We start from the raw sequence: 55642 nt of genomic DNA on the forward strand, positions 1-55642 counted from the left end.
GGGCGTGCCCTTTAATATTGCCAGCTATGCATTGCTAACGCATATGATGGCGCAACAATGCAACCTGGAAGTGGGTGACTTTGTTTGGACGGGTGGTGACTGTCATTTATATAGTAACCATCTAGAACAAGTGGAACTTCAGTTATCGAGGAACTTCTTCCCCTTACCTAAGCTTAATATTTTGCGCAAGCCTGATTCAATCTTTGATTATGAGTTTGAAGACTTCGAAATCGTCGGCTATGAATCTCATCCTCACATTAAAGCTCCTGTAGCCATTTAAGAATCCTACTTATGACTCAACCTGCTATTTCTATGATTGTTGCGCGCTCACGCAATCACGTCATTGGCCGCGACAATCAAATGCCTTGGAAGATCTCGGCTGATTTGCAGTTCTTTAAGCGCGTGACCATGGGGCACCCTGTGATCATGGGTCGTAAGACCTGGGAATCCATTGGACGCCCACTTCCTGGACGTCGCAACATCGTAGTGAGCCGCAATGCAAGTTATCAAGCTACTGGTGGCGAATTAGTCGGATCACTCGATGAAGCTTTAAAGAGTTTAAGTGAGTTCCCACGTGTTTTTGTCATTGGCGGTGAGCAACTCTTCACGCAGGCCTTTCCGAAAGCAGATCGACTCTATATTACTGAGATCGATATAGATATTGAGGGTGGCGATACCTTTTTTGAAGTTCCCAATGAATCGGATTGGAAAGAAGTAGAGCGCACCCCTGGATCCGAAGGTGATGTTAACTTTAGCTTCATTACACTAGAACGGAAATAAAAAAGGACTCCTTGGAGTCCTTCTTCACATTAAAGTATTGCCGCTTTTACTGAACCACAATCTTTGCATCTTTTGCAATCTGGCCCAAGAATTCGTACTGCTTTCTTTGTGTCATGCCGGCAAGAATACCCGCCTTAGCTTGCTCGAATGTTGGTGGCTTGCTTGATTTCTTATCTTCCAGCTTGATTAAATACCAACCTTGTTGCATCTGAATTGGCGCTGGTGAAACCTGGCCCTTAGAAAGGGTTGCCAATACAGAAGCTAATTGTGGAGCCACTTGACCAGGCTGAACCCAGCCCACTGCACCGCCCTGTACTTTGTTTGGGGCCAATGAAACACTCTTGGCAACCTTATCAAATGGCTCGCCTTTCTTAATACGTGCCAAGGCAGCTTGAGCATCGGCTTCGCTAGCTACTGCAAGATCACTCACTTTATATTCGGCAATCATGCCCTGAGGGCCCAAGGAGGCAATCTCCTTGTTGTATTCAGCCTGAACATCTGCTTCGGTGATTGGATTTTTAGCCATATAAGTTGACAGCTCTAAATCTGCCAAATAATTTTGACGAATCATCATCAGTTGTGTATTGGCTTTTTCTGAGTTTGCTAAACCATCTTTTTCTGCTTGTTGTGAAAGCAGTAGTACTTCAATGTATTTCTCGATCACCACTTTGCGTAACTCTGGAGAATCTTTTTGCCCTTGTGAAAGCGCCACTTTAATTCCCTGCTCTACCATATCATTAGTAATAATGATTCCATTAACAGAGGCTGCAGCATTAATGGGTAAACCACTCTGCTGGGCATAAGCACCGCCAACAAGTGCACCGGTCAACAAGCCTGCAGCGATTAAACGAACGATCATTGGATTCAAAACAGAGACAAAAGGTTTCATAAGGAGGATATCTTTCTAAAATTTAGCCTCAATACTACCAGTAGGTATGGGATCAAGAGCAATAAGGCGCAGTAAAATAGCGATATGTGTGTTCAATATCTCACTACCGTAAATATTGATTGGGTAAAAGCCCACTTTGACCTCGAATTACCGATATCAACGACTCATGATGTATTCCCAACCCATCCAGGGCCCATCATCCTCAAAAGTCATAATGTCGACCGTACCGCAATCGGCTTAGCACGCTTTGGCCTGTTGCCATCGTGGGCTAAAGAAGAAACCTTCGGCAGAAAAACTTATAACGCGAGAGTTGAAACGGTAGCTGAAAAGCCTTCTTATAAATTCGCCTGGGCTAAGCGACATTACGCCTTAGCCCTAGCGGATGCTTTTTATGAGCCTTGTTATGAATCTGGTAAGGCAGTCCGTACTGCTATCAAGCAATCCAATCACGAACCAATGGCCATTGCCTCTATCTGGGATACTTGGACTGAACCAGAAACCGGTGAACTGATCGTTTCTTTTTCTATGCTCACTATCGATGCTAGCAATCACCCAGTGATGAAGCGTATGCATAAATCTGAGGATGAGAAACGTACTGTGGTTCCCTTGCGACCTGAACTTTTTAAAGCATGGCTCAATGCCACTCCAGAGGAAGCACAAGCGCTATTGCAAATAGACTCTATTCCTGAGCTAACGCTAGCCTAGAAAGTGATCACAGGCCTTGTGGCTTGATAAGGATCGGCTGATTGGGTTTCTATAGACTCAGCCTCTTCCTCACCATTTGGTTGATTATAAAATTTTGAATCCATTGCGCGTTCTTTAGCTATACGAAGATCTTCGGCTCTTGGATCAACTGGACCAAATGGCCCTTCTACTGGCGACATGGGCTGCTGGTTAAATTCCTGAACCTGCCCGGGAGTATATGGGGAATAAGTGGTCGACCCAGGAGGCAAGGGAGGAGTTTGGGAACAAGCGAAAACACTCATCAACAACAGGAGTGGGCTCAGCTTCGAAAAGAATGTATTCATGAGACTCATTGTATGGCAGCAGCCATTACTTCATCTAAGCGAATTACTTCGGTAACTCTGGAGGATCTTTCTGACCGCTGGGATGCGACACATCAGCAATAGAAAAATAACTGCCGCATAAATCGAGACTGTTTCCAAATCATTTTTACCTGCCTTGTGCCACCAATAGTGAACTATTGCAGTGCATGCGATCAAGTACACAAGCTTGTGCAATAAAGTCCAACGTCTACCAAGCTGACGAACTGCCCAATGATTTGATGTCACTGCCAATGGGACAAGCAATACCAAAGTCAGAAAGCCCATCGTAATGAAGGGGCGCTTTACAACATCACTCCACATGGACTGAATATTTAAATTCTGATCCAACCAGAACCAAATCGAAAAGTGCATGCAGGCATAGAAGAAACAAAAGAGTCCCAACATGCGACGCAACTTAATCCAAGCAGACAAGCCCGTAATTAAGCGTAAGGGGGTCATCGCCAACGTAATACATAAAAAGACTAACGCCCAAGTACCAGTAGAGCGGGTGATGAATTCGATTGGATTAGCACCCAAACCTTCGTGATCGCCAAGCCAAACTAAGCGAGCTAAGGGCAGCAAAGAAAGCAAGAAGACCGATGTCTTAATCAAATTCATAAGCCATATTAAACGACCCCATTGATTCAGAATCAATGGGGTCGTTTAATTAATTGCAATACGATTAAAACTTAAGCTAAAACTAAGCCAAACTCAGACCTTCCTTGCTCAGCGGGAAGTTTCGAACTGGTCTACCAATCGCAGCAGAAATGGCATTCGCAACGGCGGGGCCAACTACGCAGATCGTTGGCTCACCCACTCCACCCCAAAAATCAAAACTCGGCACTAAAACTGTTTCAACTCTTGGTGTGGCCGATAACTTCAATATTGGGTAGGTATCCAGATTCTGCTGTTTGATGCGGCCTTTTTCTACCGAGATCTCTGGTAAGAAGATTGCGCCCAATGCCATCGCCACAGAACCTTCAATTTGCTCTCGAGTTAAGTAGGGGTTAACGACATGCCCAGAATTTAAAGCAAATACCAAGCGCGTAACCTTCACTACATTATTCTGTACAGTCACTTCAGCAACACAAGCAGAGTAGCTGGCATAGCCCATAAACTGAGCAACGCCACGATAGGTTCCTGCTGGTAAAGGCTTATCCCAATCCGCCTTCTTCGCAGCAGCATTGAGCACTCCCAAATGCTTTGGATGACTTTGCATAAGCGCCTGCCTAAATTTCACAGGATCCTTACCTGCTGCCTTAGCGCACTCATCCATAAAGCATTCCATGAAGATGCCGTTTTGGTTGGTGTTTACGCCACGCCATGGGCCAACCGGCACATGAGTATTCTTCATCACATACTCTGTTAAGAGTGTCGGGAAGGTGTAGCCCAGCTGAGCATCAGGGCCCTTCTCATAAAAGCCTTGGAGCTGACGTTCATCTTTACCATTTTTAATGGCCTGAGGTGCTAATGTGGCATTAATCGACTGACCTGCAACCTTGATGTGCATACCAGTGACATTGCCAGAGCCGTCAATACCAGCAGTCATCTTTGCCATAGCAATCGGATGATAGTAATCATGAGTCATATCTTCTTCACGACTCCAGATCACCTTGACCGGCACCCCTGGAAATTTTTGCGCCACTTTGGCAGCAAAGGTTGTGAAGTCTTGCGTCGATCCACGACGACCTAGGCCGCAACCTGAATCTAATTTATACACTTCACAATTTGCGAGTGGTAAGCCAGTAGCTTCAGATAAAGCTGCGTGAGAACCCTCACCATTTTGGGTTGGCACCCAAGCCTCTGCACGATCGCCAGTGATTTTGACGGTGGCATTCATAGGCTCCATCGTGACGTGAGCACGATAAGGTGTGTAATAAATGGCTTCTACTTTCTTGGCAGCACTATTGATGGCAGCAGGCGCATCACCCTCCTTACGCTGCCAAAAGTCACCTTCCTCATCCAAACCATCGCGCAACATTTTATTAATACCATCTTGGGAGACGCTGGCCGCTTTACCCTCATCCCAAACGATAGGCAACGCATTAAGCGCTGTATTGGCATGCCACCAGGTATCAGCGACTACCGCTATAGTGCTGTCGTCGATCTTAACCACACCCTTTACACCACGCATCTCTTTAATTTTGGCTTCGTCATAACTTACCAATTTGCCGCCAAATACAGGGCAGGCCTTCACAGAAGCACAAAGCATTCCTGGAAACTGTAAATCAATGCCATATATTTTTGATCCATTAACCTTATTGGCAGTATCGATACGCGCATAAGGCTGTCCGGCAACTTTCCAATCCCTAGGATCTCGCAAGGTAATCGACTTTGGATCAGGCGGGGTTAAGGCAGATGCTAGCTCAGCTACTTTGCCGTAGGTCGTTTTGCGACCCGTTGCTTTATGAGTGATCACACCCTTGTCTACTGTCAACTCTGCAACAGGAACATTCCATTGATTAGCCGCTGCCTGCATCAACATAATGCGAGCCGCTGCTGCGCCACGACGCACATAATCTTCAGAGATCCGAATGCCGCGGCTACCACCAGTACCGTGCTCACCCCAAACGCGTTTGCGCGCCAAACTTTGTCCTGGAGTAGCTGACTGAGTTTTAACCTTTTTCCAATTGCACTCGAGTTCTTCAGTAACTAATTGAGCAAGGCCTGTACGTGTTCCTTGACCCATCTCCGAGCGAGCAATTCTGATATAGACGGTATCGTCCAGTTTAATGCTAACCCAAGCATTGACTTCAGCTTCACCTGCTTGCAGCGGTGTATTTGGATCGTATTTAGAGCCTGCTTGAGCAAATGCTAAATCAGGCAAGGCGCCTATGCCCAGCATGAGTCCGCCACCCAGCATAGTGCCTTTGATGATGAAATCACGACGGGAGGTGTTTTCTAAATTGGGAGTTAAATTTATAGTTGTCATGTTCTTCTCCTTAACCACGTGTCGCAGGAGTAGCGTTGTACTGCGCCAAGACATCCACCAATTTCTTTTGTCCAGAAGCAACATGAATTCCATCCCGAATTTTTTGGTACGTTCCACAACGGCATAGATTACCCATGGCATTATCGATATCGGCATCAGTGGGTTTTGGATTTCTCTTTAAAAGAGCGGCTGCTGCCATGATTTGGCCTGATTGGCAATAACCGCACTGAGGCACATCGAGTGCAACCCATGCTTGCTGTACTGGATGCGTATTGTTTTTAGAGAGTGCTTCAATGGTAGTAATTTTGGCTTTACCAACAGCAGATACTGGAATTGAACAAGAACGTACTGGCTCACCATTGAGGTAGACGGTACAGGCTCCGCATTGCGCAACTCCACAGCCATACTTCGTACCAGTGAGTCCTACCACCTCCCGAATAGCCCACAACAAAGGCATATTTGGCTCCACATCAATATTCTGAACCTGACCATTAATGTCTAATTGCATGTTGTCTCCTATGGTTTTCTTTTAAAAAGACTATAAATCATTCTGGACTTTTTGCGCTCGCACATAAATGTCTCGGTCTAGGGCAAAACCCTATCGAATTGGGCTGTAATTTGCTATCCTGAAAGCTCAATTAAGGATAAATATGACCGAAGAAAACCAAACCCAGAATGATGAAGATTTTGACTATGGGTGCGAGTGCGCAATGACCTTGCTTAACGAGCCAACCGAGGATCGTCTAAATGACTTAATTGATGATCTAGATGAAGACGGGATGATCTCCACCGAAGTAGTCTATGGCTTGCTAGCCACCATCCTCATGAGCATGAATGAGGAAGAACACGAAGGTGAAGAGCACTAATTAGTCGCGCTTCACTTGGGAAGCAAAGGAATCCATTGCCTTTGCCAACTGAATATCTAATGTAGTTAAGGTAGCAGCTGAATGGGTAGTGAGCTTGACTGAAACCGTATTCCAAGAGTTGGACCAATCAGGATGGTGATCTATTTTTTCAGCGTACTGTGCGCATAGCGTCATAAATTCAAAAGCTTGCTGAAAGTCCGCAAAAACAAACTTGCGTGCTATTGCCTTACTCTCAAGCTCTAAAGACCATAAGGGAATTTCTTTTTCTAAATCAAAACCATTAACTATCAAGATGGACTGCCTTTAAGTGGAGACGCTTTGGGAGAGTTGCTTTAAGTCTTCTGGATAGAGCCAGCGCCATTCACCTTCTGCCAAATCTGTAGGCATTCGGTATGCCCCAATTTCAGTACGGTGCAGTTTGGCGACATGATTTCCAACAGCTGCCATCATACGCTTTACCTGGTGATAGCGCCCTTCAACTATCGTCATTGCTAGGACATGTTCAGATACTTGCTTGCATGCTGTGGCATAGCAAGGTTTTGGGTCATCATCAAGCACAACGCCACTCATCAAATGATCAATTTGTTTTTGCGTAATCGGCTCTGGTGTTGTGATTTCATAGACCTTACCAATATTTTTCTTTGGGGTCGTCATCTTATGAATAAACTGACCATCATCCGAGATCAAGAGCAATCCGGTGGTGTCATAATCCAGGCGCCCAACGCATTGGAGTCCTCGCTCAACAAAAGGACTTGGTAGCAAGCTATAAACACTGGGATGGTGTGTCGTTTTATGCGAGCACTCGTAATTCGCTGGCTTATTAAAAGCAAGATAAGCTTTCTCGTGATACTCCCAGTCTTTACCCTCTACGTTCAGCATCAGATTGTCGGTGGCAATTCTTTCTTCCGGGTCATCAGCCAACGCGCCGTTCACTTTAACTAGGTCGGCATATACCAAATCACTGCAATAGCGACGGGTGCCAAAGCCTTGGCTAAAAAGAATTTTTTCTAGGGAAATAGGTTTTGCCATATGCTGCAGAGCATACTACAGAGCAGGCCCCCATTGAGTTGAGTATTCATATGCTGCAATTCATTATCATTAGATAACCCTCAATTAAATAATCCCATCACCATGCTATCCACCCCAAAACCACGCTCCCTATTACATACCCGAGAAATTACTTTTCAGGGTTATGCAAGGGAAGATGGTTTATGGGATATCGAGGGTCATCTCAAAGATTTCAAGACAAACCCTTTTCAAACAAGTGCAAAAACCTGGCAGCCGGGCGAAGCCTTTCATGATATGTGGGTACGAGTCACGCTTGATAAAGAGTTTGTCATCAAAGGGATTGAAGCAGTCATGGATGGGCAACCCCATGCAGAATGCACAGCAGCTATTCCGCCGATGGATTCCCTCATTGGAGAGCGGCTAGGTAAGGGCTGGCGAAAAACGATTGATAACCACCTTGGTGGAATTAAAGGCTGCACGCATTTGCGCGAACTTCTCTTCAACCTTGCTACCGCAGCTTATCAATCCATTCCAGGGGCATTCTTTGATCCGAATGGCGATAAGCCACCGCTTTACTTGGGCACCTGCAAGTCATGGGACTTTGATGGCCCCGTAGTCATGCGCGTGTACCCCAAGTTTTATCAATGGAAGCCGTAGACCTTATAGGGCGCCTCGATGCAAGGTTGTGCCAGCAAATGATTGCTGAACCGGCATCACTTCAAGGGCATTGATATTCATATGCGCAGGTAAAGTAGCAGTCCAATAAATTGCTTCCGCAATATCATCCGCACTTAAGGCGTGAACACCTTCATAGACTTTATCTGCTTTTTCATCATCACCCTTAAAGCGAACATTCGAATACTCGGTACCCGAACTTAAGCCTGGTTCAACACAGGTGACGCGCAAGGGCGTTCCCAATAAGTCAGCGCGCAAATTTAAACTAAATTGCTTAACAAATGCTTTCGTAGAACCATATACATTACTGCCGGGGTAGGGATACAGACCTGCTACCGATCCTATATTAATAACGTGACCGCATTTACGCTCAACCATTCCAGGTAAAAAGGCCCTAGTCATGTGAACTAAACCTTTAATATTGGTATCAATCATTTGATCCCAATCGGAAATCTTTGCTTGGTAAGCTGGCTCAAGACCTAAAGCAAGACCGGCGTTGTTAACTAAAACAGTCACTTTAGAAAACTCTGCCGGCAAAGTACTGGCCAGAGTGTCTACATGAGTGCTGTCACAAACATCCAGTACCAAGGTGTGAAGTTTTTTCTGCTGCTCAGCAGGTAAGGAGCTCTTTAGAGCCTCTAAACGATCCAACCTCCTGCCAACCGCAACCACTTTGTGACCATGAGCTAAAAAGCGTCGGGCAGTTGCCTCTCCAAATCCTGCGGTAGCGCCAGTAACCAATACAGTGTGTTCCATGCTTCCTCTTTAAATCTTTAGTAAATAGTATTTTGTAATTTAATATTAATGCCTATATGGTATTTCTGCGTGCGCTCACCTTCTCCTTGCTATGCATTCCTGCCGTTATAGTGTGCGCCACGGAGCAACCCTCTTCCACGCCCATTTTAGGGCTTGTTAATGCATCCCAAGAAAGATCTCGAGATCACATACTGGAGTTCTGGGACTACCATGCTGCCCAGGGATCTGGAAATTATGCTGATACGCTTAAATTACGCTATTACAACCCCTTAAATCTTGGTAGCTGGCATGGCACGATGAGGTTGGATACCGCTTATACCGCCGTCTATGGACCAACGCTTGCTGCACAATCCACCGGCACTTACTCACCCAACAATGCAATGCTCACCATTTGGGGTGGTCAAGCTGATTGGTTAGCAAATGTTGGAGCCAGGATATTGGCCCCGCTCGGCAACACGGGTCAATGGCTAGCAGGGCCTCAGGTAAGCACCTCCTTTAAACCCTCAGGTGGTGGTCAAAATATTCTTTCGGATATTTCGCCTCTCGCGAGATACATGATGGGCTTCAATCGCAAGGCGCCCTCCAGCGCTAGTTTGCCTCCAGTTGATAATCATCTTGAGCTTTATCCAACGGTAGGTCTAAACCTGAGTCCCAATACACAGCTTCGCTTCTGGGATGAAAATGGCGCTGTATATAACTCAGCAGGTGGTGGCTGGTTTGTGCCAATCGACGCTATGGTGACTCACCGCATTAATAAAAACCTTCTAATCGCCATTGGTGGAGCTAAGCAAGTAGTGCAAACGTACCAACTCTACAACTGGACTGTGTACGGCAAAATTTCACTTAGCTTTTAAAGCAGATGATGAAAAAAGATTGGTTAAGATCAACCAAGGTCAACTAAGGTCTTATTCTCTATTTTTGCTGCGCCAGATTTGACCAAGGCCTTAGGTAGCCACTGCGTAAATTCATCTATATTCATATTGAGCATTTTTGCTGCGCTCATTAACGCCGGCGTTTTCACAATCCATTCATTCACTTGCGCAAGATCACGACTGCGCCATTCCAAGAGACGATATTTCAGCAATACTTTAGCGCCGTGGCGTGCATTTCGATCTGGATCGGAGGCCAAGTAATCCAATCTTGATCTTGCTGAGGCAAGAGATTTAGAAACATCTACAAAAGGTGCGCCATGCCCAGGAATCACCAGATTGACTGGCAAGGCCTCTATTAGATCCAAGGTTTGTGCTACCTCCTCAAAACCCGCCTCCCCCCAGAGCTCTGGGAAAATAACCCCAAAGCCCTCTTCCCATAGGGCGTCTGCTGAAATCAAGATGCGATGATCCGCCTGATATAGCATGACAGAGTGTGGATCATGCCCTGGTGCCGCCAATATCTTCCAAAAATATCTTCCTAGCAATATTTCCTCGCCTGGAACCAATACACCCTGATACGGAAACTGTGGGCACTCCTGCCCCAAGTTATCGTAGCTTAATAGAGTGCTATCCCAGTTTTTAACTGCTATCGCTTCAGCAACTGGAATGTATACCTCGCAATGAAAAGCCTCAACTAAAGCAGCATTGCCGCCACAGTGATCTGAATGCAGGTGGGTATTGACCATCTTATTTAATTTCAGTAGGCGATGCTTTTGCAAAGCATTCTGAACTAAACCAATAGTCAAATTTTGATGAGCACAATATCCCGAGTCCACCAAGGAAACATCACTTTCACCAAAGTGAAAAATATTATTGGCGGAGAGCCAGCCTCTTTCAAAGACTTCAATCCCAGGAGGCAGAAAATGCGTAGTCATAACTGAGTTGCTTTGTACTTACTTTGTAGTTGCTTGAGTAGTTAGCTCTAACTTACGCACATCAAACTGCTGCGTCTGTATACGCGCCAAGGTATCTTCATAGACTTTTTTGTCTAACTCTGGCGTTCTGGACAGAATCCAAAGATATTCACGGCGAGGGTCACTCACGACAGCCACTTGATACTGAGCATCTAGATCAATCACCCAATAATCGCCCCATACCAAAGGGATAAAAGCCAACCACGCGGGTGCGAATCGCACTTCAAGCTTGGGAGAATCTTTTGCCCCAATCTGCCTTGCAGTGCCCTCGGCCTCTGATATATCGCCCTCAGCCGTCTTGCAGCTATTCAACACTTTTAGCGTGCCATCAGCCCTAGCCGAATAGACTGCCTTAGTATTGCTAGCGCACTTCTTCTGGAACCAATTAGGATATTTAGCAATCTCATACCAAGTACCCAAATAACGCGGTACATCTAGAGAGGGGATCGTCTTTACAGGCGCATCACTTCCCTGCCCATAAGCAGAAAAGTGAAACAACAAAATGCAGGCACTAAAAAGTAATGAGTAAATTTTGCTCATTACTAATAGTACTTCTTCAGATCCATGCCCGTATACATACTAGCTACTTGTTCACCATAGCCATTAAACATTTGGGTTTTAATCTTTGGTGCAAACATTCCCTTGGGGTCACCAATGCGACGCTCAACCGCTTGACTCCAACGCGGGTGATCTACCTGAGGATTGACATTGGAATAGAAGCCATATTCACGCGCATCGAACTGATTCCAGCTGGTCTTAGGCATCTCTTCTGTAAAGCGAATTTTGACAATCGACTTGGCGCTCTTAAAGCCGTATTTCCAGGGCACCACTATGCGAACTGGCGCACCATTTTGCTTTGGCAAGACTTCTCCATATAAGCCGAAAGTCAGCAGTGTTAATGGATTCATCGCCTCGTCCATGCGCAAGCCTTCACGATAAGGCCAATCAATAATATTGCTCTTCACTCCGGGCATTTGTTTCCGATCTGCCAAGGAAATAAATTCCACATACTTTGCAGATCCCAGTGGCTCGACTTTATTAATGAGCTTAGAAAGTGAGTAACCATCCCAAGGGATGACCATAGACCAACCCTCAACACAGCGCATCCGATAAATTCGCTCTTCCATTGGGGCCAGTTTGAGAAGGGCATCAATATCAAGTGTCATTGGCTTTTTGACCAAGCCCTCGATCGAGATAGTCCATGGTCTTGTCTGCAAAGAATCTGCATATGCCGCTGGATCAGCCTTATCAGTACCAAACTCATAAAAGTTGTTGTAGCTGGTGACGTACTTCAGGGCAGTCAAATCATCCTTATTCGCATAGGCGGGATTAAGGGTAGCTGCCAACTTTTCCGGACTGGCAGCAAGCGCTTCCCTAGAGAACCAGGGTGCCAGCGCCATTCCAAAACCCCCTGCAGCAGCAGTCTTGATAATGTTACGGCGGTTTTCAAATACGGTTTTTGGAGTGATATCACCCGCAAGAATGGTCTTATCAGTAAAACGCATGTTGCACCCCCATGAATGTAATAAACCTATTTTGCTACCGATGGGAATTTCTTGCTTAAGATAGGCTTTCGCGCATTTTGTTCATTAAAGCTAGACTATGCTTATCCATACCCCCAACCATATCAGCGAGGGCCGGATAGTCTCGAGTGAGGGTCTCTCCGCCGTAAAAGCGCAGCAACCAATCTGGAAAGTTACGTTCAGTAATTTCACGAATTTCTAACAGCTCAACACGATGATGGCGCTTATCTTCCTGAATGCGTTTCCAGGCCTTCATGACATTAGCGTGCTCACCTTCTATGATTTGACCAAACTGCTGGTTGTCATACAAAAGAATGCCGGTAACACCATTTTTTTGATTAAACGCGCGTGCCGATTCTAGCAAGCGCATTAAGCCAAGAAAAGACATATCCGAGACCGCTTCACTCAGATAACTCAATTCAACCAGGTCTTTTGGTTTTGGCATGTCTCAAAATAAGATTTATAAATAAAAAAGGCAAACCCGAAGGTTTGCCTTTAAATACTAAAGCTATTTTAAAATTTAAATACTTATCGCTTATACCTATTATGCGTTTGCTGCCTTTAAGGCTGCATTCAAAGTAGCACTAGGACGCATTACCGCTTCAAACTTCTCAGAATCGGGCATAAAGTAACCGCCAATATCTGCTGGCTTACCTTGAACCGCTTTGAGTTCATCCACAATCTTTTGCTCATTCTCAATCAAAGATTTTGCCAAAGGAGCGAAGTGCGCTTGCAATTCTTTATCTTCTGTTTGAGCAGCCAATGCTTCAGCCCAGTACATAGCAAGGTAGAACTGGCTACCGCGGTTATCTAACTCACCAGTTCGTGGTGAAGGTGACTTATTGTTATCCAATAACTTACCAGTCGCTTCATCCAAAGTGCGGGCTAAGATTTTTACCTTGTTGTTACCTGTCTTATCACCAATATCCTCAAGAGATACAGCTAAAGCCATGAACTCGCCAAGTGAATCCCAACGCAAATGATTTTCTTCTACCAATTGTTGAACGTGCTTAGGAGCTGATCCACCAGCGCCAGTTTCAAACAAGCCGCCGCCAGCCATTAAAGGCACAATGGACAACATCTTTGCACTAGTACCTAATTCCATAATTGGGAATAAGTCGGTGAGATAGTCACGCAAAATATTGCCCGTCACAGAAATCGTGTCCTTGCCACGAATCACGCGCTCTAAGGTGTAACGCATTGCACGAGTCTGGGACATGATTTGAATATCTACACCAGTGAGATCGTAATCCTTGAGGTAGGTATGCACCTTCTTGATCAATTCAGCTTCGTGTGGGCGATATTCATCGAGCCAGAATACTGCTGGAGTATTAGAAAGACGCGCGCGATTTACAGCCAATTTGACCCAGTCACGAATTGGCGCATCTTTAACCTGGCACATACGCCAGATATCGCCCTCTTCCACATTTTGCTCAAGCAATACAGTGCCATCATCGGCAACGATGCGCGCTACACCAGCTTCTGGGATTTCAAAAGTCTTGTCATGTGAACCGTACTCTTCAGCCTGTTGGGCCATCAAGCCGACGTTAGGCACTGTACCCATCGTCGTTGGATCAAAGTTGCCATGTGTCTTACAGAAATTAATCATTTCTTGATAGATGCGGGCAAAGGTACTTTCTGGAATCACTGCCTTCGTGTCATGCAAACGACCATCAGCACCCCACATTTTTCCGCCAGCACGAATCATTGCAGGCATAGAAGCATCTACGATCACATCGCTTGGAGAATGAAGGTTGGTAATACCTTTAGCAGAGTCCACCATCGCCAATGCTGGACGATGCTCGTGGCAGGCATGCAAGTCTTGAATGATTTCTTCGCGCTTAGATTCTGGCAAAGTTTTAATCTTTTCGTAGAGACTGCTCATACCGTTATTAGCATTCACACCCAACTCTTCAAACAGCTTGGCATGCTTTTCAAAAGCATCTTTATAGAAAATCTTTACCGCATGACCAAACACGATTGGGTGAGAAACCTTCATCATGGTTGCCTTGACGTGCAAGGACAGCATCATGCCGGTCTTATAAGCGTCTTCGATTTCTTTCTCATAGAACTCGCATAACGCTTTTTTGCTCATGTACATGCTGTCGATAATTTCGCCAGCTAATAAAGAGACCTTTGGTTTAAGGACGATAGTCTTACCGCTCTTTGTCACCAAGTCCATCTTCACATCACAAGCCTTAGTCAAGGTCATGGACTTCTCGCCAGCATAAAAATCGCCGCCATGCATATGAGATACGTGAGTGCGTGACGCCTGACTCCACTCCCCCATCGAGTGTGGATTTTTACGAGCGTAACGTTTCACAGCAGGGGGAGCACGGCGGTCAGAGTTACCTTCGCGCAATACAGGATTTACTGAGCTTCCCAAGCATTTGGAATAGCGAGTGCGAATGGATTTTTCTTCATCCGTTTTTGGATCTTCAGGGAAATCAGGAATCTTGTAGCCTTTGGATTGCAACTCTTTAATGGCTGCGAGTAACTGAGGAATAGAGGCGCTAATATTTGGGAGCTTAATAATGTTGGTATCAGGCAATAAAGTCATTTTGCCTAGCTCAGCCAAGTTATTAGGAACTTGCTGTTCAGGGGTCAAGCATTCAGGAAACTCAGCCAAGATACGAGCGGCAACTGAAATATCACTCGTCACGACCTCCACGCCAGCAGGAGCTGCAAAAGTACGAATAATTGGCAGAAATGCGCGAGTAGCCAAAAGTGGCGCCTCATCTGTCAGCGTATAAATAATCTTTGATTTCTCTGAAGCCATGAATGTTTCCTCAATATTGAAAAAATTACAGAGTCAGGTTTTTACCCTGTCGCTCTCAAATCCACATTTTGCAAGTCGCTTTTAGCGCATCTTTTGCCAATGAGGCGAGTTTTCCATTTTAAATCATCGGACTTGGCAAAAATGGTGGTTTTGCACCCTAAAGCGCCTAATAAAGGGCAATTTAAGGGAATCCACCGAGACAACTTCGACCTCAAATTCAACGTACACTGCAAGCCATGACCAGCAAACATCCTTTACTCAATAAAAATCTGGTGCTGCTGATCATTTGTCAGGGGCTATTCCTCACCAATAACGTCACTTTTATCGCCATCAATGGGCTTGTGGGGCTCAGCCTAGCGCCAGCCAGCTGGATGGCCACCCTACCCGTCATGGGCTATGTTGTCGGGGGCGCCTTTTCTACCTCCATTGTGGCTAAATCTCAAAACTACTTTGGGCGCAGAGTTTCATTCCAATTGGGCTTGCTAGTAGCAATGCTCTCAGCACTGCTATGCGCCTACGCCGCCATCACGAGAAACTTTTGGCTGTTGGTGCTGGGGACCTTTATTGCAGGCTATTACAGCGCTAATGGGCAGCTCTATCGCTTTGCCGCAGCAGAACTGACAGAACAGAGTCAACGCGATAAGGCGATCTCTTGGGTGCTTGCTGGCGGCATCCTCGGTGCAGTCATTGGACCTAATCTAGCCTCCTGGACTCGAGATCTGTTTGATACCGCCTTTCTAGGGGCCTATCTCACTCTATCCATTGCCGGATTCATCGGCATCTTCGTGATGCAATTCATTCAGTTTCCACAAGAGCTTAAGACTCAGCATGCCCTTACTGATGGACGCCCGCTGAAAGTTATTCTCCAGCAGCCCGTCTTTATGGTTGCCATCATTGGTGCAGCATTGGGGTATGGGGTCATGAATCTACTCATGGCCGCCACACCTTTGGCAATGCAAATCTGTGGGCTACCATTTTCGGACACCGCTTTAGTTCTAGAGTGGCATGTGATTGGCATGTTTGCTCCCGGATTTTTTACAGGATCACTCATCCAACGATTTGGGGTATTAAAAGTGATGGGGACTGGGGTGCTTCTGAACTTCATCTGCATTGCAATCGCGCTTACCGGAACCGATCTCCATCAATTCTTTATCGCTTTATTTTTACTCGGTGTTGGTTGGAACTTTTTATTTACTGGCGCCACCTCTCTAGCGATGACTGCCTATCAACCCAATGAGCGAGACAAAGCACAGGCTGCCATTAATTTCTTCGTCTTCGGAACTATGGCCTTCACTTCTTTTGGGTCAGGTGCCCTAGTCACCTCACATGGTTGGAGCATCCTCAATTGGGGATCACTCATCCCTGTTGTAGTGAGCGGTCTGGCAATTTTCTGGCTTGCTCAGCAAGGGAGAAAATCTCGAGTGACGGCCTAAGAAGTTTTAGCTAGCGGCAAGTTAAACAAAAGGTTTTGTGGCTTTAACTTCAGCTGCTGCTGGTCGTTCATGGCAATAGCCATATATACCGGCTTACCAGCCTGCGCTTGAGCTACAGCAGCCTCATCGATAAAGTCTAAGCGAAATAAACAAATCACCTTTTGCAACTCATCTGCCTCTACCAACTCTTTGTTGTAAAGCTTATTAAGTATTTCAGTAGCGGCTGCATCTAGACCAACATGCCATGACCACTTAGGATCCGTAATTTGCTGCATGGGGGTAATGCGCACACTCACTCCGAGGAAATGTTTGATCCATTTCTCTAAAACGCGACAAAAATGATTAATAGGCTCATGCCCAAAATTGAGCTGAACCGCTAAATCAAAATCTTCGTTTCGAGTCCAATAGGTATCAGCATTGTCTTCATGCAGCACATCTAGATCAGCTGAACGCATCGTCATTGACTTGCCTTTAAGCAAATCCATAATGTTGCCCGTATCGCTAGCCTGAGCATTGCGCGCAACTACTTCATCGTCCGCGCCCATCACGATGCCATCCTCGATAACAGTAATCTTCTGAGTTCTGAAAAAGAGCTCGCCCATACGGGCTTCTAGTGGATGCGCATCGTTACCCAGGATATGTCTAATGAAAATTTGGGCGAGTTGAGCAATAAATAAAGGCGGTACGTCCACTCCCTCACCTTTAAATAAACTCATATAAAAGTTCTCTAGGGAGCTTGCCGCTAATAAACGCTTTCGGTAGCGCAGCCAAACGCGATAGTTCTCCTGAATATCCTCATCAGCCATCGCCGAGATTTCATCATCAGCAACATCTGTACGAGGGTTGTCAGTTAAACGCTGATGGAGTGAACGTTCGATAGCGCAAGATTCGGGAACCAGCTTGAGCTCCGGCCTCTCCATATAAATACGCAAAAAGTCATCCGTCACCAACAACTGATCATCAGAACTGATGGTCAGGGTGCTATATGCAGAATTTGGCCAATAATTTGTCATACGTTTTAGCTAAAGCATCATTACCAAAGAGATTTACAGAGCTCAGAATATACTAGCCAATCAATTTGTGTGAAATAGGAAAACATCATGAGTGAACTCAAAAAAATCGATACTGTTGTGGGCGAAGGCAAAGAAGCTGCCGCAGGCAATCATGTGGATGTGCATTACACCGGCTGGCTTTATGACGAGAAGGCTGCTGACCATAAAGGTCAAAAGTTTGACAGCTCCTTAGATCGTGGCCAACTCTTTAGCTTCCCCTTGGGTGCTGGTCATGTGATCAAAGGCTGGGATGAAGGCGTAGCTGGCATGAAAATTGGTGGCAAACGCACACTCATCATTCCTTCTGAGATGGGCTACGGTCCTCGCGGTGCGGGTGGCGTTATTCCTCCAAATGCCACCCTGGTATTTGATGTGGAGCTCCACGGCGTTAACTAAGACGCGCGTATTCGGCAGCAAAACAAAAGCCACCCTTGGGTGGCTTTTTATATACTTTGATCTACTTAAGATCTAAAAACTTAAGAGCGCAGATCCTTGCCGTTCAATGTCAAGCGATTAGACGAACGATTTTGACATAAACCAATCAGACGATTTCTTTCGGCCATCACTTTGTCCGCGTAGCCGCCATCATCCTCGGCATTCGCAGCACCAACGTAGTACTTCAGACCATTACGCAATGAACCAGCTGTAGCGATAAGGTATTTCAAGATATAGGCGCCAACACGGATGTTGACTTCTGGCTTAGCAGCCTCAGAAGTTCCGCCAAAGATTGCATATTTATCTTTATGTACTGCAGTCATTACTTGCATGAGACCTTCAGCACCGGCGTGACTCTTAGTGTTTGGGTTGAAATTAGATTCCACCGAGATTACTGCCAACAAAAGCACTGGGTCGATGTTGACTTCTTTTGCAATCAAAATCGTGTTTGAAACATACTCCTCAATCTTCGAACGATCAAGACTGTATTTCTTCTCAAAGAAGTCAGCTACAGCACGTTGATTCTGAATCGAACCCATTAAGTTGCTATCCAAAGCCTGGGGGTCCATCTTTGAAGTTGGGATGCGGTCAGACAGATGAGAAATCGATTTCACCTGCATTTGCGCCACAGAGGGCATTAACAAAGCTACGGTCTGCTGCTTGGCGCTAGTCAAACTAATTGAAGCAGGAATCTTAGACTTGCCATAGATTACTGCGGCAATCTCAGTATCAGCGGTTTGTGCGGCTGCTACCTCATTAGATTCTTTGTATTGATTGAGTATGCCAAAGCCGCTGCTCCAAACCATATGGCGCGCCTCATCGGGAACAAGAATGCGTGCAAGATCAAAAGCGCCGGCATTAGTACCGTTGCCTGAAAGCCAAAAACCAACAACCATGAACACAGTTAAAACGAGTAGGCCATTAATGACTCTATAGACCGGAGACATGGCGTGCGCCAGCAGCTCTTTAGCAGTCAAAGCGCTTGACTGTGCATTCTGCATATCGCTCAAATTGTTAACTAAACATTTACTCATTCATTGTTTGCAAGGCCTCAAAAAACTAGACTACCGTTTTATGCTGCATTGCAATATTTAAAAAACATGGGTCATCCTAAGAAGTTTCTTATATCAAGTCAAGAATAAAGAAGTGGAAATCAATAACTTATTGATCTAGTAATCCGGGAGATCCCGTATACAGATAGCTAAAGACATATATAAGTCAATAAAATCAATAGCTTATGTAAGTTAGGGGGCACTAATTTCACTCTATAAAAAATTGGCTTAAACAGGACTTTTTTGTGTTTTTGGCCAAAAATTCAAACCAAAAAATCATATATCTAGTGCTTTCATGTCTGTAATTTTCTAGGGGTAGTGGCAAGGCAGATGTTATTGCAAGACAGTATTTACAAGACCTTCTTCAAGAAAACATGCACTTTGATATACAAAAAAATATCGCAAGAGTTCTGATTCTTATTAGCTGTGGAGCTAGCCCAAGATGAAAAATATGGGCTCATGGGAGGTGGAGGTCATACACTAAGAGCCCATGAAATTCATCCGTAACCTTCTTGCACTTGTAGCAATTTGCGCCTCATTAAATGCGCTTGCGGCTTTTGAAGACTGCAAGGATCTATTTCCGGCCCAGCAAATACCCACAAGTCCACAAGCTGGGCGTGACCTATGCTTTGATAGTTTTGCCATCTACTACTCTCCTCAGGATAAAAAGCCAATCTATACCGTTGAGAAGCTTAATCGGGAGCAGCTTTCCGCCCCGCACCCGCGCAGAGGTAATCAGTTTTACGAAGAAGCCAGACTACCCTTCTCCGAACGGGCCCTGCTCTCAGATTACCGCGGAAGCGGCTTTGATAGGGGTCATAACGCCCCAGCAGGCGACATGAGTAAAGAACGCTCAATGGCTCAATCTTTCTCATTGGCTAATATGATGCCGCAGGCAAGGCAAAACAATCAGGGAATCTGGGCCAAAAATGTTGAGGAGCCAACAAGGGCTTATGCGAAAAGAGCTGCTGGCGACATTTACGTATTCACGGGTTCGATTGGAAACCGCGGCAGTATTGGCAGAAGTCACGTAACGATTCCCAGCCACTTATATAAGTTGGTATACGACTCCAATAAAAATACTGCTTGGGGATATTTGATTGAAAACACCAATGAAGCAACTATGACTCCGCCGATCCCCTATCAAGAGTTAGTACAAAAGACGGGAATTGACTTTCATTTACCTGTAGGTGAAGGCAGTAATACAAACAATACATCGGCACAGACCCATGACATCAAGGGGCAAAAGACTCTCGTTGGCGGATGGTATCCCATATTTTTTGACGATTACTCCCCCAGCAAGCTCAATGATGTCATTAACAATATCAAGTCGGGCAAGATAGCTAGCATTCAGATTCAATATGACCGCAATGACACTCTTGCAAAACAGATTGCCTTACAAATTGAATCGCAGGCCAAGTTAAAGGCAGGCCTAATTCAAAGTAGTCCACCAGAATCAGCAACTGTGACTTACGAACGTAATCGCGTCACACTGATTATTCGCTCAAAGTAATTTAGATTTAGCGTGCAGGCCATGCGCCCGCTGAATTGGCGCCAAGAGTCCACGCAGACCATTGTGGTCTAGGGTATGCATTAATTCCAATAATTCACCAAGCTCGCCCTTAGGAAAACCTTCGCGGGCAAACCACGCCAAATAATTCCCCGGCAGATCAGCCAATGCACGCCCTGCGTGCTTACCAAAAGGCATCTTCATTAAAACCAATTTTTCCAAGGACTCAGCGTTCATTTGGGGAAATCTTACAAGCAAAAAAGAATAGGCCTATAGATTCCGCCATTTTTTAAGTCATGGTTATTTTCATTAGTTGAGAACCATTCTCATCTAATGCTATATTGAGAATCATTCTCATTTAGATTGATGACCACCAACCTCAAGGGACCATGAAATTGACCATTAATAGACTTCTTGCATTCAGCCTCTTCTTAGTTGCCACACTTCACTTTTCTTTAGCCCATGCAGGCGAGGGAGTGTTTGGCTGGATTTACACCTTAGATTTGCAGCCTAAGGGCAAGCTGGAGTTTGAGCAGCGCCTACAACTCAATCAACAGCAAGCAGCGGGAACTTACGATGCATTAACTGCTAGGACCGAACTGGAATACGGCTTAACTAACGACTTACAAGTTGCCGGCTATATCAACTCTTACTACACCAATGCAAATCAAAATTACACCAATCCAGAAGCATGCGGAGATGCCCCAACCTGTACAGGCGGTTATGGCGTTCCCTCTTCGCACGATCCTTCCACAGCCTATAAGAAAAGTGGCATTGAAGGTGGCTCTCTAGAAGCAATTTATCGCATCACCAATCCAGTGACTTCGCCTGTAGGTGTAGGGCTTTATTTAGAGCCGACATGGGGAAGAAATAAAGATGAGCTCGAGGCGAGACTCTTACTGCAATCTAACTTTATTGATGATCGATTAATTTTGGCGGGTAACGTTGTAGCTGCGAATGAGCGCTTAAAGTTTATTGAAAACGGCAACGTTCCTGAATCGATGCTCGATTTCCTGGTGGGCGCGAGCTATCGCTTTGCCCCCAAGTGGTCGGCTGGTGTAGAGGCCCGTTTTCATAATGATTATTCAGAGCTCAATTTACGCAATCAAGTTCAAAGAGCCACTTTTGTAGGTCCCAATATGCATTACGCAGCCAAAGACTGGTGGGTTACTGGCGCTTGGCGCTATCAACTCGCAGGCGGCACCTGCATGGGCGGCGGAGAGGCTGAGTGCTCAGATGCTCGTGTCTGGGATAGCCACTCAGTAAATGAATTCATTGTCAAAGTTGGTTTCCCACTCAATTAACCGAAAGAACTCATGGAAATTCAGAACCTATTAGTTGCAGCTTTAGCTCATTTGCTGAAGTTTCAAGCCACCCAATGTCAAACAGCCAAGAAAAGAGCGTTGATGATGTTTGACAAACTCTCAAATGTCCAAGGCATCAACCCAGAAATTCAAGCACTTTGTAATGAAGCGAATGAATTACTTACTGCCTAAATTCATTACCTAGATATCACCCCATGATCTGGAAACCTAACCCCTTAGCTCTTATTGGCATAGCAATGATGAGCGCACCAATCATTGCCCATGCAAAAATTTATGTTTCTGCAGAGCAAGCTCTAAAAATTCTTTTCCCTAACAAAATACTGACGAAGAATCCCGTCATCATTACGGATGATTTGCAAGAAAAGATGCGTATCGCATCCAACATTCGTTACCCCTTTCAGGGCGAGCGCATCTGGAGGGCAGCTGATGGTAGCTGGTTTGTGGTTGACGAAGTCATAGGAAAACATGAAATGATTACTTATGCCGTTGCTATCAACCCAAATGGCAGTATCGCTGGTATCGAAGTTTTGGAATACGTTGAGTCTTATGGTTATGAAGTAGCAGAAGCGCAATGGCGCAAACAGTTTGTAGGCAAGACCGCAAACGACCCTATCAAGCTCAATCAAGATATTCAGAATATTGGTGGCGCAACACTTTCTTGCAAACACCTTACTGATGGAGTGAAGCGGGTAACGGTTTTATATGACCTAGCCCTGAAGAACACCCATTCAAAACCCAGCCTCGGAAATTAACAATGCTTCGTTGCAAACCACTTCTTGGCACCTTTGTAGAGATCTCCATACATCAAGATGATGGGCAAGCGGCTGTTGATAATGCTTTTGCAGCCATTCAAAATATTCATGACCTCATGGGATTTCACCATCCTCAAAGTGAGCTAAGCCAAATCAATCGAAACGCCCACATCGAAGCAGTTGAGATTCATCCATGGACTGCGCAAGTCATCCGAATTGCAAAAGAGGTTCACCTTGAATCCGATGGCCTATTTAATTGTGGAATAGGCCATCGTCTGGTTGCTGCGGGATTATTACCCCGCCATATCAACTTCTCCAATCATGATCTTGGTGGCGTTGAAGACATTCACTTCCTAGCGCCTGACTTGATACAGTCCCGCCGCCCGGTCTGCCTTGATCTGGGTGGAATCGCCAAAGGGTTTGCGGTAGATATGGCGGTGAGAGTCTTAATATCAGAGGGCATCGCATCTGGCTCGGTGAATGCTGGTGGTGACCTACGAGTCTTTGGAAATACATCTCTCCCCATTCAAGTTCGCCATCCTGAGAGTCCTGAGGAGTTGATTGAAATTGGTTCCTTGAAAGATGGTGCCATTGCTACAAGCAGCCTTTATTTTGCCAAAAGAGATGGCCTGAGGAGTCACATCATTAATCCTCTAGCCCAGAATTTTTCCGAGGTTCATGTGGAGATTGCTGGGTCATTCTCTATTCTTGCAAAAGAGTGTGTTTATGCTGATGCACTCACCAAGGTTCTAGCCTTATCCAATAATGAGCATCATCCTTGCTTTAGTCATTTCTCAGCGCAAGCACTAAGGATAGTCGCATGAGCCGCCTTGGGAAGATGCCTCGCTGGCAAAGAACGTTTGTCATCTGCGGCATGATGGCCTGCTCAATCACTGGCCTGATGTATCTTCTAGGGCATCAATTTCAGATCCAAAGATCCACTCTTGGCACACATAGCATTCTCGCAGCTCATGGCATTGCTGCAATGCTGGCTACCTTAGCTCTTGGATCAGTAATGCCATTTCATATCAAGGTGGGCTATAAGTCCAGAAAGCAGTTGTGGAGTGGCTTTAGCCAACTGGGCTTTCTATTTGCACTTCTCATTACCGGCGGAATGCTTTATTACGGGCCAGAGGAAATCCGCGATACTGCAATTGACACCCATTGGATTATGGGGCTAATGTTCGCTGTCATCTTCTTATTGCACCTAACCGTCATTAGGAAGCCAAAAACAATGGTTAGCTAAATTGTGAGAGTGATAAAACAGATTTATTTTTTACAATAATGGCTGTAGAGCAAGTTCATGACCGATAACGTTATGTCACTGGAAAGGGAATAATAAATTTGCTTACCGTCTCTACGTGTCTTAACCAACTTTTTAGTACGTAGTACTGTCAGCTGTTGCGATAAGGTTGGTTGATGTATTCCGGTTGATTCCTCCAGGTCCCCAACGCACCGCTCCTCAACAGCGATTTCACACAACAACATCAGTCGACTCGGGTTTGAAAGTACTTTTAAGAACTCACAAGCCTTTGTGGCAGAAGACTGCATCTTCTTAAGTTCTGCAATTCGTTTTTTTTCGTTCAACATGAAAATTACAGTGCGTTAAGAGGAATCTTTAAATATGAAATCCCGTTGCTTTCCTTCGGAGGCATATCACCTGCGCGAATGTTAATTTGGATCGAAGGCAAAATAAGTACCGGCATATCTAATGTGGCATCACGCTTACTACGCATCTGAACAAACTCATCCTCAGTAATAGCATCATGCATATGAATATTCGATTTCTTCTGTTCAGCTACTGTTGTTTCGTAATTTACTGGACGCCCATTTGGCGGATAGTCGTGGCACATAAATAATCTAGTCTCACCAGGAAAACTTAAAATCCTTTGCATCGACTGATAAAGCATGTGTGCATCACCGCCTGGAAAATCACATCGGGCAGTTCCAACGTCAGGCATAAACATGGTGTCGCCTACAAAAATGGCATCACCTACTTGATAAGCCATACAGGCTGGCGTATGACCAGGAACAAAGAGGGACTTAAAGCTTAGATTTCCAAAGTGAATTTCTTCCCCATCTTTAAGCAAAGCATCAAACTGAGAGCCGTCCGCTTGAAATGCCTCTTCCAAATTAAACACTTTTTTAAATACCCCCTGTACCACCGAGATATGATCACCTATGGCAATCTTGCCGCCTAATTTTGATTTTAGATACGGTGCCGCTGAAACATGATCTGCATGTGCGTGGGTTTCTAAAATCCATTCTGTAGCCAGGTGATTGGCCTTGACGAACTCAATCACTTCATCGGCTGATTTCGTTTTAGTACGCCCTGACTTATGGTCATAATTTAGCACTGAATCAATGATTAAACATGGTGAACCCGGTTTCTCATAAACCACATAAGTTACGGTCCAGGTATCCGGGTCAAAAAAGCCCTTAACAATCGGTTTCATCTATTTATCCAATTTGCTGTAAATGATTTATTTTATGATAAATACTATATAAAAATGTAGACTAATCATAAACCCTGATAGCCAATCACTATAATTCAAGCTATTTTATTGACCTAGATCTAATAAAACATAGAGGTGGAGATAGCATGACTTCAGCAAACTCGAGTTCCAATGTATTTGACGTAGTAATTGCAGGCGGTGGCGCTGCTGGCATAGGCTTAGCTGCTAGCCTGAAATCCAGAGACCACTCTCTAAATATCGCAATCATTGAGCCCTCTGAAGAGCACTATTACCAACCCTCTTGGACGCTAGTGGGCGGCGGTGCATTTAACGTCAAAAATAGTCGTCGTCAAACTAAAGATCTCATTCCATCAGGAGTGCGCTGGATTAAAGAGAAGATTGTGGGCTTCAATCCAGAGGCCAATGAAGTTCTGGTTAGTAATGGTGCTGCAGTTAAATATAAGCAACTAGCAATTGCAACAGGCATTAAGACAAACTGGGATGCTATACCCGGGCTCAAGGAAACACTTGGTAAAAATGGGGTGACCTCTAACTATAGTTATACGTACTCTCCTTATACCTGGGAACTTGTTCAAGGCCTGAAGTCTGGGAAAGCCATTTTTACTCAACCTCCTATGCCAATCAAATGCCCTGGCGCACCTCAGAAGGCAATGTATCTATCTTGCTATGAATGGCAGAAGCAAGGTCGCCTAAACAATATTGAGGTTGAGTTAGACAATGCGGGTGGCGCACTCTTTGGTGTAGCCGACTTTGTCCCGCCACTTATGGAATATGTCAAAAAATATAACGCCAAACTCAATTTCAATAGCAATCTCATTTCCGTGGATGGCCCAGCTAAAAAAGCGATTTTTGCAGTCAAGGATGCAGATGGAAATGTTACGCAGGTTGAAAAATCCTTTGACATGCTGCATGTAGTACCCCCGCAAGGCCCTCAAGACTGCCTCAAGGAAAGCCCTGTTTCCAATGCTGATGGCTTTGTAGATGTAGACCAATTCACCCTTCAACATACTCGCTACCCGAATATCTTCGGACTTGGTGATTGCTGTTCGTCGCCAAACTCTAAAACTGCTGCAGCAGCCAGAAAACAGATTGTGGTCGTCGCAGAGAACTTACTAGCAGCAAAACACAACAAACCCCTGCCAACTAAATATGATGGTTATGGCTCATGCCCACTGACGGTAGAGAACGGGAAAATTGTTTTGGCAGAGTTTGGTTTTGGTGGAAAACTCTTGCCCACTTTTCCATGGCTCATTAATCCACTTAAGGCCACAAGACTCGCTTGGATTCTGAAGAAAGATGTTCTTCCTTGGCTTTACTGGAATGCGATGCTCAAGGGAAGAGAGTGGTTAGCGCGTCCATTTGAAAATTAATTGATGGACTTTTTGCCCTACCTAACCTTAGCAATTGGAGTATTTGTTGGCGTCTTAATGGGCCTGACGGGGGCTGGGGGCGGCATCTTATCAGTACCATTACTGGTGTTTCTTCTGCATCTGCCAATGTCAGAGGCAGGCCCGATAGCATTAACAGCAATTACTGTTTCGGCTTTTGCAGGCGCTGTAATTGGATTCAAGGCCAAAGCACTTCGCTATAAAGCAGCCATGTTAATGGCGATTTTTGGCCTGGTCCTATCCCCGGCTGGTTTATGGCTAGCGCAGAAGGTACCGAATACTCCGCTACTAATATTATTTAGCCTGGTGTTGATGTACGTTTCTATTCGGATGCTTTTACAGGTTGCCAGAAATCTTTCCGGAAAACCCCTTCCACAAATTAAAAGTCCACCCTGCCAACTAGACTCATCAATTGGAAAGCTGATTTGGACAGTGCCGTGTGCTCGTGCACTAATGTTCTCTGGCGCCATTGCTGGATTTTTATCGGGCCTATTAGGTGTTGGTGGCGGATTCATTCTAGTTCCCGCCTTAAATAAATTCACTGACCTGCCAATGAAATCAATTGTTGCCACCTCACTTGGTGTTCTCGCAATTGTTTCTGCTGGGGGTGCCTTTATCTCCCTTGCATCCGGAACCCTGAATACAGCCATTGCAATTCCTTTTGCCTGTGGTTCGCTATTGGGACTTCTGCTAGGAAAAGTATTGGAGCGAAAAATAAGCGGCCCTAGAATCCAGCAAATATTTGCAGTCTTTACGTTGATCATTGCCGTGAGCTTAATGATCAAAGCAATAAATCATTGACGCCATCTTTTAGTGCCCCCTAAAAGACCACTGTCCTCCCTCCTCTTTATACTCAGCTTTAGCCTTTTAGGAGTTCTGCTGATGTCCATTCCAAAGCCAAGCACCTTTCTATCCACTTCCATTAGCGCCGTCTCTGGCAAGGTAAGCAATCTCAATAATGAGCTACTGGAGTACGTAAACCCAGAAAAGCCTACTCACGACCACTCTTCGCAGTATTACAAACGCTTTTTTATTTCCAAATTTAATTTGGGCGATACAGCAGTCGAAGCAAAGTTTTCATCCCCCATGAAAATTGCTGATGGCGATCAGGTCACTGTATCGGGATACCCAAAGGGTGGTAGCTTTCAGGTTCTTGCCTATAACAATCAAACCCAGCAAGTAGCCAGCAATGAAAATTGGGTTGTATTGTGCTTGGGCGCAGCCTTCTTCCTTGCGGTAGCTATAGGCTTACTGAATAGTGAACTGGTAGCTGAAGGCGCATTGATTCCAAAGCTCTTCTTGATTGGCTTTACTTTGGTTGCCCTTTACATGGGCTATCGCGCTTTGCTGATTCGAGAGGCTATAAAGCTCTTATCTAGCTAAAGAAAAAGCCCTTATTGCTAAGGGCTTTTTTATTACTTTCAACTCAAGCAACTACTTAGTGACCACCAGCGCCACCCAAGTAAGCCGCTTTCACAGCGGGATCGTCCTTGAGCTTTTCAGCAGGTCCGTGAGTAGCAATCTTGCCGTTCTCTAGTACATAACCATAATCAGCTACGTTTAAAGCGGCGGCAGCAAACTGCTCAACCAATAACATGGTTACGCCCTGTGACTTCAAGTTAGAGATGATCTTAAATACTTCCTCAACCAAGATTGGGGCAAGGCCCATAGATGGCTCATCCAAAAGAATGATCTCCGGGTTCAGCATCACAGCACGAGCCATTGCTAACATCTGCTGCTCACCGCCAGACAAGGTACCAGCCAATTGATTGCGACGCTCTTTAAGGCGCGGGAACATTTCAAGAGACTTTTCTAAGTCATGCTTGATGTCACCTTTTGGGCGACTACCTGTGAAGCGTGGAAACGCACCGAGCAACAAGTTGTCAGTGACGGACATTGTTGTAAACACGCGGCGGCCTTCAGGGCTGTGAGCCAAACCTAGGCGGGCGATTTTATGAGAGTCGTAACCCTCAATTTTTTCGCCACCCAATGTAACTTCACCGGCCGTTGGCTTAATCATGCCAGTAATAGCGCGCATGGTGGTGGTTTTGCCAGCACCGTTTGAGCCAATCAAAGTAATCACTTGACCCTTAGGAACATCAATATTGATGCCATGGAGGACTTTTACTTTGCCGTAGCCTGCTTCAAGATTCTTAATAGATAACATGGTATTTACCGATTCAATATGTTCTAGTGATTAAGCACCCAAGTAGGCATGAATCACCTTCTCGTCTGCCTGAACTTCAGCTGGTTTACCTTCTGCAATCTTCTGACCAAAGTCCAATACAGAAACGGTATCGCAAACTGACATCACCACATCCATGTGATGCTCAATCAGGATGAAAGTAATACCGCTATCGCGGATCTTACGAATAATGCGCAAGAGTTCTTTGATGTCTGGTGCTGTTAAACCAGCAGCAGGCTCGTCCAACAAGAGCAACTCAGGATCCAATGCTAAGGCACGAGCAATCTCCAGCAAACGTTGCTTACCGTATGGCAAGTTACGCGCTTCTTCATTCGCTAAATCATCTAGGCCAACGAATTTAAGTAAGGCCATTGCACGAGCATATGCTTCAGCTTCTTCTTTCTTATAACGTGGCAGATGTAATGCAATTTCTAACATGTTTGATTTAAAGGTGTGATGCAAGCCAACCAAAATATTTTGGATCGCCGTCATTTCACCGAAGAGTTGAACGTTTTGGAAGGTGCGTGCGATACCAGACAGGGCGATATCGGAAGAAGTCTTACCAACCACGCTTTCACCTGCGTACAACACGTTACCTGCAGTAGGTGTGTAAATACCAGTCAACACGTTCATCATCGTGCTCTTACCGGATCCGTTAGGACCGATCAAACCATGGATGGTGCCGCGCTTGATACTGAGATCAACTTTGTTCAATGCCTTTAAGCCACCGAACTGCATCAATACAGAATCTACTTTCAGGAGCTCAGCACCCGTATTTTGATTGGCAACAGTACTAATGAAGTTAATGGAATCATCCACCTCTTCGTGATCACCGCCGCGAGTAGTTTTAGCCTTACCAACCATCGCCTGGTAGAAGCTTTTCGCGAAACCAACGATACCGCTTTGCAAGTAATACACCACTAGCAAAATCATGAAGCCGAAAATACTCAAACGCCAATCAGAAATGCTATTCAACCAAAATGAAAATGCTGCTAAGCCCACTACACCGATGATTGGAAGAGCTACGCGCTTAGGAGTAGTTATCTTCTTGGATAGAGCCATGCCAGCCCCCACTACCACCACGATTGCAATAATCGAAGCAACGATGCGGAATAGATTGATGTCGTCCAAGAGTTTTGGCAATAAGACAATGATGGCCGCACCAATGATCGCACCAAGGCGTGACTTACGTCCACCCATAATGATACCGAGCAAGAATAAAACGGCTAGCTCGTTGTTATAGGTATTAGGTGAAATATATTGCTCTGAGTAGGCATACAAGCAACCAGCCAAACCAGCAAAACCAGCGCTAATCACAAATGCGATCACCTTAAAGCGATAAACAGATACACCCATGCAGTCACAAGCAATTGGGCTATCACGCAATGCTTCAAAAGCGCGGCCCATTTGTGATTTAACAAAACGATCGACAACAATCATTGCCAAAATAGCTACTGCTGATACCAACCAAAAATACTCGGTGACGCTCATAGGAACACCCATGAGCTCAGGGAGTGTTAGCTTAATTCCCAATGGCCCTTCGGTTAACCAATCCATCTCATTAATCAGAATCTGCGCAATTGTTCCAAAAGCCAAGGTCACCATCGCCAAATAAGGCCCAACCACCTTGAGAGCAGGCAGCGCCAAGATGCCACCAAAGATAGCCGTAACAATAATGGATGCGGGAATGGTCGCCCAAATTGGGAGGCCTAAATGGAAAAATAAAATACCTGCCGTATAAGAACCAATACCAAACAAGCCAGCATGACCCAAAGATACTTGACCTACATAACCGACTACGATATCCAATCCGAACAAAAGGATGGTGTAGATCAGAATCGTTTCAACTAGGTGAATGTAATAAGGATTGTGGACGAACAGGGGGAAGCAAACGAGCCCCGCAATCGCAATGAATATCGGTAATACAGACTTCAATTTCATCATTAAACTTTCTTAATCGCAGATTTGCCGAAGAGACCAGATGGTTTGTACGCCAACACGAGCAATAACAAGATCAAGCCGGGCACATCTTTGTAACCAGTAGAGATATAAAAACCGGTTGCTGTTTCTACGATACCGAGAATCAAGCCACCAACAATAATGCCAAGGCCGCTAGATAAGCCGCCAATAATCGCTACAGCGAAAGCCTTTAATCCTAGCGCGCCACCCATGGTTGCGCCAGTCAGAGTTAACGGTGCAATCAATACGCCCGCGAACGCTGCAGTTAAAGAAGAAAGCGCATAAGAGAAGGTAATGACTACGCTGGTATTAATACCCATCAAGCCAGCTGCATCACGGTCATTGGCTGTCGCAACAACCGCTTTACCGTAAATAGTTTTACGGTTAAAGAACTCCACCAACAACATCATCACTAATGCGCCAACGACTACTAAAATTTCCATTGGCAGAATATTTGCACCCAAGAAACTCATTGGCTCCATTGGTAACGGCGATGGAAATGGCAATGCATCACGACCCCAAATATTTTCAGCCACGTTCTTGAAAATAATACCAAGAGCGATGGTAGACATAATCCAACCAAACTCCGATTTAATCTTAATTGCAGGACGGACGCCGATGAGCTCAACGAAGCTACCTTGCAACATACCAAACAAGCAAACTACTGGAATCATCACCCAGTAATTCATGCCAAAGGTATCTACGCAAGTTAAACCTACAAGAGCACCCAACATCAGCGCTTCACCCTGACCGAAGTTCAAGGTGCCAGATGTGGCAAATGTGAGCTGAAAGCCGAAAGCGATGACTGCGTAGATCATCCCCACCGCTATACCGCTCGAGAGGATTTGTGCAAACATGTCCATATTATTGGCCTAAATATTCTTAAAACTGTTTTATTAACGAATCCGACATTGTAAGCAAAACGCCGCTTGTAGGCGGCGTTTTGCTTTATCTAATGCTGCAGTGCAAAATAATTATTTAGATTGCCTGCCTTATAGCTTGAATTACTTCTTTTTCGCTGTAGCATCCTCAGCATTTAAGAACTCAACGCGGCCATTTTCAACTACACCCATCACCACGTCTTTTGCCTTGATAGCTTCATGGTCAGTTGCAGTAAATGGCTTGTTATAGGTCATTACAACGCCGTCAACTGGAGTCTTCAGATCTTGCAATGCCGCCAATATCTTTGGTCCCTCTGTGCTGTTTGCCTGCTTGATAGCAGCAGCTAACAAATAAACAGAGTCATATCCCTGAGCAGCAGAAACTGGGGAAGCAATGATGCCATTCTTAGGCTTGAAGTCTTTCAAGTAAGCATCAACGAAAGCTTTACGCTTTGGAGTTGTTGCAGGACTCTGAATGAAAGTTTCCGGCATCGTTGCGCCGTCACCATTTTTACCAGCTGTATCAATAAAGCTAGCCATTGACAATGTCCAGCTACCAATCATTGGTTTTTTCCAACCCAACTTTGCCATACCGTTAGCAATTTGCGCCAACTCAGGTCCAATTGCGTAAGTCAAAACTACATCAGCACCAGCATTTTTTGCTTTGAGCAATTGTGAAGTCATGTCTACGTCACCAATATTGAACTTTTCAGTTGCAACTGGAGTAACGCCATAACTCTTCAATGCCTTCTCTAAGTCCTCGCGGCCTAACTGACCGTAGTTTGTTGAGTCAGCCAAAATTGCTACTTTTTTCAAGCCACGCTTCTCAACCGCTTCTTTAGCGATCATTGGTGCTTGAATATTGTCAGCTGCAGCATTACGGAAAACATAGTTTTCAGCAGCATTTGGGAACTGATGAGTAATCAATGTGCCTGTTGCAACGTTATTAAATACTGGAATCTTTGCTTCTTGATAAAAGCGTTGTGAAGCCAATGCAACACCGGTATTGATGTACCCCAAAGTAGCAACTACTTTTTCGTTGTTAATCAATTCTTGTGCAATTTGAACGCCACGCTCGTTTTTCGCTTCATCATCGCGCTCAACCAAAACGATTTTGTTGCCGTTAATACCACCAGCAGCATTAATTTCTTTTGCAGCAAGGCGAACACCGTCACGCATACTGACACCCATTGAGGATGAACCACCAGTAAATGGACCTGCAACACCAAGTTTGATATCGGCAGCATAAGCGCCGGTTGTAAGCATTGCAGCAGCGGCTACTGCAAAAATGTGATGACGAATGTTCATAAAGTCTCCATGACTAAAAATTGCTAATTAATAAATACTTTTTTATAGGTAAAACCGAAACGAAGAGTTATCTTACTGTTAATACAAAGGCAAAAAAAGGGCCTGGTATTAGGGTTTTACATTAGCCCAAGAGACTCAAGAAAATTGCCGTTTCAGGCTGCGTTCAATGTTTGGCCAAAAAAGATTGATGATCAGTCCAACTATCACCAAGCCCGCTGCCAAGATCTTCCATGGCGGCAATGACTCCCCCAAGAAATAGGCTGCCGCCCCCATGCCAAAAATAGGTACCAGCAAAGGCGCAGGCGCAACCACTGCCGCCGGATGCTTAGAGAGCAGCCACGCCCAGGCGGAATAGCCAAAGATGGTGTTTCCCCAAGACTGCCAAAGAACACCAGCCCATGCCCCTACTGGGGCTGAGGTTAAAGAAGTGCTCATATGCCCCCACCCGCCCTCAAAAAGGAAGGAAATCGCAAATAGAGGGGGAATCGCAAAAGCACTTGCCCAAACCACGTAGGCCAGCATATTAATAGAGCCCGCCCTTCGGCTAACCGTATTGGCAACCCCCCACGAAAAGCCAGTAAATACCACCAAGGCAAGTCCCAAGAAGGTGGTTGTGGCATCAGTGTGCAGCGCAATAATTCCCAAGCCAGTCATAGCAACCAGTACCGCCAGCATTTGATAAGTGCGCAAACGCTCTTTGGCAAAAAACATCGCAAAGCCGATAGTAAAAAATACCTGGGTCTGAATCACCAGGGAAGCTAGACCCGGGGAGATACGGCCATCGATCGCAAAGTACAGGACTCCGAACTGCCCCACACCCACTGCTAAACCATAAATACTAAGATTGACCCAAGATGTTTTGGGTCTTGGCACAAAGAACACCAGCGGAAGAAATGCAAAGGTATATCTGAGTGCAGCGAACAAAAATGGTGGAAAAGCTGCGAGTGACAATTTAATGACTACAAAGTTCGTACCCCACACTGCCACAATAGCCAACGCTAGCAATAAATGACTAGCGGGTAATGAATAGCTTTTCTGTGAAGTCTTAGGCACGCGTTAACAATTCCGACACGCGCTCAGCGATCATCATCGTGGGGGCAGCGGTATTGCCCGAAGTAATCGTAGGCATCGCCGAAGCATCGACTATACGCAGATGATGAATGCCTCTCACGCGTAATTCAGAATCGAGCACCGCCATCGGATCGTTATCGCGCCCCATCTTGCATGTGCCTACCGGATGGAAGATGGTTGTACCAATATCCCCCGCCGCTTTAACCAACTCATCATCCGTTTGATATTGCACGCCCGGTTTGTATTCTTCTGGAGCATAAGGACCTAGGGCGGCCTGCTGGGCAATCTTGCGAGTTAAGCGCAAAGATTCTGCTGCTACCTTGCGATCTTCATCAGTCGACAAATAATTCGGACTAATCACTGGCGGCGCTTCAGGATCTGTCGAGTTAATGTGAACACTACCTCGCGAGGTGGGGCGTACATTGCAAACGCTTGCCGTAAAGGCATTAAATGAATGCAAATCCTCACCAAACTTTTCCAGGGACAAAGGTTGCACGTGATACTCAACGTTGGCACTCTTTTGTTCTGGCGAGCTGTACGCAAATGCACCCAACTGTGATGGCGCCATCGACATTGGGCCAGATCGCTTAAAGAGATACTCCAAGCCGATCATCATCTTTCCCAAAAGAGTATTGGCTTTCGTGTTTAAGGTCTTAATACCATTCACTTTGTAAACCATGCGCAGCTGTAAATGATCTTGTAAGTTCTCGCCAACACCTGGGAGATCAGCGATAACAGGGATACCTAATTGGCTTAAATGTGCGGCAGCGCCAACACCGGAGCGCTCTAGAATTTGTACGCTTCCAATCGCGCCTGCGCTCAACAACACTTCGCCACCTTGCTCGATGGCACATAAGGCTTCGCAGGCTTGACCATCCTTGATGTATTCAACCCCAAGACAATTTTTAGTGGCGGGATCAATTTTAAGTTTTGTCACCACAGCTTGAGTTAATACTGTGAGATTGGGACGCTTTGCCGCATCCCTTAAAAAAGCTTTGGAAGTATTTAAACGCCAACCAGCACGTTGACTCACATCGAAGTAACCCACGCCAAAGTTATCGCCACAATTGAAGTCATCTGAAGCCGGAATGCCCGCCTCAACTGCAGCCTCTTTAAATCGATCCATGATAGGCCAACGTAAGCGCTGCTTTGAAACGGTCCACTCACCACCCTTACCATGCCACTCATTTGCAGCGCTGTGGTAATCCTCAAATGACTTGTAACGCTTAAGGGCATTTTCCCAAGACCAAGAATCATCACCGGTTGCCTGAACCCAAGACTCATAATCACCCGCTTGACCACGCATATAAATCATGCCGTTAATGGATGAACATCCACCCAAAACACGACCACGCGGATACAACAAAGATCGTCCGTTTAAGCCCTTCTCAGCGGCCGTTTTAAAACGCCAATCCGCCCTTGGGTTATCAATGCAATATAAATATCCAACTGGAATATGGATCCAGATGTAGTTGTCATTCTTACCAGCCTCAATCAGCAAGACCTTCTTATTAGGGTTTTCAGTCAAGCGCTTAGCCAGCATGCAGCCAGCACTACCCGCTCCGATGATGATGTAATCGTAGAGATTATTTCGATTGATGTCAGTCATAGCCGTTTTTCAAAGCAAATCTTTTATTAGCACCCATTATTCCTCAAACGCAGAAAATGGGTTCATACTTATTCTCACAAAGGGTTTTCTGCTTAGATAACTACAATATATGCGAGTTACGGAAACATCAATCCAGCAAACTTAAGCCATCTTCAGCCCTCTAATTGCCACCCGCTCAAATGTCCTCGTTAAAAATTTTCGTTGTTTTTCATCAAACATTAGATCAGCGCTTAATTTTTCCCCATTTTACTAATGCGGAAATAGCCCAATGGTTTGTGTTTTATGGGGTGAACATTGAAAAAACGAATAAGAAAATGATAGGCAAAGATGGAGTTGAAAATACAGATTTAGCAAACACCCCTGGAGTCACATTAGAGTATCAACTAGATACCTACCATCCAGAACTGCAACAACAAGGATATATGGAGACATCGTGCTTTCTTCATATACTTTCCAATAATCTATTTCCAGATTCAGATCTCATAGGTGTCACGCAATACGATATGCGGTGGACTGAAAAATCCACAGGCTTGCTCAGAAAAATAGCCGAAGGCAAATCACAAGACGGCCTCATTACTAAAATCAAGGGGGCCTTCAGAAGGGCAATTAACCCAGCATTTGTTTCTCCACAAATTGCTTATGCGCAAGTTGGAGGAAAGATCATGGATAGCACTGGGCAACTAAGCCCCATGACTGCATCCTATGCATTTAACTGGCCCTATCTCATTGAGAGCTATAACAACTTCTTTGGCACTCATTGGTCTATGAACGACCTTCGCAACCAACCCTTGACTCTATGGCAAACCTATCTACTGCCAAGACCAGTTTTTATAAAGCTTGCAAGTTGGCTTAAGGCATTTGTCGATGAAGTAACGCCCTGGGCAAACAAAGCCCCTTATGAAACCCATTGGGGTGTTCTTGGGGGTTACACAGAGAGGGCTGAGGCCCTGTTTATTGCATTACAAGTGAAAAGTGGAGCTCTGATAGTCCACCCACTGATGCTGGAACATGATGAAAATATCCCAAAGAATCTGCAGGTAAGCAAAGAGCACTATGCTGAAGGCGCGAATTAACCAGCCCTCAAATACAAACGAAATATAGCCCCCTTCTCTATACCCATCTAAAATACAGTTATGCACATTAATGAGAAGAATCGCACTCCCAAGCTAGTTGACCCTGAAGATGGGCCCAGCAAGTCAGAACTAAAGCGCCAAATGACTGAACGCCAGAAATTGGCAGAAGTGTTGGCCGCCCTCAGTAGCGATGCCTTGAAGACTATCCCTCTTGATGAAGCAATTAAGGCCGCTATTGCAGAGACTAACAAAATTAAGAGTTTTGAAGCGATTCGTCGTCATAAGCAATATCTTGGCAAACTCATGCGCTTTTTAGACGACGAAGAATTGGATGCGATCCAGAAGCGTTTAGATGCGATTCAAGGTGTGAGCAAAGCTGAGACTGCCAAGCTACATTTCTTGGAAAGCTATCGCGATAGACTCATTGCAAATGATGAAGCGTTTACGAAGATGATTGAGCAATATCCCGATATGGATATTCAGAATATGCGTACCTTAATTCGGAATGCGCGTCGCGAGAAAGAACAAAACAAGCCGCCTAAAGCCTACCGCGAAATTTTTCGCGTTCTGAAAGATATGGGTCTTTAAAGCTTAATCTTGCGAGCAGGCACTTCTACCCAGCGATAGAGATAGGTTGCTATCACCCAGCTAGCAACAATAGCAACCAACATCAAAGCAAGCGCCATGACGCCATCATGAAAGCCGCTCATTCCCCAAGCGATATACAGCGTGTTTGCCAGCAATACAAACGAGAAATGAATTAAGAAAGCGCAATATGATCTTCTGCTCCCCCAGAGAATGACATTTACCAGCTTGTGTTTTCTGGACTGATGTTGAGGGCGCTTCTGGTCTTGCTTCTGATCTTTATAGGCCGAGTCTCCCCAAAGGATTAGGGCAATGGCGACTATATAAGCCAATATATTTCTCAGCCACATTTGGTGAAAGCTTGAAACAACAATAACTACACCAATCCCTACAAACATGATTGTGGCAAAGCGATTTACTTTAGGGTCAGGATAGTTCTTGCAAAGCTGCGCCAGCACCCCAAGTCCATAAGCCCCCATAAAGTAAATGAAGTAGTTTTCATAAGCGCCAGAGCGATTAAAAAATAGCAAGGATGCTACGCAGAGCACCAACAACATCCATATCAGAGAACGAAAACTGGGAAACATCCCCAACATGATTGCCAGAACGGCATAAAGCTGCCAATCAATCGCCACATACCAAACGCCAGCAGAAATCGAATCTAAACCTAAGATCCCTTGCAGAAAAAATAAATGGGCTAAGAACTGCCCTAGGGTTTCTGATTCACCAACAAACTCATCCTGAACCCAAAAACGAGCAACCCAAGCGCACAAAATCGTGAGAATGAGCGCCACTACATAGGGTGCAAATAATCGCAAGTAACGATTAAAGATTACTTTCAATACATTGCGGACATTCTTCAGATCAGTGGAACGAGTCAGTGATTGGGCTGCCAAATAGCCACCCATCACTAAAAAGATTTGCACTGCGTAACGACCGTACTCAAACAACCACGTCATTACCCCTGGTAGTAGCAGCCGTGTATCTTCTGCAATTTGCCCATAACTCGAGAAATGATGCAGGATGATGATTAAGGCTGCAAAGGTCTTTAAAAAATCGACGAGAAGAAAATGGTTTTTGGACTGCACTACTTTGATTTAGTCTTACCCATTAAAGAAGCTAGCAAGGGATTGGCATTTGCTAGTTCTTTTTTGGATTTAGCCTTCTCAGCAACGCCGAGCTTAGGAGACTTGGCAGCGTTTTTCATTCCCTGCGCAGTTTTCAATGCCAGATTCTTATAGAGATCCGTTTTTTTCATGGTCATGATGAAGCTCTCTACTCTAGCGAACGAATCTCAATTACTTAATCAATGAACGAGCTGCTAAGCCCATGAAGAGCAATGACCAACCTTGCAGCAAAAGCTCAATGGCGATCAACATGCCAGGTAGCCAAAGGCTAGACTCTGGATAACCATTCATGATCAGTACACCCATCAAGATAGAGATTGCTGAAGACAGCACCAACCAGAACCATTCACGGAAGTGACGATGCTGAAATGCCGAGATCAAACGCAATGCGCCAGTCACAAAAAAGATGGCAGCTAGCCACAAGGTAATTGCCTCAAGCGCTGGAATTGGGAAGGCCCAAGTAAAGATTGCGGCTGCAATATAAAGGGCCGCTAAAACGAGTTGCACTCCAACACTCTTCCAGCCTTGTGATTTCAAAGCATGAGCGCCTTGCAAGATGCCGCCAGCAAATAAGAAGATTCCTAGAATATTTATTGAGATAAAAGAAAACAATGTCTGACCTGCGATACCAATCATGCCAAGCACGATAAATAAAATTCCAAGGCCAATTAAAGCGCCAGGAACCTTGGCGGCTGCGCCCAATACTTTGGTACGAATTTCATTAATCTGTGCGGTGTTGAGTTCGGCCATATGAATGCTTTCTGTTGAAGTAGTTACAAAAGTAGCCTCTACTGTATCAACAAACCCAGTTTGAGCACGAATATTGCTAATTTGATCGCTGAACCAGTGCCTAGCAGGGCAAAAAACAAAAAAGGGTATTCTTTATCCTTTTACACCCTCAGCAATGGGGATTGTTAGCAAAGAAGGTTATCCCCCATGAATAACACCCTCACCGTTATCTTAGGCATCGTTGCCATACTTCTGCCTCTAGTCGTAGGCCGCCTTTTTTGGAAGCGCTTTGACCATTACTTCGGCCGAAACGATGAGGCTTATATGGATACCCTAGAGTACTTCCTAAAGAAAATCGGCTCCACCGTCTTAGTTGCCTTTGTCATCCTTTGGATTGGGATGAGCCTGGTATTTAACGGCAGTGCTTCATAAAAATGGGAATCCCATTGAAAGAAGTCTTAGTTAAGGCGCAATTGAACTTTGCGGTCTTGGCTTCTATCCTCATTATTGCTGTCTTGGGGAAATTTACCAATCCAGAACTTACCAATAGTATTTTTGTAACTGCTGATCAGTTGGTATCCGAGCTCTACCTAGTGTTTGTCGCCATTACCTTAGGCGCCTTTATCCCCAATTTCAGACTTGTGGCTTTTGGCTCGATTGCCGCCTTTATAGGCGCAGCCGTCTTGATTCACTTGGGCATTTTTACCTACCTCACAACTGAATATTTATTTGCCGTACTGATTGTGGTTCTTGGCTTTGCATCTATCGCCAATCTTTACAGACACTATCGGGAATACGGACTGTAATTCAATAGCGCTTATCGCCATATCTAATAAAACAAAAAGCCCCAAACAACTGGGGCTTTTTATATTTTTTGATTAAGGCGCTTAGGCAGCCATTTGAAATACCCGAATACGGGATTCAATTTCCTTCTGTAAAGTTCTTTTTACAATTCGCATGTCATATTCCGACTGTAAGTTCAGCCAAAAACGCGGCTCCATAGAGAAGAATAATCCCAGGCGTAATGCGGTATCGGCAGTAATTGGCCGAGCGCCATTCACAATCTCACTGATGCGGCTTGGCGAAACGTCGATATCAGCAGCTAATTGTCGGGCAGTAATATCCATTGGCTTCATAAAGTCCTCTAACAATATTTCGCCAGGATGAATTTCATCAAGTAATTTTGTCATCGCCATATCCTCAGTGGTAATCCACAATCTCTACGTTATCAGCACCATCTTCTCGCCAAACGAAACAAATGCGCCATTGATTATTAATTCGAATGCTGTATTGCCCTTTGCGCTTTCCACTCAAAGCCTCCAGCATATTCCCTGGGGGTATTCTTAAGTCCAATAAACTAACAACCGCATGCAATTGCAATAACTTGCGCCTTGCAACCCTCTCGATATTTACAAACCTTCTAGTAGCCTTGCTTTCAAATAAATCTTTGGTAATTTCACAAGAAAATGAGCGAATCATACCTTATTTTATTCCGTATAACAGAATCTGTCAAATAGAACTTTTAGAACTTTACTCGCCCTACAGTTTCAAGATCACCCAAGAAAAAAGCCCCAAACAACTAGGGCTTTTTATCTTTAAGCGGGAGCCTGAATTACTTCTCTAGCGCCCCATAAATGACTGCGTTAAGTTGCTCACGATGCACCTTACGAATTTCTCCTGGTGCAACACCCATCATCACAACAACCATCTGCTCTTTGGGGTCAACCCAGAAGATGGTTCCGTAAGCGCCGTTCCAAGTGAAGTCGCCAACGTTACCGTTAATCGCTGATAAACCTCTATCAGTGCGAACTGCTACGCCCAGACCAAATCCATAACCCATACGTCCTGGCTCAATACCACTCACATTATTCTTAATATCTTTATTGAGATGGTTTGATGTCATGAAAGCAACCGTCTGGGGACCAAGCACACGCTTGCCTTCAAGACTGCCACCATTCAGCAACATTTGTCCAAAACGAATGTAATCACCCGCAGTGGAATAGGCGCAGGAGCCACCACAATCAAACTTCACTTTCTGCGTATGAATATCCACCTTCTGTGGCTTGCCAGTCAATGGATCCAGTGGGAGTGGCTGCGCTAAACGAGGACGATCTTTTTCGGCAAGATCAAAAGTGGTGTTGGGCATGCCCACCTTATTCCAAATACGCTCTTGCATGATCGCGCCCAAGGATTTGCTAGCAATTTTTTCTTCAATAATGCCAAGCACATCTAAACCAAAACCATAATCCCAAGCAGTACCAGGCTCATACAACAATGGTGCGCTAGCCAATTTATCAATAAATTCTTGAGCAGTGTATTGAGCTGCTGCTGGTGCAGAGCCGGCAGGATACATCTTATGTATTGGCGTGGCACCGCGACCGCCATACGTTAAGCCATTGGTATGGCGCATGAGATCTTGGACGGTAATCGGATTTTTAGCTGGAATTAAATTGAGCTTTCCATCAGTGTCGACTTGACCCACTTTCATCTCTTTAAATTGCGGCAGCCAGTTTGATATCGGCGCATTTAAAGGAAGCTTGCCTTCCTCATAAAAAGTTAAGGCGCTGACTGAGGACATGACTTTAGTCATCGATGCCAAATTGAAAATAGCATCTGTAGTCATCGGTTTGTTATTTACCTTATCTAAATATCCATAAGGCTTAAAGATGGTGAGCTTGCCATTTTTAGAAACCGCTAGAACCGCACCGGCCATATTATTGGCGGCAATTTGATCGGCAAAGAACGCATCGATTCTCTTAAGGCCTTCCTGGCTAAATCCTTGCCCTGGGGTGGCGCTCAAGGGCAATGGTGCTTTTGAGGTATCCGCTGCAAACAGCGTTGCGCTAGTCAATAAACCAACAATCAGGCTGATCGCCCTTAATTTCTTCATCTTTTGTCTCCACCATGGTTATTGGGTTATATGAATCTGTAACTATCTGATTTTATTGGGAGTGTGGTTTCAAATTCTAGATTTCTCCACATTTACAGCCTGAAGGATAGTTTTATAAACAAATTTCGTTATAATTAAAACAAACTTGGTTATATTTAAAACAAACATCACTACATATGCACGTACGCGCTGAAACACCCCAAACCATCGATCGTGGAGCATTGGCCAAAATGGTCATGCAACTAATGGATCACTGGGATCTTCCTACCGAAGATCAACTTGCATTGCTTGGCTTAGCCTCTAGCAACCGTTCCGCCCTTGGACGCTATCGTCAAGGCGAACCTATCAGCCAAAACGTTGATCAATATGCGCGTGTTGGTCACCTATTGGGAATCCATAAAAACCTTCGCCTTCTATTTCCTCGCAATAAAGAGTATCTATATAGCTGGATGAAAACTAGGAATAAGGCCTTTGAAAATAGAACTCCTGTAGAAGTGGTTAAGGAACTTGGGTTTATGGGTCTACTGATGGTGCGGTCTTACCTAGATAGAGCAAGAGGCATCTAATGGATAGTCTGTTTGATGGCCTAACACTGGTTGACACCCATCAAGACTTAGCTCGAAACATCATCTCCCTTATTGAGAGTGAAAATCTTTTCGATGATTTGAGTGATTCCCCAAAAGACTGGGAAACAGCTCAAATGGTTGAGCTTGACCACAAGCCATCTCCATTTGAATCTCCTGTACCCGCAATACATCGCCCATTCGAGGATGCTGTATGGGATAACGCTATTACGTATCCATTTAAGCATTGGATGCGTAGCCGTTTTTCAGATGGCTCTTTTGGGGTTTGGTACGGTGCAGATTCACTTGAAACCAGCATTTATGAATCAGCTCATCATTGGTATTCAGTACTCCTAAGTGATGTCGGATTTAATCGACCAGGCGCATATGTTGAGCGCAAGGTCTACTGGGTTAGATGTGATGCCGCATTAATTAATCTCAAAGAAAAGGCTCTGTCTCACCCCCAATTAATGGATCCCAATGACTATAGTTACACCCAAACCGTTGGGGCTAGATTGCATCATGAGGGGCATCCAGGACTTTTGACAAGGTCCACTAGATATTTAAGTGGGGAGACTTTTGCAATCTTAAAACCACAGGTCCTTTCTGCGCCTCGCCATGCTGCCTACTACTCCTATGAGGTAACCAAAGACGGTATCACGGTTCTGCTTGATGGCCGAACGATGTCCTTAAAAATTAATCTGGATACGAAAAACTGAAAAACCATGAGCAAAAATTAAGTTTAATCAGTCTTGAAAGAGGTCTCTATGCGGGTATATCACTTTCTCAATGAAAATCATGCCATAGGAAATCTTTTCTTTAGGCGGTTAAAGGTATCAAGGTTCGCGCAACTAAATGACCCCTTTGAATTATTGGGCGCCGATCTCCTTGACCCAAAGCATAGGGCAGCCTTTAATGCTTTCAAAAAACAGCTTAATGAATCAAAAGGAATGATTTGCTTTAGCAGCTCCTGGAGCAATCCATTGCTTTGGGGGCATTATGCTAATAAACATAGCGGGGTCGTGCTTGGTTTTGATGTTCCAGAGAACTATTTAACCCCCGTCAAATACACATCACTAAGAACAAAAATTGAATTTAACCCTAAAAATGGTCAGATTACCGATGGTCCAAAGGTTGTGGATGAGCTAATCAGAACGAAGTTAGTTGATTGGAAATATGAAAATGAATACAGGATGTTTATCAATCTAGATTCAACAACCGAAAAAGGCGGAATGATCTTTGTAGATTTTTCAACCAACTTGATGTTGCGAGAGGTAATCTTGGGCTTAAACTGCCCTTTACCAATTGATCGCATCAGGCAACTTTTAGAAGTCAATGCGATACCGGCAAAAGTTTTCAAGGCTGGGATGGCTCTTAGGACATTTAAAATGGTCGAAGATAGGCAATTCAGAGTCAAAACCACTGTATAAGCGAACCCAAAGCAAAGTTGTTATGTCATCGCAAATTCTCAACTTGCAGGTTATGGGTCCCCACACAAAAGCTATTGAAGCAGACTTTTCGGAAAACGATCTGATTGAGTCTCTTTATATGAATTTAGATATATAGGATTGATTTTTGAGTATTTGAAGGAATATTGAAAATCCATCACAATTCAAGGCTATGTATAAATATGACTCCATTGACCAAACCCTTGTAGATCAACGGGTTGCCCAATTCCGCGACCAAGTTGCGAGGCGCTTAGACGGCACTCTTGCCGAAGAAGAGTTCCGCCCACTACGGCTTCAAAATGGTTTGTATCACCAACGGCATGCCTACATGCTGCGCGTTGCCATTCCTTACGGTTTATTTAGTGCAAAGCAATTACGCACGCTGGCACTCATCTCTGAAAAGTATGACCGTGGATATGGTCATTTCACTACACGTCAAAATATTCAATACAACTGGGTAACACTAGAAGACACTCCAGATATTTTGGCTGAGCTTGCTAAAGTGGAAATGCATGCAATCCAAACTTCTGGAAACTGTATTCGCAATATTACAAGCGATGCTTTTGCTGGAGTTGCTGCTGATGAATATGTAGACACTCGTCCTATTTGTGAACTCTTACGCCAATGGTCAACCTTGCATCCTGAGTTTGCCCACTTACCGCGTAAATTTAAGTTTGCAGTCAATGGTGCAAAAGAAGATCGCACAGTGTTGCTTTGCCATGACGTTGGTATTGAGCTCAAGAAAAATGCCGCTGGAGAATTAACTGCTGACATCTACGCTGGCGGCGGCATGGGTCGCACTCCGATCCTTGGATCCCCGATTAAACAAGGGCTCCCTTGGAATGTACTGCCAAGCTATCTCACCGCCCTGCTACGTGTTTATAACCGTTTCGGCAGAAGAGACAACCTCTACAAGGCCCGCATCAAGATTTTGGTGAAGGCTTTGGGCCCAGAAGAATTCGCACGTCAAGTCGAGGGTGAATGGGCTCACATCAAAAATGGTGATGACAACTTCACTCAAGCCGAGTGGGATCGTGTTGCGCAGCACTTCACAAAACCTGCATACAAAACATTACCTGCATTAAGCAATGAACAAATCATCAGTATTACCTCAGAAGCCGAGCAGCCAGCATTTGCTCGTTGGTTAGAGCGCAATGTGAAGCCCCATCAAGTTCCAGGTTATGCCAGCGTCATTCTGTCACTCAAACCGCATGGCACAGTAGCGCCTGGTGATGCTACTACTGCACAGATGATGGCTATTGCCGATCTTTCAGATCAATACAGTTTTGGTGAACTGCGTGCTACCCATGAGCAAAACTTAGTATTGGCTGATGTGGAGCAAACCAAGTTATTTGAGCTCTGGCAAGAGGCAAAGAAGCAAAAAGTCGCCTTGCCAAACGTTGGCTTACTAACCGACATCATCGCCTGCCCAGGCGGCGACTTCTGCTCATTAGCAAATGCCAAGTCTTTGCCAATTGCTAAGGCGATTCAAGAGCGCTTTGATGATTTAGATTATTTATTTGATTTGGGCGACATTAGCCTCAATATCTCTGGCTGCATTAACTCCTGCGGTCATCACCACATTGGCAATATTGGCGTGCTCGGTGTCGATAAAGACGGAGAAGAGTGGTATCAGATCACTTTAGGTGGCGAGCAAGGCAATAACGCTTCAATTGGCAAAGTGATTGGCCCTTCTTTCTACGCCGATGAAATCCCAGACGTCATTACCAATGTAATCAACACTTATGTAGGCGAGCGGAGTGGCGATGAGCCATTCATTGAGACTTATCGTCGCATTGGAGTAACACCCTTTAAAGAGGCGGCATACAAAAACGCTAAGAAAAAAGAGAAGGTAGTTGAAGGGGGTGCAGCATGAGCCAACTCAACATTACCTCGCATCAAGAGATTTTGCATTTCCCCAAAGGTGGCAAACCCACCCTAGTTCCAAATGAATGGCAAGTGTGGAGCGGTAGCCAAGACGAAGGCGGCCTACCTGATCTGGAGCATGGTGCTCATAAAGCATTAGTACCGTTTACTTGGTGGCTTGAACATCATCATGAAGTGGATGTGGCTGCTAAAGCCACTAATGGTCAGATTGGTGTGTGGTTTGCTACTGATGATGACATTCTGAAACATGCCGATGTGATTGAAGTAGGCAAACAGGCCTGGCCTTTAGTGGCAGCACACTTCCCTATCTTTAGAGATGGTCGCAGCTTTAGTACTGCCGCCTTATTGCGCAACCGTTTTGCTTGGCAAGGTGAGATCCGTGCCATTGGTGATGTATTGATTGATCAACTCTTGCAAGGCGCACGTGTTGGCTTTGATAGCTTTGCTTTGCGCCCTGATCAAAACCTAGATGTTGCCCTCAAGCAATTTGATTTGTATACAGTCACTACCCAAAATAGCTGGCGTGATAAACGCGCTACTTTGAGCGTTTAAATACATAATCATGACCACAGCACCCGCTAATCACCACAAGACTAGCAATACGCTTGGAAAAGTGTATTTAGTAGGTGCTGGGCCTGGTGCAGTAGACCTGATTACCGTTCGTGGCGCAAAGCTACTTGAGCAAGCGGACATTGTTTTCTATGACGCATTAGTTGACCCAGAGATGCTGACACTATGCCCGCAGGCTGAGAAGATCGAAGTCGGTAAGCGTTGTGGCAAGCTGTCTTCAGCGCAGCAGTTTATTAATAAGCGCTTAGTGGATGCCGCACAAAAGCATCAAGTGATTGTGCGCCTCAAAGGTGGCGACCCGATGCTCTTTGGTCGTGCCGATGAAGAAATCCAGGCTCTCAAAGCTGCTGGGATTGAAGTTCAGGTTGTGCCGGGAATTACTGCCGCCCTGGCTGGCGCAGCAAGCATTCAGCAGTCACTGACATTGCGCGGGGTATCTCGTAGCGTAGCGTTTATCACCTTGGCCCAAGGTGGTGAAAATCTTGCTCCTGGACAACCGATATCAAATCCGTCCGCTGATACTCTGGTGTATTACATGGGTCGCAAAGATGCGGCGCGTATTGCACAACAACTGATTGAACAAAGCCCCAATCAACATGGTGATACGCCGGTAGAAATCTTAGAAGCCGTTAGCACGCCACGTGAGCGTTTATGGACGAGCACCTTACAAGAGTTGGCTGCTGGCAAAGCAGATCAATGGTTTGATAGCGCCTCACCTGCACTTATTATGATTGGTGAGGCCTTAAGAAATTCTGGCAGAGCAACAACGGTAGATACTTTTCAAGGGCAAATAGGGAAGCCCCTGCGTAATTTAGCCTAGCTATTTATTAGCTTAGATTCATTATTCCACTTGCTTAATAGGCTTATCTAATTTAGAGAGAGTATTGAACATCTCCCGTGAATCCTCAAATGAAATGGTATCCAATCCCTCAAATGACTCTCCTAGATCACTTTTTTGAGCAGCTCTTTTAGCGCGATCAAAGAAACTACTTACCGTATCCGTATGGATGATTATTTTTGCTATCTTCGAATTCATTTTTAATACTCAGTGAGCCCTCGCTGCAAAATCGACAATCGCTTGCAAAACAGCCAAATCCTCACCAACGGCCGGCGTAGCGCTTAATGTCACGCTGGGGAATTTACCCCGGCACTCTTCTAGTAAAGCCGGGAAGTCATTTCGTAAGTGGCCGCCCTGCCCAAAGAAAACTGGCACGATAGTCAATTGAGTAGCGCCTTTAGCGCTCAGACTGGCAACTGCCTCTTCCAATGAAGGCTGCATCATTTCCAAGAAAGCCAGCTCCACAGGAGTACCAGGATGCTGCTCTTGCCATAGGGTAGCTAGGCGATCAAAAGGCTCACGCCAGCGGCTATCGCGGGCACCGTGCCCAAATAAGATAATGGCTTTCATGGATGGCTATACACTCTCATTAATATGCTTTAACCGATAGCTTAACCTTATTTTGAAGATCAGATCAGACGACCTATGACTAACTTACTCAGCCAAACTTGGTTCATCGCGCTCATGAGCGTCACGCTGATTGGAGCAGTTCTAGCTGCTGTTCACCATGCCGAAGTGATTGCCCATAAAACAGGTGAGCCATTTGGCACACTAATACTCTCTATTAGCGTCACCATTATTGAGGTGTCACTCATCATTTCGATGATGCTCACTGGTCATGAAGGATCTGAGTTCATTGCCAGAGATGCTGTATTTGCTACGGTGATGATTGTGATTAATGGTGTGATTGGCCTCTGTATTTTTATGGGTGGCCTCACTCATCATGAAATGACCTTTCGCAATGAGGGTACCAATTCAGCATTGGCGGTATTAACTGCATTGGCTACTTTTATTTTGGTCATGCCAATTGTGACTATCAGCACACCTGGGCCAGACTTCACGAAGAGCCAATTAGCCTTTGCAGGAATCGCTTCATTTGCGCTCTACATTGCATTTTTATTCTTCCAAACAGTTAGTCATCGCGACTACTACCTACCAAAGACAGAAGATAAAAAGACGGACATTAATTTTCATGCACTCAAACCCAGCAACACAAAGACAGCCGTCAGTGGAGCACTACTCATACTCTCTTTAATAACTGTAGTAGGTCTTGCAGAGCTTCTTAGTCCAGCCATCGAGAGAGGTGTTGCCGCAGCTGGTGCACCTAAAACTATCGTGGGTATTGCCATTGCGCTGCTGGTACTAATGCCAGAGGGCTTTGCGGCTGTTAGAGCGGCTAAGGCCAATCGCTTGCAAAGCAGTTTGAACTTAGCTTTGGGTTCGGCTTTAGCCAGCATTGGCTTGACCATTCCGACGGTAGCAGCAATTGCGATCTTCTTTAATCTCCCGCTAAGCCTGGGAATAAGCGATCTCAATATGACATTGATGTATTTGTCATTCTTTATTGGCGCACTCACTCTAGCGATTGGTAGAACTACCCTCTTGCAAGGTGTAGTTCATATCATCATCTTCTTAGAGTATCTGTTCTTAAGCTTAGTTCCTTAAATAGGCAATCAAGCGAAGCGCTACTAATTATTAGTTCTTGCCTAAGGTAACACCATCCCTTAAGACCTCATAATGTAAGTGGGGGCCGGTCGATCTTCCGGTTGAGCCTACTTTGGCAATCGCTTGGGACTGTTTTACAAAATCACCCTGCTTTACTAGGATTTCTTGAGCGTGCGCATATCTGGTAACCACTGAATTCTTGTGCTGAATATCGACCACATAGCCATACTCTTGGTCCCACGCCGCACGAATAACTACGCCTTCGGCAGTGGCCAAAATGGGTGTGCCATAGGCCGCAGGAAAGTCCGTACCCTCATGCCAAGCCGTTTGTTGGGTAATAGGATCGATGCGATAGCCCAGACCGCTGGAAGCTTGCGGCATCAATGCGAGTGGTGAAGCTGTTGGAATGGAGTTAGACGCATCCCAACTTTGCGTGAGGGATTTTTGCACTTCCTGCACTCGATTGCTCAGCGCAATAGAATCTTGCACAGTACGATCTAAACGAGCACCATATTGCTCACCTTGATTACCTAGATTAATCACGGCATTCGCTGGACTTAGAGGGCCGCCTTGGGCATTACCAAGATCCACTACATTACTGGCTAGATTCATTTGACCATTGGTCTTTGCCAACTGAATCCGTAAATCATCTAGTTGCGCTAAGTTACGTTGTGCTTCATCTAGTCTAGCTTGGAGCTCCATGAGTTTGGTCTCGTAGTCATCTTCTGAGTTTGCAATGAAGCGCTTCTCTAAAAGATCTTTTTTCTCCATCGCATGCAAGATATCTTTGGTCTCATTGGTAACGTCGTTAATAGCAACGTTTGCGCCTACAAGCAAGGCCAAGCTGAGTGCGCCACCGAAAACCAAATGGCGCGCTGAGAGAGAAATCTCTCTCACTTTGCTGTGTGGTCCAGTCATGATTAATATTTGCATTTTCCTACCTTACCCCTGAATTCATTTCTAAGATTGGTTGCATCACTGCCATTACGATTCCTAAAACCATCAAGCCCATAACCAATATTAATAAAGGTTCGAGCAAGCTGGTAAATATTTTGGTTTTTTGCTCAGATTCGAGCTCTGCGTTCTCTGCCCCATACTTGAGCATCTCGGCTAACTTACCCGATGCCTCACCAGAGCGAATCAAGTGAATCAAGATTGGTGAAAAGACCCCCTGACTACCTAAGGCTCTGGATAAGCTGGTGCCCTCGCGTAATCTAACCTCAGTAGAGTCGATGGCCGCACGCAGTACCGAGTTACCTAAGGTACTACGAGCACTGTGTAGGGCTGTCAGGATAGGCACATTTGCAGAAACCAACATTGCCATTGTGTTTGCAAAGCGCGCTGTCTCAAAACTGAGCAATAAAGGTCCAAGCAAAGGTAAATTGAGTAAGGCGCGATCGACCTTGAGGCGAATCTCTTCTTTTGCTAAGGCGCGACGACTATAAAAAATAGCTGCGACGATTATCACCAGCAACAGCCAACCCCAATTCGCCAAGAAATCGGAGAGTCCTAGAATAAAGCGAGTAGAAAACGGCAGTGCTTGCTTGGAACTCTGAAAGACTCGAGCAATTTGCGGCACGACATAAGTCATCAAAAACAACACAATCATGAAAGCAACGCCCGTCAACATAGCAGGATAGGCTAATGCGCCCATTGCTTTTTGTTTGAGTGCCTGACGCTTTTCCAAAAACTCGGCTAATTGCGTCAATACTTGCCCCATCTTCCCAGACTGCTCTGCGGCGCCAACAACCCCTTGGTATAGCGGATCAAATGAAAGGGGTTGTCCTGCAATGGCTCTTGATAAAGGTAAGCCCGCTCGCAATTCAGAAACCACTGACTGCAGCACTGTTTTTACATGTACCTGACTAGTTTCATCTGCGAGTATCGAGAGAGCCTCATCAATTTGTACGCCCGAACGAACCAGAATAGCTACTTGCTTTGTAATGATTGCGAGATCGGCACGGCTGAGAGGTTTATTGTTTGATAGCCATTTATTCCAAAAGGGTTGCTTGCCCCACTCTGCTTCTAAGTCGATAGTGACTGGTACCAGTTGCTTAGCCATTAATACTTGACGAACAGCCCGTACGCTTTCACCCTCGATGGTGCCGCGCTCACTCTTACCTGCGTAAGTTAGGGCTTCAAATCGATAGCGGGGCATGGCGCTCGTTAGTCATAGCATTAATCGATTTCTACAGAACCGGTAACCCGCAGAATTTCTTCTGGAGTGGTTTTACCTTCAGCCACCCAGCGTTTGCCATCATCCGCTAAGGTACGCATGCCACCAATTAAGGCCTGCTTGCGAATATCACTCTCTGCTGCATGCTGGTGAATCAATTCACGAATCTTTTCATTGGTAGTCATTAACTCATAGATACCTGCGCGACCGCTGTAACCCGATTCACCGCAAGATGGACAGCCTTTACCTCCACAAGCAGAACAAGACATGCGAATGAGGCGCTGACCCAACACTCCTAATAAGGTAGACGAAAGTAGGAAAGGTTCAATGCCCATATCCATTAAGCGGGTCACGGCTGACGGAGCGTCATTGGTATGCAAGGTAGCTAATACTAAGTGGCCCGTCAAAGAGGCTTGCACTGCAATTTGAGCAGTCTCTAGGTCGCGGATCTCGCCAATCATGACGATGTCCGGATCTTGACGCAAGATGGCGCGCAAAGCCCTGGCAAAGTTCATATCAATTCGGGAGTTCACTTGAGTTTGACCGATACCATCGAGGTTGTACTCAATCGGATCTTCCACAGTCATAATGTTGTTGATCTTATTACGCAGTCGTAATAACGCACCATACAAAGTCGTCGTCTTGCCACTACCAGTTGGGCCAGTCACTAATACAATGCCATGCGGACGATGAATGAGTTGATCAAACTGATTAAAGGTGTCTTCGGCCATCCCTAAAGCACGCAGATCTAAGCGATCGTAGTTCTTCTCCAATAGACGCAGAACAACGCGCTCACCATGTGAAGTGGGTAAGGTTGATACGCGTACATCAATCGCGCGTCCGCCTACTCGTAATGAGATTCGACCATCTTGAGGCATCCGCTTTTCAGCAATGTCTAATGAAGCCATAATTTTGATGCGGGAAACCAATGCTGCATGCAAGTCACGACGCATATCCACCACGTCACGCAAATTACCATCTACCCGAAAGCGCACTACTGACTTACGTTCAAATGCTTCTAAGTGAATATCGGATGCTCCGTCCCGACTGGCTTGCTTAAGCAAACTATTAATCATCCGAATCACTGGTGCATCATCATTCATTTCCAGCAAATCTTCTGATACTGGCATCTCTTGAAGGAGGCGTGAAAGATCTACCGCCTCTTCTACTTCATCAACAACTTGTGCCGCATCTAGATCGCCTTGTGAATAAGCCTTATTGAGTTCTTCAAGCACTGCTTCGGAGGATTGCTCCATACGAATGACGGGCCCGGTTAAGCGACAGATTTCTTGCAAGACATCTAGGCCAGTTAAAGGACTATGAATGAGTACTGGCAACTCCGATTGCTCAGTAAATTCCCCATCAGCACTTGCCGCTACCTCACTCTTACGCAAGAGAACTTGGTTCGTGCGAGCGTAAGCAAAAGGGATGCGCAACATATTTACTGCTTACTGGAAGAAGTCTGCGCTGCTCCAGCTGGTGATGTTGGAGCCGCTGGCGAGGGACCACCAGGAATAGTGGGGTCTGGACGTGGCACCGGTGTTCCAGGAGCTACAAGTGGAGCGGTCATCTCACTCATTTTTGGCAAATCGGGCTTGGGCAATAACATGGTTGATGGCGTAAATTGCTCACGCTTCGCGTCCATAAATTGCATGCGATTTGCAGTAATTTCTTGATCTTGCCCCTTATCGCGCAATACGTAAGGACGCAAAAAGACTAGCAAATTGGTTTTGGTACGCGAGCTATTGTCATAACGAAAGAGGGCGCCAATAAAGGGAATCTGGCTCAGCCATGGAATACCACTCGTACTATCGGTGTAATTATTTTCAATCAAACCGCCCAACACTAAAGTCTGGCCATCATCCACAATCACATTGGTCTCGATATCACGCTTATTGAGAATAGGACCTTGATTAGGAACTTGACTCGCTACATTCGAAACCTCTTGATAGATTTGCATCTTCACAAGACCATTTTCAGAGATCTGAGGTCTTACGCGCAAAATCAAACCAATATCTTGACGCGACACTGTTGTGAATGGGGTAGCAGTAGCAGCAGAGCCCGTAGTCGCATAGGACCCTGACAGCATTGGGATGTTTTGTCCCACTACGATTCTGGCCTCTTCGTTATCAAGCGTAATTAAATTCGGGGTCGATAGGATATTGGTTCCCGTAGTAGTACTTAAGGCCGATATCAAAGCTGACATACCGTACACACCATTGAATTTAGTGAGCAAGCCCAAGTTCAAACCAGGGTTTGGTTGTACTGGCGTGATGCCATTGGTATTTGAAGGATTTAATAAAGCGTTAACGTTTTGTGAGAGGTTTACGATATTCGAACCAGGTGTGCCGGCAGCATTTGAAAAGTTGGTACCGCCAAAGCCCGTATTTTGATTACCGGAGCCAACGAGGCCTTGCCACTGAATGCCTAACTCTGCCGCATTGGTAGAGCTCACCTCAACAATGATGGATTCAATATAAACCTGTCCACGACGTTTATCGAGCTGATCAATCACATGACGCAAGTTTCGGTAAAGCGGCTCATTCGCAGTAATGATGAGCGAGTTGGTTGCCGGCTCTGCTTGAATAATGCCGCCTGTAGAGGGAGTGCTACTGCTACTTAAAGAGGAGGTTGCAGCTGCCGTACCCGTACCGCCAGTAGCTCCAGGAGCGCTATTCATTTGCGCGGGTGTGGCTGTATTGCCAGTGGCACCCATCGCCTGGGTTGCGGTACCGCTCGCTACCTGGGCAGATAAGGCTGCATCAGCAGCCACAATCGCCCGCAAGGTCACTGCTAATTTAGTGGCTTCTGCGTTACGTAATGGTACGACCCAAATATTGCCATTAGAATTTCCCTGAGTATCTAACTTCGCAACGAGCGCACGAATTTGTCTGAGCTTCTCTGGGCTTGAGCTACGCAGTAATAAAGAATTACTACGGGCATCAGCCATCACCACTGTTTTATTGCCGTTTTCGTTGCCCCCAGTCAAGCCATTCTCAAGAACTTTATTGAGCATGGCCGCAACGTCAATCGCAATTGCATACCGTAGTTGAATCGTTTGCACATCAGTTGATGCAGGCGCATCAATGGTTTCAATCAACTCGCCAATCCGCTGGATATTACTCGCGTAATCAGTAATGACGATCGTGTTATTACCCGGGTAGGCGTTAATCGTATTGTTCGCAGAAACCAAAGGTCGTAGCACGGGCAGCAAATTGTTGGCAGACTCATAGTTCAGCTTAAATACGCGGGTAATAATTTGATCACCGCCCTGCTTACTTTTGCCAGTCACCACTGAATTACTAATTAACTTAGCATCAGCCTCAGGCACCACCCGATAAATACCATTGACATCTACCAAAGCAAATCCTGAGGTACGCAAGGCGGTAGAAAAAGCATCTATCGCTTTGGCTTTCGTGAGCGGCTTATTACTAATTAGATTGATCGTGCCCTTTACTTTGGGATCAACCAAAATCGTTTGGCCAGTTGCCTTGGCTAAAACGCTAGCAACAGATTCAATATCCGCATTCGAAAATGACAGCGTTACAGAAGCGCTATCCGGGATTGCGGAATTTAGCTGACTAGGCTGATTCATATTCTGAGCAAAGGCTATCGGCAGAATGACACTTTCACCTAGGACGCAAACGATCACCAGCCGTGCAAGCTGCCTTTGAAAACTACCTAATATTCGACCTAAACCTGTTTGCATACTTTTCTTTATTCGTTACGACTTAAAACTTGAGGCGATAGCTACCGTCCTCTTTTTTACCCAATAAAGCTAACAGACCCATCAATGATTCTTGTGCTTCTGGAGAGGCCGAAGCTTCCCCCATAAAATGAAAGCCTGATTTAGTATCGCCCTGACCCATTAATAAAAGGGGTCCACTGGTGGTGGATAAACTCCAATTAAGACCATCGTCACCAATATTGGCCAAAATCTCATAAGCCCCCAGCGGCTTGATAGGGCTAATTGGGCTACTTAAGCTACTGATGATAATTCTAATTACTCCCGAACGAGCATTCTTGAGGCTTTCAGAGGTAGACATCATGCCTCCCAAAGCCAGATCCGTCCAACGGACACCCAATTGCCCCCTGGGCCTTAAAGTACTCCAGGGATTGCCGAGCCCCTCAAGGACGTTGGCTGGTAATTTGACTTCGTTGCCAGCAATGTGGGTTTTCTTGAGCCCCCAGCGAATGAATTGGGGTTTATCGAGCGCCACAAACTGAATTTCAGTACTACACGATAGCGTGGATAGACTGCATGTACTGGTCCAATGAAAACGTTCAGTGACTGCGTGAGGATCTCGACACCCTCCTTCGCTCGCATTGGTCTCTGAAAACGCCAATGCAGCACTTCCATCCCAAATCGTACCTGCGGGTTGTTGCAGCATCACCCTGCATCCTGTTTGGGAAGTCAAAATACCACCCACCAAACTTGCAGGCATCTGCCAAATGACAGTCCATAAGCTGACTAACACTAAGGCAAGCCAAAATAACTTGGGTAATTTTGGATGACTCAGATCTAGTGTGAGCTTCATTGTGCCACCTCAGGCT

At 45.3% G+C, this 55642-nt stretch carries 65 protein-coding genes (2 of these 65 cut by a window edge); 28 read left to right on the forward strand and 37 right to left on the reverse strand.

Annotated elements, in window-relative coordinates; translation table 11 throughout:
* Both VC182_RS01920 and VC182_RS01925 read left to right on the forward strand, forming a co-directional pair.
* Positions 1-280: the 3' end of a thymidylate synthase gene (locus tag VC182_RS01920; RefSeq protein WP_072583155.1), read on the forward strand. The gene continues 515 nt to the left of window position 1, outside the view; 280 of the gene's 795 nt are visible here — the last part of the coding sequence; its start codon lies beyond the left edge, outside the window; its stop codon occupies positions 278-280.
* A gap of 11 nt (positions 281-291) precedes the next feature.
* Positions 292-780, forward strand: coding sequence for a dihydrofolate reductase (locus tag VC182_RS01925; protein ID WP_072583156.1), 489 nt, complete (start codon positions 292-294; stop codon positions 778-780).
* Between the two features lie 46 nt (positions 781-826).
* Here VC182_RS01925 and VC182_RS01930 read toward each other — a convergent pair whose 3' ends face one another.
* Positions 827-1669 carry a peptidylprolyl isomerase gene (locus tag VC182_RS01930; RefSeq protein WP_237767757.1) on the reverse strand — a complete coding sequence of 281 codons (843 nt, stop codon included), beginning with the start codon at positions 1667-1669 and terminating at the stop codon, positions 827-829.
* Positions 1670-1753: 84 nt separating this feature from the next.
* Between VC182_RS01930 and VC182_RS01935 the strand changes: the two genes are divergently transcribed.
* Complete coding sequence (locus tag VC182_RS01935; RefSeq protein WP_323484302.1) at positions 1754-2374, forward strand: SOS response-associated peptidase; 621 nt, start codon at positions 1754-1756, stop codon at positions 2372-2374.
* Here VC182_RS01935 and VC182_RS01940 read toward each other — a convergent pair.
* From VC182_RS01940 to VC182_RS01955, 4 genes are all read right to left on the reverse strand, one after another.
* The gene (locus VC182_RS01940) at positions 2371-2697 is read right to left on the reverse strand and encodes a hypothetical protein (RefSeq protein WP_323484303.1); all 327 of its coding nucleotides are present in this window, start codon (positions 2695-2697) and stop codon (positions 2371-2373) included. The genes VC182_RS01935 and VC182_RS01940 overlap by 4 nt on opposite strands.
* 30 nt (positions 2698-2727) lie before the next feature.
* Positions 2728-3333: a protein-methionine-sulfoxide reductase heme-binding subunit MsrQ gene (locus VC182_RS01945; RefSeq protein WP_323484304.1), complete on the reverse strand. Its 606-nt coding sequence runs from the start codon at positions 3331-3333 to the stop codon at positions 2728-2730.
* 82 nt (positions 3334-3415) lie between these two features.
* Positions 3416-5647 (reverse strand): xanthine dehydrogenase family protein molybdopterin-binding subunit, encoded by a 2232-nt coding sequence (locus VC182_RS01950; RefSeq protein ID WP_323484305.1) that lies wholly within the window; start codon positions 5645-5647, stop codon positions 3416-3418.
* A gap of 10 nt (positions 5648-5657) precedes the next feature.
* Positions 5658-6155, reverse strand: coding sequence for a (2Fe-2S)-binding protein (locus VC182_RS01955; RefSeq protein WP_323484306.1), 498 nt, complete (start codon positions 6153-6155; stop codon positions 5658-5660).
* Positions 6156-6297: 142 nt separating this feature from the next.
* Between VC182_RS01955 and VC182_RS01960 the strand changes: the two genes are divergently transcribed.
* Positions 6298-6513: a hypothetical protein gene (locus tag VC182_RS01960; RefSeq protein ID WP_072583161.1), complete on the forward strand. Its 216-nt coding sequence runs from the start codon at positions 6298-6300 to the stop codon at positions 6511-6513.
* On the opposite strand, the gene VC182_RS01965 is transcribed toward VC182_RS01960, so the two are convergent.
* Complete coding sequence (locus VC182_RS01965) at positions 6514-6804, reverse strand: 4a-hydroxytetrahydrobiopterin dehydratase (protein WP_083564246.1); 291 nt, start codon at positions 6802-6804, stop codon at positions 6514-6516.
* 12 nt (positions 6805-6816) lie between these two features.
* Entirely contained in the window at positions 6817-7542 is a 726-nt protein-coding gene (locus VC182_RS01970) for a pseudouridine synthase (RefSeq protein WP_323484307.1), read from the reverse strand.
* 102 nt (positions 7543-7644) lie between these two features.
* On the opposite strand from VC182_RS01970, the gene VC182_RS01975 reads away from it, so the two are divergent.
* Positions 7645-8178, forward strand: a complete 534-nt coding sequence (locus tag VC182_RS01975) for a DUF2889 domain-containing protein (protein WP_323484308.1) — start codon at positions 7645-7647, stop codon at positions 8176-8178.
* 3 nt (positions 8179-8181) lie between these two features.
* On the opposite strand, the gene VC182_RS01980 is transcribed toward VC182_RS01975, so the two are convergent.
* Positions 8182-8952, reverse strand: coding sequence for an SDR family oxidoreductase (locus VC182_RS01980; protein ID WP_072583164.1), 771 nt, complete (start codon positions 8950-8952; stop codon positions 8182-8184).
* A gap of 56 nt (positions 8953-9008) precedes the next feature.
* Between VC182_RS01980 and VC182_RS01985 the strand changes: the two genes are divergently transcribed.
* On the forward strand, positions 9009-9806 hold the full coding sequence (locus VC182_RS01985; RefSeq protein ID WP_323484309.1) for a hypothetical protein: 798 nt from the start codon (positions 9009-9011) through the stop codon (positions 9804-9806).
* Positions 9807-9835: 29 nt separating this feature from the next.
* Here the strand turns inward: VC182_RS01985 and VC182_RS01990 are convergent, their stop codons facing one another.
* The 5 genes from VC182_RS01990 to VC182_RS02010 form a co-directional block, all read right to left on the reverse strand.
* Positions 9836-10759: an MBL fold metallo-hydrolase gene (locus VC182_RS01990; RefSeq protein ID WP_323484310.1), complete on the reverse strand. Its 924-nt coding sequence runs from the start codon at positions 10757-10759 to the stop codon at positions 9836-9838.
* Between the two features lie 18 nt (positions 10760-10777).
* Positions 10778-11338: a lipocalin family protein gene (locus tag VC182_RS01995; protein WP_323484311.1), complete on the reverse strand. Its 561-nt coding sequence runs from the start codon at positions 11336-11338 to the stop codon at positions 10778-10780.
* A gap of 2 nt (positions 11339-11340) precedes the next feature.
* Entirely contained in the window at positions 11341-12303 is a 963-nt protein-coding gene (gene msrP / locus VC182_RS02000; protein WP_323484312.1) for a protein-methionine-sulfoxide reductase catalytic subunit MsrP, read from the reverse strand.
* Positions 12304-12358: 55 nt separating this feature from the next.
* Positions 12359-12766, reverse strand: a complete 408-nt coding sequence (locus VC182_RS02005; RefSeq protein ID WP_323484313.1) for a BLUF domain-containing protein — start codon at positions 12764-12766, stop codon at positions 12359-12361.
* Positions 12767-12865: 99 nt separating this feature from the next.
* Complete coding sequence (locus VC182_RS02010) at positions 12866-15100, reverse strand: NADP-dependent isocitrate dehydrogenase (RefSeq protein ID WP_323484314.1); 2235 nt, start codon at positions 15098-15100, stop codon at positions 12866-12868.
* 236 nt (positions 15101-15336) lie between these two features.
* Between VC182_RS02010 and VC182_RS02015 the strand changes: the two genes are divergently transcribed.
* Positions 15337-16533, forward strand: coding sequence for an MFS transporter (locus tag VC182_RS02015; protein ID WP_323484315.1), 1197 nt, complete (start codon positions 15337-15339; stop codon positions 16531-16533).
* Here the strand turns inward: VC182_RS02015 and VC182_RS02020 are convergent.
* On the reverse strand, positions 16530-17546 hold the full coding sequence (locus VC182_RS02020; protein ID WP_323484316.1) for a DUF6352 family protein: 1017 nt from the start codon (positions 17544-17546) through the stop codon (positions 16530-16532). The two genes, VC182_RS02015 and VC182_RS02020, sit on opposite strands and share 4 nt — an antisense overlap.
* 87 nt (positions 17547-17633) lie before the next feature.
* Here VC182_RS02020 and VC182_RS02025 point away from each other — a divergent pair, with 87 nt between their 5' ends.
* Positions 17634-17981: an FKBP-type peptidyl-prolyl cis-trans isomerase gene (locus tag VC182_RS02025; protein ID WP_072583173.1), complete on the forward strand. Its 348-nt coding sequence runs from the start codon at positions 17634-17636 to the stop codon at positions 17979-17981.
* Positions 17982-18061: 80 nt separating this feature from the next.
* Here the strand turns inward: VC182_RS02025 and VC182_RS02030 are convergent, their stop codons facing one another.
* Complete coding sequence (locus VC182_RS02030; RefSeq protein WP_323484317.1) at positions 18062-19054, reverse strand: lytic transglycosylase domain-containing protein; 993 nt, start codon at positions 19052-19054, stop codon at positions 18062-18064.
* Positions 19055-19562: 508 nt separating this feature from the next.
* On the opposite strand from VC182_RS02030, the gene VC182_RS02035 reads away from it, so the two are divergent.
* Positions 19563-20585 (forward strand): DNA/RNA non-specific endonuclease, encoded by a 1023-nt coding sequence (locus tag VC182_RS02035; protein WP_323484318.1) that lies wholly within the window; start codon positions 19563-19565, stop codon positions 20583-20585.
* Here VC182_RS02035 and VC182_RS02040 read toward each other — a convergent pair.
* A complete protein-coding gene (locus tag VC182_RS02040) occupies positions 20577-20819 on the reverse strand; it encodes a DUF3820 family protein (RefSeq protein ID WP_323484319.1) in 243 nt (80 codons plus the stop codon). The genes VC182_RS02035 and VC182_RS02040 overlap by 9 nt on opposite strands.
* A gap of 152 nt (positions 20820-20971) precedes the next feature.
* Between VC182_RS02040 and VC182_RS02045 the strand changes: the two genes are divergently transcribed.
* From VC182_RS02045 to VC182_RS02065, 5 genes are read left to right on the forward strand one after another with little or no spacing between them, the layout of a single operon-like run.
* Entirely contained in the window at positions 20972-21886 is a 915-nt protein-coding gene (locus tag VC182_RS02045; protein WP_323484320.1) for a DUF6662 family protein, read from the forward strand.
* 12 nt (positions 21887-21898) lie between these two features.
* Positions 21899-22078 carry a hypothetical protein gene (locus VC182_RS02050; RefSeq protein WP_215321555.1) on the forward strand — a complete coding sequence of 60 codons (180 nt, stop codon included), beginning with the start codon at positions 21899-21901 and terminating at the stop codon, positions 22076-22078.
* A 23-nt stretch (positions 22079-22101) separates the two neighbouring features.
* Entirely contained in the window at positions 22102-22659 is a 558-nt protein-coding gene (locus tag VC182_RS02055; protein WP_323484321.1) for an FMN-binding protein, read from the forward strand.
* A gap of 2 nt (positions 22660-22661) precedes the next feature.
* Positions 22662-23483, forward strand: coding sequence for an FAD:protein FMN transferase (locus VC182_RS02060; RefSeq protein ID WP_323484322.1), 822 nt, complete (start codon positions 22662-22664; stop codon positions 23481-23483).
* Positions 23480-23905, forward strand: a complete 426-nt coding sequence (locus tag VC182_RS02065; RefSeq protein ID WP_215321552.1) for a hypothetical protein — start codon at positions 23480-23482, stop codon at positions 23903-23905. Before VC182_RS02060 ends, VC182_RS02065 begins: the two co-directional genes overlap by 4 nt.
* A 23-nt stretch (positions 23906-23928) precedes the next feature.
* Here the strand turns inward: VC182_RS02065 and VC182_RS02070 are convergent, their stop codons facing one another.
* Together VC182_RS02070 and VC182_RS02075 are read right to left on the reverse strand one after the other, a co-directional pair.
* Positions 23929-24249 (reverse strand): ArsR/SmtB family transcription factor, encoded by a 321-nt coding sequence (locus tag VC182_RS02070; RefSeq protein ID WP_215321551.1) that lies wholly within the window; start codon positions 24247-24249, stop codon positions 23929-23931.
* A gap of 5 nt (positions 24250-24254) precedes the next feature.
* The gene (locus VC182_RS02075; protein ID WP_323484323.1) at positions 24255-25115 is read right to left on the reverse strand and encodes an MBL fold metallo-hydrolase; all 861 of its coding nucleotides are present in this window, start codon (positions 25113-25115) and stop codon (positions 24255-24257) included.
* Positions 25116-25261: 146 nt separating this feature from the next.
* On the opposite strand from VC182_RS02075, the gene VC182_RS02080 reads away from it, so the two are divergent.
* From VC182_RS02080 to VC182_RS02090, 3 genes are all read left to right on the forward strand, one after another.
* Complete coding sequence (locus tag VC182_RS02080; RefSeq protein ID WP_323484324.1) at positions 25262-26506, forward strand: FAD/NAD(P)-binding oxidoreductase; 1245 nt, start codon at positions 25262-25264, stop codon at positions 26504-26506.
* A gap of 3 nt (positions 26507-26509) precedes the next feature.
* Positions 26510-27325 (forward strand): sulfite exporter TauE/SafE family protein, encoded by an 816-nt coding sequence (locus tag VC182_RS02085; protein WP_215321548.1) that lies wholly within the window; start codon positions 26510-26512, stop codon positions 27323-27325.
* Positions 27326-27406: 81 nt separating this feature from the next.
* Complete coding sequence (locus VC182_RS02090; protein ID WP_323484325.1) at positions 27407-27907, forward strand: hypothetical protein; 501 nt, start codon at positions 27407-27409, stop codon at positions 27905-27907.
* Between the two features lie 55 nt (positions 27908-27962).
* Here VC182_RS02090 and VC182_RS02095 read toward each other — a convergent pair whose 3' ends face one another.
* The 6 genes from VC182_RS02095 to VC182_RS02120 form a co-directional block, all read right to left on the reverse strand.
* On the reverse strand, positions 27963-28691 hold the full coding sequence (locus VC182_RS02095; RefSeq protein WP_323484326.1) for an ABC transporter ATP-binding protein: 729 nt from the start codon (positions 28689-28691) through the stop codon (positions 27963-27965).
* A 30-nt stretch (positions 28692-28721) separates the two neighbouring features.
* The gene (locus VC182_RS02100; protein WP_323484371.1) at positions 28722-30650 is read right to left on the reverse strand and encodes a branched-chain amino acid ABC transporter ATP-binding protein/permease; all 1929 of its coding nucleotides are present in this window, start codon (positions 30648-30650) and stop codon (positions 28722-28724) included.
* A 2-nt stretch (positions 30651-30652) separates the two neighbouring features.
* Positions 30653-31531, reverse strand: a complete 879-nt coding sequence (locus VC182_RS02105; RefSeq protein ID WP_072583996.1) for a branched-chain amino acid ABC transporter permease — start codon at positions 31529-31531, stop codon at positions 30653-30655.
* Positions 31532-31672: 141 nt separating this feature from the next.
* The gene (locus VC182_RS02110) at positions 31673-32857 is read right to left on the reverse strand and encodes an ABC transporter substrate-binding protein (RefSeq protein ID WP_323484327.1); all 1185 of its coding nucleotides are present in this window, start codon (positions 32855-32857) and stop codon (positions 31673-31675) included.
* Positions 32858-32992: 135 nt separating this feature from the next.
* On the reverse strand, positions 32993-33910 hold the full coding sequence (locus tag VC182_RS02115; RefSeq protein WP_072583998.1) for an EamA family transporter: 918 nt from the start codon (positions 33908-33910) through the stop codon (positions 32993-32995).
* Positions 33903-35537, reverse strand: coding sequence for a GMC family oxidoreductase (locus VC182_RS02120; protein WP_323484328.1), 1635 nt, complete (start codon positions 35535-35537; stop codon positions 33903-33905). The genes VC182_RS02115 and VC182_RS02120 overlap by 8 nt, the downstream gene beginning before the upstream one ends.
* A gap of 314 nt (positions 35538-35851) precedes the next feature.
* Here VC182_RS02120 and VC182_RS02125 point away from each other — a divergent pair, with 314 nt between their 5' ends.
* Positions 35852-36610: a hypothetical protein gene (locus VC182_RS02125; RefSeq protein WP_323484329.1), complete on the forward strand. Its 759-nt coding sequence runs from the start codon at positions 35852-35854 to the stop codon at positions 36608-36610.
* A 60-nt stretch (positions 36611-36670) separates the two neighbouring features.
* On the forward strand, positions 36671-37198 hold the full coding sequence (gene yjgA, locus VC182_RS02130; RefSeq protein WP_072583208.1) for a ribosome biogenesis factor YjgA: 528 nt from the start codon (positions 36671-36673) through the stop codon (positions 37196-37198).
* On the opposite strand, the gene VC182_RS02135 is transcribed toward yjgA, so the two are convergent.
* The 3 genes from VC182_RS02135 to VC182_RS02145 are packed head-to-tail and all read right to left on the reverse strand — an operon-like array spanning position 37195 to position 39072.
* Positions 37195-38283: an acyltransferase gene (locus tag VC182_RS02135; protein WP_323484330.1), complete on the reverse strand. Its 1089-nt coding sequence runs from the start codon at positions 38281-38283 to the stop codon at positions 37195-37197. The two genes, yjgA and VC182_RS02135, sit on opposite strands and share 4 nt — an antisense overlap.
* The gene (locus tag VC182_RS02140) at positions 38283-38459 is read right to left on the reverse strand and encodes a hypothetical protein (protein WP_158009036.1); all 177 of its coding nucleotides are present in this window, start codon (positions 38457-38459) and stop codon (positions 38283-38285) included. The genes VC182_RS02135 and VC182_RS02140 overlap by 1 nt, the downstream gene beginning before the upstream one ends.
* A 34-nt stretch (positions 38460-38493) precedes the next feature.
* Positions 38494-39072, reverse strand: a complete 579-nt coding sequence (locus VC182_RS02145) for an HdeD family acid-resistance protein (RefSeq protein ID WP_072583212.1) — start codon at positions 39070-39072, stop codon at positions 38494-38496.
* 186 nt (positions 39073-39258) lie between these two features.
* On the opposite strand from VC182_RS02145, the gene VC182_RS02150 reads away from it, so the two are divergent.
* Together VC182_RS02150 and VC182_RS02155 are read left to right on the forward strand one after the other, a co-directional pair.
* On the forward strand, positions 39259-39483 hold the full coding sequence (locus VC182_RS02150) for a hypothetical protein (protein WP_072583213.1): 225 nt from the start codon (positions 39259-39261) through the stop codon (positions 39481-39483).
* 14 nt (positions 39484-39497) lie between these two features.
* Positions 39498-39857 (forward strand): hypothetical protein, encoded by a 360-nt coding sequence (locus tag VC182_RS02155; RefSeq protein WP_323484331.1) that lies wholly within the window; start codon positions 39498-39500, stop codon positions 39855-39857.
* A gap of 81 nt (positions 39858-39938) precedes the next feature.
* Here the strand turns inward: VC182_RS02155 and VC182_RS02160 are convergent, their stop codons facing one another.
* From VC182_RS02160 to VC182_RS02170, 3 genes are all read right to left on the reverse strand, one after another.
* On the reverse strand, positions 39939-40241 hold the full coding sequence (locus VC182_RS02160; RefSeq protein WP_323484332.1) for a HigA family addiction module antitoxin: 303 nt from the start codon (positions 40239-40241) through the stop codon (positions 39939-39941).
* A gap of 10 nt (positions 40242-40251) precedes the next feature.
* A complete protein-coding gene (locus VC182_RS02165; RefSeq protein WP_323484333.1) occupies positions 40252-40530 on the reverse strand; it encodes a type II toxin-antitoxin system RelE/ParE family toxin in 279 nt (92 codons plus the stop codon).
* Between the two features lie 133 nt (positions 40531-40663).
* Complete coding sequence (locus VC182_RS02170) at positions 40664-41941, reverse strand: serine hydrolase domain-containing protein (protein WP_323484334.1); 1278 nt, start codon at positions 41939-41941, stop codon at positions 40664-40666.
* Positions 41942-42117: 176 nt separating this feature from the next.
* Between VC182_RS02170 and VC182_RS02175 the strand changes: the two genes are divergently transcribed.
* The 6 genes from VC182_RS02175 (at position 42118) to cobA (ending at position 47229) form a co-directional block, all read left to right on the forward strand.
* Positions 42118-42507, forward strand: coding sequence for an MbcA/ParS/Xre antitoxin family protein (locus tag VC182_RS02175; protein WP_216242971.1), 390 nt, complete (start codon positions 42118-42120; stop codon positions 42505-42507).
* Positions 42507-43223, forward strand: a complete 717-nt coding sequence (locus VC182_RS02180; RefSeq protein ID WP_323484335.1) for an RES family NAD+ phosphorylase — start codon at positions 42507-42509, stop codon at positions 43221-43223. Before VC182_RS02175 ends, VC182_RS02180 begins: the two co-directional genes overlap by 1 nt.
* A 48-nt stretch (positions 43224-43271) precedes the next feature.
* Positions 43272-43934, forward strand: a complete 663-nt coding sequence (locus tag VC182_RS02185; RefSeq protein WP_323484336.1) for a DUF2971 domain-containing protein — start codon at positions 43272-43274, stop codon at positions 43932-43934.
* Positions 43935-44124: 190 nt separating this feature from the next.
* The gene (locus VC182_RS02190) at positions 44125-45828 is read left to right on the forward strand and encodes a nitrite/sulfite reductase (protein ID WP_323484337.1); all 1704 of its coding nucleotides are present in this window, start codon (positions 44125-44127) and stop codon (positions 45826-45828) included.
* Positions 45825-46391 carry a DUF934 domain-containing protein gene (locus VC182_RS02195; RefSeq protein ID WP_216122046.1) on the forward strand — a complete coding sequence of 189 codons (567 nt, stop codon included), beginning with the start codon at positions 45825-45827 and terminating at the stop codon, positions 46389-46391. Before VC182_RS02190 ends, VC182_RS02195 begins: the two co-directional genes overlap by 4 nt.
* Before the next feature lie 10 nt (positions 46392-46401).
* Positions 46402-47229 (forward strand): uroporphyrinogen-III C-methyltransferase, encoded by an 828-nt coding sequence (cobA, locus tag VC182_RS02200; protein ID WP_323484338.1) that lies wholly within the window; start codon positions 46402-46404, stop codon positions 47227-47229.
* Positions 47230-47454: 225 nt separating this feature from the next.
* Here cobA and VC182_RS02205 read toward each other — a convergent pair whose 3' ends face one another.
* Positions 47455-47817: a CbiX/SirB N-terminal domain-containing protein gene (locus tag VC182_RS02205; RefSeq protein WP_323484339.1), complete on the reverse strand. Its 363-nt coding sequence runs from the start codon at positions 47815-47817 to the stop codon at positions 47455-47457.
* Between the two features lie 75 nt (positions 47818-47892).
* On the opposite strand from VC182_RS02205, the gene VC182_RS02210 reads away from it, so the two are divergent.
* Positions 47893-48912, forward strand: a complete 1020-nt coding sequence (locus VC182_RS02210) for an ionic transporter y4hA (RefSeq protein ID WP_323484340.1) — start codon at positions 47893-47895, stop codon at positions 48910-48912.
* A 30-nt stretch (positions 48913-48942) separates the two neighbouring features.
* Here the strand turns inward: VC182_RS02210 and VC182_RS02215 are convergent, their stop codons facing one another.
* The 6 genes in view from VC182_RS02215 to gspM are tightly spaced (at most 22 nt apart) and all read right to left on the reverse strand, a layout consistent with a single transcriptional unit that may run on beyond the window.
* Complete coding sequence (locus VC182_RS02215) at positions 48943-49830, reverse strand: peptidoglycan DD-metalloendopeptidase family protein (protein ID WP_323484341.1); 888 nt, start codon at positions 49828-49830, stop codon at positions 48943-48945.
* Positions 49831-49849: 19 nt separating this feature from the next.
* The gene (gene gspF, locus VC182_RS02220) at positions 49850-51070 is read right to left on the reverse strand and encodes a type II secretion system inner membrane protein GspF (protein ID WP_323484342.1); all 1221 of its coding nucleotides are present in this window, start codon (positions 51068-51070) and stop codon (positions 49850-49852) included.
* A 20-nt stretch (positions 51071-51090) separates the two neighbouring features.
* Positions 51091-52527 (reverse strand): GspE/PulE family protein, encoded by a 1437-nt coding sequence (locus VC182_RS02225; RefSeq protein WP_323484343.1) that lies wholly within the window; start codon positions 52525-52527, stop codon positions 51091-51093.
* 2 nt (positions 52528-52529) lie between these two features.
* The gene (gspD, locus tag VC182_RS02230) at positions 52530-54797 is read right to left on the reverse strand and encodes a type II secretion system secretin GspD (RefSeq protein WP_323484344.1); all 2268 of its coding nucleotides are present in this window, start codon (positions 54795-54797) and stop codon (positions 52530-52532) included.
* A 22-nt stretch (positions 54798-54819) separates the two neighbouring features.
* Positions 54820-55626: a type II secretion system protein N gene (gene gspN / locus VC182_RS02235; RefSeq protein ID WP_323484345.1), complete on the reverse strand. Its 807-nt coding sequence runs from the start codon at positions 55624-55626 to the stop codon at positions 54820-54822.
* Positions 55623-55642: the final stretch of a type II secretion system protein GspM gene (gspM, locus tag VC182_RS02240; protein WP_323484346.1), read on the reverse strand. Its footprint extends 739 nt past the window's final position; only the last 20 of its 759 coding nucleotides appear in the window; its start codon lies off the right edge, out of view — the gene reads right to left on this strand; its stop codon occupies positions 55623-55625. The genes gspN and gspM overlap by 4 nt, the downstream gene beginning before the upstream one ends.

Source organism: Polynucleobacter sp. AP-Nickl1-40-C4 (assembly GCF_035012665.1).
Lineage (GTDB): Bacteria > Pseudomonadota > Gammaproteobacteria > Burkholderiales > Burkholderiaceae > Polynucleobacter.

Excerpts from the sequence above, each read along its gene's own strand:
- VC182_RS01925 (WP_072583156.1), top strand. The coding sequence starts at position 292 with ATGACTCAACCTGCTATTTCTATGATTGTTGCGCGCTCACGCAATCAC.
- VC182_RS01930 (WP_237767757.1), bottom strand. The coding sequence starts at position 1,669 with ATGAAACCTTTTGTCTCTGTTTTGAATCCAATGATCGTTCGTTTAATC.
- VC182_RS01935 (WP_323484302.1), top strand. The coding sequence starts at position 1,754 with ATGTGTGTTCAATATCTCACTACCGTAAATATTGATTGGGTAAAAGCC.
- VC182_RS01940 (WP_323484303.1), bottom strand. The coding sequence starts at position 2,697 with ATGAATACATTCTTTTCGAAGCTGAGCCCACTCCTGTTGTTGATGAGT.
- VC182_RS01945 (WP_323484304.1), bottom strand. The coding sequence starts at position 3,333 with ATGAATTTGATTAAGACATCGGTCTTCTTGCTTTCTTTGCTGCCCTTA.
- VC182_RS01950 (WP_323484305.1), bottom strand. The coding sequence starts at position 5,647 with ATGACAACTATAAATTTAACTCCCAATTTAGAAAACACCTCCCGTCGT.
- VC182_RS01955 (WP_323484306.1), bottom strand. The coding sequence starts at position 6,155 with ATGCAATTAGACATTAATGGTCAGGTTCAGAATATTGATGTGGAGCCA.
- VC182_RS01960 (WP_072583161.1), top strand. The coding sequence starts at position 6,298 with ATGACCGAAGAAAACCAAACCCAGAATGATGAAGATTTTGACTATGGG.
- VC182_RS01970 (WP_323484307.1), bottom strand. The coding sequence starts at position 7,542 with ATGGCAAAACCTATTTCCCTAGAAAAAATTCTTTTTAGCCAAGGCTTT.
- VC182_RS01975 (WP_323484308.1), top strand. The coding sequence starts at position 7,645 with ATGCTATCCACCCCAAAACCACGCTCCCTATTACATACCCGAGAAATT.
- VC182_RS01980 (WP_072583164.1), bottom strand. The coding sequence starts at position 8,952 with ATGGAACACACTGTATTGGTTACTGGCGCTACCGCAGGATTTGGAGAG.
- VC182_RS01985 (WP_323484309.1), top strand. The coding sequence starts at position 9,009 with ATGGTATTTCTGCGTGCGCTCACCTTCTCCTTGCTATGCATTCCTGCC.
- VC182_RS01990 (WP_323484310.1), bottom strand. The coding sequence starts at position 10,759 with ATGACTACGCATTTTCTGCCTCCTGGGATTGAAGTCTTTGAAAGAGGC.
- VC182_RS01995 (WP_323484311.1), bottom strand. The coding sequence starts at position 11,338 with ATGAGCAAAATTTACTCATTACTTTTTAGTGCCTGCATTTTGTTGTTT.
- msrP (WP_323484312.1), bottom strand. The coding sequence starts at position 12,303 with ATGCGTTTTACTGATAAGACCATTCTTGCGGGTGATATCACTCCAAAA.
- VC182_RS02005 (WP_323484313.1), bottom strand. The coding sequence starts at position 12,766 with ATGCCAAAACCAAAAGACCTGGTTGAATTGAGTTATCTGAGTGAAGCG.
- VC182_RS02010 (WP_323484314.1), bottom strand. The coding sequence starts at position 15,100 with ATGGCTTCAGAGAAATCAAAGATTATTTATACGCTGACAGATGAGGCG.
- VC182_RS02015 (WP_323484315.1), top strand. The coding sequence starts at position 15,337 with ATGACCAGCAAACATCCTTTACTCAATAAAAATCTGGTGCTGCTGATC.
- VC182_RS02020 (WP_323484316.1), bottom strand. The coding sequence starts at position 17,546 with ATGACAAATTATTGGCCAAATTCTGCATATAGCACCCTGACCATCAGT.
- VC182_RS02025 (WP_072583173.1), top strand. The coding sequence starts at position 17,634 with ATGAGTGAACTCAAAAAAATCGATACTGTTGTGGGCGAAGGCAAAGAA.
- VC182_RS02030 (WP_323484317.1), bottom strand. The coding sequence starts at position 19,054 with ATGAGTAAATGTTTAGTTAACAATTTGAGCGATATGCAGAATGCACAG.
- VC182_RS02035 (WP_323484318.1), top strand. The coding sequence starts at position 19,563 with ATGAAATTCATCCGTAACCTTCTTGCACTTGTAGCAATTTGCGCCTCA.
- VC182_RS02040 (WP_323484319.1), bottom strand. The coding sequence starts at position 20,819 with ATGAACGCTGAGTCCTTGGAAAAATTGGTTTTAATGAAGATGCCTTTT.
- VC182_RS02045 (WP_323484320.1), top strand. The coding sequence starts at position 20,972 with ATGAAATTGACCATTAATAGACTTCTTGCATTCAGCCTCTTCTTAGTT.
- VC182_RS02050 (WP_215321555.1), top strand. The coding sequence starts at position 21,899 with ATGGAAATTCAGAACCTATTAGTTGCAGCTTTAGCTCATTTGCTGAAG.
- VC182_RS02055 (WP_323484321.1), top strand. The coding sequence starts at position 22,102 with ATGATCTGGAAACCTAACCCCTTAGCTCTTATTGGCATAGCAATGATG.
- VC182_RS02060 (WP_323484322.1), top strand. The coding sequence starts at position 22,662 with ATGCTTCGTTGCAAACCACTTCTTGGCACCTTTGTAGAGATCTCCATA.
- VC182_RS02065 (WP_215321552.1), top strand. The coding sequence starts at position 23,480 with ATGAGCCGCCTTGGGAAGATGCCTCGCTGGCAAAGAACGTTTGTCATC.
- VC182_RS02070 (WP_215321551.1), bottom strand. The coding sequence starts at position 24,249 with ATGTTGAACGAAAAAAAACGAATTGCAGAACTTAAGAAGATGCAGTCT.
- VC182_RS02075 (WP_323484323.1), bottom strand. The coding sequence starts at position 25,115 with ATGAAACCGATTGTTAAGGGCTTTTTTGACCCGGATACCTGGACCGTA.
- VC182_RS02080 (WP_323484324.1), top strand. The coding sequence starts at position 25,262 with ATGACTTCAGCAAACTCGAGTTCCAATGTATTTGACGTAGTAATTGCA.
- VC182_RS02085 (WP_215321548.1), top strand. The coding sequence starts at position 26,510 with ATGGACTTTTTGCCCTACCTAACCTTAGCAATTGGAGTATTTGTTGGC.
- VC182_RS02090 (WP_323484325.1), top strand. The coding sequence starts at position 27,407 with ATGTCCATTCCAAAGCCAAGCACCTTTCTATCCACTTCCATTAGCGCC.
- VC182_RS02095 (WP_323484326.1), bottom strand. The coding sequence starts at position 28,691 with ATGTTATCTATTAAGAATCTTGAAGCAGGCTACGGCAAAGTAAAAGTC.
- VC182_RS02100 (WP_323484371.1), bottom strand. The coding sequence starts at position 30,650 with ATGAAATTGAAGTCTGTATTACCGATATTCATTGCGATTGCGGGGCTC.
- VC182_RS02105 (WP_072583996.1), bottom strand. The coding sequence starts at position 31,531 with ATGGACATGTTTGCACAAATCCTCTCGAGCGGTATAGCGGTGGGGATG.
- VC182_RS02110 (WP_323484327.1), bottom strand. The coding sequence starts at position 32,857 with ATGAACATTCGTCATCACATTTTTGCAGTAGCCGCTGCTGCAATGCTT.
- VC182_RS02120 (WP_323484328.1), bottom strand. The coding sequence starts at position 35,537 with ATGACTGACATCAATCGAAATAATCTCTACGATTACATCATCATCGGA.
- VC182_RS02125 (WP_323484329.1), top strand. The coding sequence starts at position 35,852 with ATGATAGGCAAAGATGGAGTTGAAAATACAGATTTAGCAAACACCCCT.
- yjgA (WP_072583208.1), top strand. The coding sequence starts at position 36,671 with ATGCACATTAATGAGAAGAATCGCACTCCCAAGCTAGTTGACCCTGAA.
- VC182_RS02140 (WP_158009036.1), bottom strand. The coding sequence starts at position 38,459 with ATGACCATGAAAAAAACGGATCTCTATAAGAATCTGGCATTGAAAACT.
- VC182_RS02145 (WP_072583212.1), bottom strand. The coding sequence starts at position 39,072 with ATGGCCGAACTCAACACCGCACAGATTAATGAAATTCGTACCAAAGTA.
- VC182_RS02150 (WP_072583213.1), top strand. The coding sequence starts at position 39,259 with ATGAATAACACCCTCACCGTTATCTTAGGCATCGTTGCCATACTTCTG.
- VC182_RS02160 (WP_323484332.1), bottom strand. The coding sequence starts at position 40,241 with ATGACAAAATTACTTGATGAAATTCATCCTGGCGAAATATTGTTAGAG.
- VC182_RS02165 (WP_323484333.1), bottom strand. The coding sequence starts at position 40,530 with ATGATTCGCTCATTTTCTTGTGAAATTACCAAAGATTTATTTGAAAGC.
- VC182_RS02170 (WP_323484334.1), bottom strand. The coding sequence starts at position 41,941 with ATGAAGAAATTAAGGGCGATCAGCCTGATTGTTGGTTTATTGACTAGC.
- VC182_RS02175 (WP_216242971.1), top strand. The coding sequence starts at position 42,118 with ATGCACGTACGCGCTGAAACACCCCAAACCATCGATCGTGGAGCATTG.
- VC182_RS02180 (WP_323484335.1), top strand. The coding sequence starts at position 42,507 with ATGGATAGTCTGTTTGATGGCCTAACACTGGTTGACACCCATCAAGAC.
- VC182_RS02185 (WP_323484336.1), top strand. The coding sequence starts at position 43,272 with ATGCGGGTATATCACTTTCTCAATGAAAATCATGCCATAGGAAATCTT.
- VC182_RS02190 (WP_323484337.1), top strand. The coding sequence starts at position 44,125 with ATGTATAAATATGACTCCATTGACCAAACCCTTGTAGATCAACGGGTT.
- VC182_RS02195 (WP_216122046.1), top strand. The coding sequence starts at position 45,825 with ATGAGCCAACTCAACATTACCTCGCATCAAGAGATTTTGCATTTCCCC.
- cobA (WP_323484338.1), top strand. The coding sequence starts at position 46,402 with ATGACCACAGCACCCGCTAATCACCACAAGACTAGCAATACGCTTGGA.
- VC182_RS02205 (WP_323484339.1), bottom strand. The coding sequence starts at position 47,817 with ATGAAAGCCATTATCTTATTTGGGCACGGTGCCCGCGATAGCCGCTGG.
- VC182_RS02210 (WP_323484340.1), top strand. The coding sequence starts at position 47,893 with ATGACTAACTTACTCAGCCAAACTTGGTTCATCGCGCTCATGAGCGTC.
- VC182_RS02215 (WP_323484341.1), bottom strand. The coding sequence starts at position 49,830 with ATGACTGGACCACACAGCAAAGTGAGAGAGATTTCTCTCTCAGCGCGC.
- gspF (WP_323484342.1), bottom strand. The coding sequence starts at position 51,070 with ATGCCCCGCTATCGATTTGAAGCCCTAACTTACGCAGGTAAGAGTGAG.
- VC182_RS02225 (WP_323484343.1), bottom strand. The coding sequence starts at position 52,527 with ATGTTGCGCATCCCTTTTGCTTACGCTCGCACGAACCAAGTTCTCTTG.
- gspD (WP_323484344.1), bottom strand. The coding sequence starts at position 54,797 with ATGCAAACAGGTTTAGGTCGAATATTAGGTAGTTTTCAAAGGCAGCTT.
- gspN (WP_323484345.1), bottom strand. The coding sequence starts at position 55,626 with ATGAAGCTCACACTAGATCTGAGTCATCCAAAATTACCCAAGTTATTT.